This window comes from Gimesia fumaroli, assembly GCF_007754425.1.
In the GTDB taxonomy this organism is placed as follows: Bacteria; Planctomycetota; Planctomycetia; order Planctomycetales; family Planctomycetaceae; genus Gimesia; species Gimesia fumaroli.
In genome coordinates this window covers 57,672-115,342 of record NZ_CP037452.1, presented here as the reverse complement: position 1 = coordinate 115,342, position 57,671 = coordinate 57,672, and the positions used below count along the sequence as shown (strand labels likewise).

The window sequence follows — 57,671 nt, the reverse complement described above, 5'->3', positions numbered from 1 at the left end:
ATGGTTGCTCGAGCTCTCGCCCGTCATTTTCAATGCTTCGAGAAACGGAACATTATTGTCAACCAGTAACGCCAGCAGATGCGAAAACCGGGAAACCGTAATCCCGCTCAACAGCCCTCCAATTAATGGTAAGTGGTAAAGCAGTTTCTGAGTCCAGATCTGGCCTGTCTCTGTTTTCATAAACCAGAGACAGCCCGCTACCATCAGAAAACCGGCAGGCAGATACCACCACCATTGGGTACGCAAAAACAGAGACCATTCAAACAGCTTCAAGGTGACGGAAGGTAACTCAATTTGAAAGTCGAGATAAATCGATTCAAAGGAAGGAATAATCCAGAGCAGAATGCTCAAGAACATCAGCGATGCGAATACCAGCAGAATCAACGGATAACTGAGCGAAATCAGCAACTGGCTTCGCATCTCGGAAAGCTGTCTGGTATGCGCAACATAGTCAGCCAGAAGCTCACTCATTTTCCCTGAACGGGTCCCGGCATGCACCAGTGCACACAGTTCGCGGGGGGCTTTGGAATCGGCTAATACGGTTTCCAGATCATTGCCTGAATCCAGTTGTGAAGCCAGATCCTGGACGGCTGAGCGAAGTCGGGCATTTTCAATTTCATGCGAGACGGCTTCCAGTCCCATCGACAGGGGTAACTTGGCCCGCGTCAAATCGGACAGGTGATCTGAAATCACATCAAAGTCCCTGGAAGACAGCTTTGTTAAATTAGCCGTCGTCGCCGCGTGAGTCGTTGCAAATTCCAGTGTGGCTTCTTCCTCGATCCGTTCAATTTTCACACCCTGATCCTGCAGCAGACTCGCGACTTCGTCCCGGTCTGTCGCATGAATACGGCCTGATACGTTTTTGCCTTTTGAATTGATTCCCTGGTAACGATACCAAATCATCTGAACAGAACCCTGCAAAACTAACAATCGCTAAAAACCACACCTTGTTCGCCAAACGAACTCACTCGTCTCTGATTTAGAACTTTACGGATTGGCCAATTGTTTAAGCATATCGGAGAATGGGAGAAATAATACCAGAGAATAGCACAAAACCGCCCCCCCACCGATAATGGTTCCGGTAAAGATGGGAAATAACACTCTGAACCAGCGTGTATAGTGGGTGGCTTTCCTCCGATACATATCGGCAGCATTTTTCAACGCCAGACTGAGTTCGCCTTGATGGTTTTTTGTGGTTAATAACCAGGTTAACAGGGGTGGCCAGCCATACTCTTTAGTGGTGTCGCCCGTTTCAAACTGAGAACTTAAATGACGTTCAGCCATCAGGTTTGCTGATTTCACCAACTGATCATCACCGGTGGCTTCCGCCGCCAGCACAATCGATTCGGCAAACGGAATGTTCTGCTGAATCAGCAATGACATGAGTTCTGAAAAATTACCGTACCGATAATAGTTGGCGATTTTCTGAACACCGGGAACCCACCCGATCAGGCGACTGGTCCCTTTGAAGTTCAACAACTGAGAACTCCCAGTCCGCATCCATAATATGACAAAGACAAACAGCAACAGAGGCGGCACCAGCCCCCAGTAAACCATCGTTGATTCCAGCGTATTTAAAAACTGGAGGGGACCAGGTTCCCCCAGTCGAAAGACATTATAAGCGACGTTGAACCGCGCGAGCATTTCAATCAGAAAGACCAGAAACAGTCCGTAAGCCAGGCTGAAGACTATCAACGGATAGACCATCGCCATTCCGATCTGACGTCGTAAATGGAACAGCTCCCAGGCATAGTTGGACATCTCTTCCAGAGCGACTGTCAATTTTCCGGATTTGATGCCCGCTTCCACAATCACGCGATACACTTTGGGAAGCCGTGAGCCTTCCGTTTCCATTGCTTCCGCCAGGGAACTGCCCCGCTCCATTTTGTTGGCTAATCGGGTGCTGATCTTGCCCAGTCGGTCCGGCAGTTCATTGCCCATTTCACGTAAACCCAACTCCAGGGGAATCCCGGCCTGAACCAGAGAAATCATCTCTTCATTCAAAGCGATTAATTCATCCAGCTCGAATCTGGTTTCTGTTGTCTCGTTAGATTCTGAGTCGTCTCTCGAATTCATGTGCCCACTCTCTTTGTCAGAATCGCTTGATTGCGTGTTGCTGCTTCCTCACCTGACATTGAGGAATCAAAGTCTCTCACTGTTCCAGGCGCGTCATGCCTAGAACCCGTCGTACCTCCGCAGGACTGGTGATTCCTCGGTTTACTGCTTCCAAAGCACGATCCCACTGCGTACGCATTCCCGATTGCACCGCCAGTTGATGCAGTGCATTCGCGTCGGCTTGATTCAAAATCGCATTCGCCACATCCACCTGATTCGGCTGCAACATCTCTGTCAGTACGATGCGCCCCGTGTATCCGGTCTGGCCGCAGTCTGCACAACCCGCGGGTACTTTCCATTGTTCGACAGGCAGTCCCAGCCGTTCTTCTTCCGCATTGGAAAACGTGGCACAGGAACAGAGGCGCCGTAATAATCGTTGGCTCAAAATCGCCAGCAGGCCGCTGCGAAGCAGATAAGGCTCGATGCCCATGTCCGACAGACGACTGACGGCTTCGGTAGCACTGCCTGCATGAAAGGTCGTCACAACCAGATGTCCCGAGAGCGAAGCCTGGAACACGGTTTCTGCCGTTTCACGATCTCGAATTTCGCCGACCATAATCACTTCCGGGTCTTGTCTCAGCAGCGAACGTAGTCCTAAGGCCATATCAAAACCAGCGGCCGGGTTCACCTGTGATTGTGCTACCGTAGGAACCACCACTTCAATCGGATCTTCCAGCGAAGCCAGACTCCTGGTCCCTTTTGACTGCCGAATGATTTCTCGCAGGCAGGCATAGATAGTGGTGGTTTTCCCGCTGCCCGCGGGTCCCGTCATCAATACCACGCCTCCGGTCTGTGTCAGTAACCGTTTCAATTCATTGAGGATCTCTTCCGGCAGATTCAGGCTCTCCAGATGTTTGTACTGCCCCGAACCGACAAACAGCCGCACGACTACCTTTTCTCCATAGAGTGTGGGAAAAGTGCTGATCCGTGTTTCGACTGCCTGCTCGCCTTGCTGACGAATGCGGCCTTCCTGCGGGACATCGGTGCGATACGTCAACAATTGGGAAATGACTTTCAAACGCGATGTAATCCGCGGCGCCAGTTCATGCGAAAAATCTGTGATGTGATGTAAGACGCCATCAATTCGCCAGTCCATCCGCATCCGGTCTTCGGTGGGCAGCAGGTGAATATCGCTGGCATTCATTGATTGTGCCTGCGTTAAGATGAAATCGACCAGCTCGGTGACGTATTCCGGGTGGTTCTCCGGCTTGTCAGGAAGCTGTTCCTGAAACCGTTGGGACAATGTCTCCTGCATCAATCGCCTCGATCAAAGATCTGCTCGATTGTACCCGCACGCTCATTCCGAAATCGAACAACGGCATCTACGAGCCCCCATTCACCAGATTGCTTCAGAGTCGCCTGCACGGAATTCCAATCGGTTTTGAATGCCTCGGGCCGGCTGTCGGCTGTCGAAATTCCTAAAACCTCACTGCTCTTCACATAAATGGTTTTGGACCAACCTGGTGTCGTATCAGCGGCTACCGTTGGTGTCTGCTTTGAATCCCGCGTGAGAAAGAACATCCCGGTCGTCAGTAAAAACATGCCGAGGACCGTCAGGCTGCGGCGGCAAACCTTGCGAGAGCGCGCCTGCCGTGCGGCGTCCAGTACCTGCTGACGGTGACCACCCCGCAAGGGAACGCCAGGGTCAGCAGCCGCCTTCAGTAGCTGCTCTTCCAGAAAATTGTGATCTTCAAATTCAAACATTAATATCAATATCCTCGTGCGCCATCGGACGCAGGTAGTTGTCTAATTTTTGGAGTGCATAACGATAACGACTGGCCACGGTATTCGGCGATTCATCCAGCACGCTTGCGATTTCCGCAAATGTCATATCTTCCCAGATTTTCAAGACCACGACTTCAGACTGATTTGTGGGAAGACGCTTCAATGCATTCCTGATAACCTGGGCCTGATCATTCTCTTCTACAACTTCGGAATCACGCGACCAGAGCTGTCTGCACTGCGCAAAAATCTGTAACGGTTTTCGCTTCTGCAGAATTCGTAATGCTTCGTTTCGCGTGACTCGTAATAAATAGGCCCAGGGTTGTTGCGCGGTAGCCAGAATTTTGGGTTTCATCGCCATCCGCACCATCGTCGCTTGAATCGCATCTTCGGCATCGGGAGAATTTTTTGTCACTGTCACCGCATATCGCACCAGGCGCGTCGCCGTCAAATCGTACAAAGACCCCAGCCGATCCACGCCATGATCCTGGAGATCATTGGCACAGCATCGGATCTTCGCAGCAAATTGAGCCGGTGATAGCTTATCCACGATTGATTTCGATTCTTCAAGCTTTAGAAAACTCAGATCATCGTTAAAGAATCATAACAATGATGTTCTGACAGAACTGTCAGAATTTTTGACGAGTCAAATTCCTGTGAAATTTCTACAAACGTCCATACAACACTTGTGCTGCTCTCGATCAGAAAACAACAATTAAATTTCAGCAGAAATCTCACTTAGTTCCTATTAGAACTGATTTGAGATAACATTTGTTTTCCTTTTCCCCAAATTTTTGTTGATTTTTTGAAACAAGACCGAACAGATAGCGCAAGTTATTGTCAAATAAACAGATACAACTTTTAATATTTTTGCGACTCAATCATTCTCAAGACCTGCTGAGCCCCTTCCGCCCCGGCGCTCCCTTGGCTTGTGGGGAGACTGACTATGGCATCTGAAAATCCCCCCGACCCGCCAGGCGTTGTCCTGATTGGCATGCCCGGTTCCGGAAAATCGACCGTGGGAAAACTACTGTCTGAACAGACAGGTCTTCCCTTCCTCGACACCGATGCATTAATAGAGTCAGGAGAGTCCAAACGGCTCGCGGAGATCATTGCCGAACATACGGCAGAAGGCTTCCGCACAATTGAGTCGTCGTACGTTCAATCGATTCAATCAGCAGGATCCGTAATTTCTACTGGAGGAAGTGTCTGTTATAGCCCCCAAGCCATGCAACATCTCAGCACTCTTGGTACCATAGTCTGGCTGGATGTCTCCCCGGATGTGCTGGAGCAACGCTTTTCAGACGCTTTTGAGCGGGGCGTTCTGATTGAGCCGGGTACGAGCCTGTCAGACTTGTACCACAGCCGATTCCCGCTTTATGAAAAATATGCGCAACTAAAAATCGACGCCTCCCTGTTGACCCCTCCGGAAATCGTCTCCCAGATCCGTCAGCAACTGGCACTCTAAATAGAATTAACACGATAAACTGATTCCGATCACTTAAGTAACGAAAACGATTAAAAACGATGCTTCCCATTCAAAACGTCAATGTGCATGATTCCGTTCGGCTGGTTGCCCCACAGGAACTGAAAGACACATACAAACGCACGGAAAAAGTCACCCAGACTGTCGGTGAATCACGCGAACAAATCAAACGCATTCTGTCGGGTGAAGACCAGCGGCTGATCGTTGTTGTCGGCCCCTGCTCGATTCACGATCCTAAAGCTGCCATTGAATACGCCACACGTTTAAAAGCACTCTCGGATAAAGTGAACGACCGGATGTTTCTGGTCATGCGAGTTTATTTCGAAAAACCCCGCACCACGGTCGGCTGGAAAGGCCTGATCAATGACCCGCACCTGGATGGTACATTCGATGTCTCTTCGGGTTTGAAGATCGCCCGCCAGTTATTACTTCAGATTGGTGAGCTGGGGCTCCCCGCTGCTACAGAAATGCTGGAACCGATTACGCCACAGTACATCGCCGATGCGATTTCCATCGCATCCATCGGCGCCCGCACCACCGAATCACCAACGCACCGTCAGATGGCCAGTGGACTCTCCATGCCTGTCGGCTACAAGAACGGAACCGACGGCAGCCTGGATGTCGCACTAAATGCCATGCTCGCCGCTCAGAGCCCGCACAGCTTTTTGGGAATTGACGCCGACGGCCAGACCTGCGTGATCAACACCAAAGGCAATCCCTGGGGTCACCTGATTCTCCGCGGCGGTCGTTCCGGCCCCAACTATCAGCGGGAACATCTGGAAGCCGCCAGCAAAAATCTCGAAGAAGCCGGACTCTCTCCCCGCTTCATGGTCGACTGCAGCCATGCGAATTCCAATAAAGACTACCGCAATCAAGGCAAAGTCTGGAATGAAGTCATCGACCAGCGCGTCGCCGGCAATGAGACCATTATCGGCTTAATGCTCGAAAGTAATCTCCATGCCGGCAACCAGAAACTGACGGAAGATCTCAGCCAACTCCAGTACGGCACCTCCATCACCGACGAATGCATCGACTGGGAAGAAACCGAACAGCTGATTCTCTCCGCTCATGAGAAGCTGTCATAAGCACGCTCTTTTTCGGAATCAGTCCGTTGCTAAAGGCAAGAGTTTTCATGGCTGCATCGCATGAGGCACTGATTAGCCCCACTCTCGCTTCAGAGTTGCGAAATACATCAATACGTTCAAGCCAATTGCCACAGCGATGGCGGCCAATGCCATTTGAATGAGAAGCTGCACGTCCTCTGGTCCGCCAACCGTGTTACTATTATTAAAAACTGCAATCGATGCAAAAAATGCGATTGGTAGAATAAGCAATCCAATGATGTTGAGAACGATGACCCATGATCGTTTGAAAGCTAACACTGAAGAACTCATTCCGATCAGCCATAGCGGTGCAGCGATTCCGAATAATAAAAACATACCCAGAACCTCTGTTACTCCGCGCGGCGCATCGAACAGACTGAGTCCGATTAAGCAAATCACAGCTAACCAGTGATCCAGTGCCAGCGACAAATACAATTGCTTAACAAAATCGTTCCTGCTGACGGGGCGCATCGATTCGACTTCCAAACTTTTGCGTCTTTGCCACCAGGTGATTGCGGGCATTATAATCGCCAGACCACAGGGACCTCCAAATATAACCGAAAGGGGAATTCGATTGTGCGGGAACAGTTCCTCACTTGTAAAGTAACAACGAATCCCCTGGAACAGCAGGCCAAAGAAGACCACTAACAAAAAAAACGTGAGGACCGCCAGCGGGCGAAACGTGTTGCCTTGTCGCCAGAGATGTACCATGTTCCAGGTGGATTCTCCACGGTATTTCAATCCAGTGATGCCATGATCGATGAACCAGAAAAAGAGCCTGTTCTTCTTTTTCCATTGAAACTGTTTAGAGCGTTGTGAATCCCAGGGTGAAAGCGCAGGCATGCTGGTATAGGATTCATTTACCATATCTGTGACTGCCGGGAGTTTGGTGAGACTCCAGAAGATGAAGGCGATTTCAATTCCTATGATGATCAGAGAAAGTATTGGCATCTGCCCCCACAAAAACCAGATCGCGGTGCTGGCAATGGCTTTAAATCCCTGGTTCGAGAATATAAGAAAAAACCAAAAGAGACTGACCACCATCGGGACCGTCAGCCATTTCTGGTAAGTTTTTCCTGAAAGTTGGGCGATGACAAACAAACAACAGACCGCCGGCGAGAAGAGAAGTAGATTCAGGCTGGGGAGCATCCCGAAACCGTAGCGTAAAAGAGCGAACCAAAAGAGAAACACTCCTACAGAAAATATTCCCACTGCCACACGCCGATGTGGGACCAGATAGTGTGGCACCACTCTGGCCGCGGGTGAAATAAAATGCGCCCAGAGCTGAAGGGACACAATAGAAAACAGTAGCACCATCGAAAAAATTGTCCCGCTGATGGCTTTAATTTTGTTATTTGAATACATGATCGGTAAAGCGCGCACGGGCAAAAATGCACTTTTTTTGATCTTACGAACATGGTCCATATAGAACCAATTCGCATACACCTCTTTTAAAGTGGGATGATTTCGCAACAGGGCGATTTGTTGTTCATTCAGGTCGATATAATCCCACGCTTGTGCTGTGCGCGATTGCCTTCGATGCGCTTCCAGATTTTGGTTCACACTCAGTGTGAGCTGCTGAAGTTGTGGAATTTGAACCACATTTTCCAAAATTTCGGGGGCGGCATCGAATAAATGCAGTGCCAATAATTTCACGTTTGACATCTGAGGGATTTCATCTGGATATTTTTCCAGAGTGAGCGCCGGCAGTTCGAGCTGAGACACTTTTTTTCCAAAGCGCTGTAAAGCACCAGCGGGAAGTCGGGGCTGAGTGACTACCAGCGCATCCAACTTGGGCAGTTGGCAAATCTGGTCGACATTCGCGTCAGTCAATTCGAAACCACCCAGGTCGAGGTAAACTAAATTCTGAAACGGACTCAAATCGGGTAGTGGGTCATTGACATTGAGCCTGATTAGATTCAGAGCGACGACATCCTGGGGATCAACATGTTCTAAAAATTCGGTATATGTCTGGATGCTCTTTTCTTCGCCCGGTTTTGGAGTATCGGAATCTGTATAAACTCTCTCAATTCGGTCAGGAGCATGTGGCCTGGGGCCAACCTGAATGACATTGCCGTCTGTCTTCCCCATCGCCAAATATACGAAGAACGACAAAATAAAAATCATCAACAACAGGACCAGCGGCCGCTGCCAGTAGGTTTTGAGGATTTGTTTGTACTGATTGGATTGCACGCTCATACGGTGACCTCCGCTTCTGCGTGAGTGGAGACGCCGGAAAGTTCCAGAAAGATCTCTTCTAAATTGAGGTCTTCAACGGTAAACGTGGCGTTTAACTCTTTTGTAAACGTTTCCATTGCCTCTGATTGAAAATTTTTCACCGCCAACAACGCATATTGGCCGTCAATTTGTGAGCGAAGTGTGCCTGGAATATTTAAGCAGAGTGGTAAGTCCTGTTCTGCAGAAATACGAATGCGTTTTACCTGATGTTTGAGCGAGTCCAATTCACCTGAGAAACCAATCTTGCCTTCTTCCAGAAAAACCACATGCGATGCAACACGCTCAAGGTCGGACGTGATATGAGTTGAAAACAGGATCGTATTCTCTTCATCTTCGGTGAATTCAATGAGAGATTGCAGGAACTGACGCCGTGCTACAGGATCGAGACTGGCCACTGGCTCATCCAGAATCAGTAACTCAGGATGATGGCCCAGAGCCAGAATCACTGCCAGCTTTTGACGTTGCCCCACCGAAAGTACTCCCACGCGCTGATTCTCGTCTAGATTCCATTCTTTCATCAGCCGCGTCACATAGGCATAGTCCCAATGTTCATAGAAGGCACCCGTATAATCCGTCGTTGCTTTAACAGTCATCCAGGGAAGCAATGCGAATTCTTGCGAGACATAGCCTAAGCGCGACTTCGCAGTTGCACTCAAATCCCAGGAACTCTCATTAAAAACCGTACTGGTTCCTGAGGTCGGTTTGAGTAGCCCCAGCATACATTTAATCAGCGTGGACTTCCCGGAACCATTCGTGCCGAGCAAACCAACAATCTGCCCCGATTCAATTTTTAGATCTAAGCCCGTTAGAACCTGATTGTCATTAAATTGTTTGTGCAAATTGGCGACTTGAATGATTGTTGTATTCATGATTTGTACTCCCGCAGCAATTTTTTAACAACAGATTGAATCTGCTCATCGTTGAGTCCTAACTGGCGACCACGAATGATGGCCTGCTCCATCAGCGGCTTAAGTTCCTGCATGCGCGCTTGAGGGTTACCAGAATGGGCTGACTTTAGCACTTGCATTCCCTTGCCTCGCACACGCCCTACAACCTCGTCCGCTTCCAGTTTGGAATAGGACTTGGAAATCGTCATCGGGTTCACTCCCAATTCCGTCGCCATCTGTCGCACACTCGGAAGCATGTCTCCTTCAACCAGATATCCGCCTGCTATCATCGCATTAATTTGCTCGATGATTTGCAGATAAATGGGTACTCCCGAAGAAGGGTGCACCTCAAATTGTGTTGGCTGTATCGTCATCCGACCCTCTTAAACCAATGGTGTATTACTACACTGATACACTGTATCGTCAGGAAAGTCAACTCGAGATGTGAAATAAGTTCGTGGCCACTAGAAAAAAGGTGTTCCAGAAAGAACACTCAAGGGCTGAACTCAAGCGTAGGGCTCATGTTATGCGATCGACCAGCGTGTCGCCGGCAATAAGACCATCTTCGGATTCATGCTCGAAAGCAATCTCCACGCCGGCAACCAGAAACTGACGGAAGATCTCAGCCAGTAAAATCCGTTCGCGGCTGCGTGGTGAAACAGGATTCCTGTTTTTTGATTCAGAAACGCTGCTTTATTCGGTATGATACTTTCTCTCTCCGTTTCGAAAAACCATTGCAATAAGAGCAGGAAGATGAAAACACTCACCGAAGAACTCTGGATGGACATCCCCAACCGCCGGCAGATCGTCTCAATTCACGACGACGTCGAACAACTGGTCTCAGAAAGTGGCGTCCAGGATGGCCTCGTGCTCGTCAACGCCATGCACATTACTGCCTCGGTCTTCATCAACGACAATGAGCCGGGTCTGCATGCCGACTACGATCGCTGGCTGGAACAGCTGGCTCCCTTCGATGCGGGCAGTGATCCCAGCTCCGGCGGGTATCTGCACAACCGGACGGGCGAAGACAACGCCGATGCCCACCACAAACGCCAGATCATGGGCCGCGAAGTCGTCGTCGCCATCACCGACGGCCAGCTGCACCTGGGACCGTGGGAACATATTTTTTATTACGAGTTTGACGGCCGTAGACGAAAACGGATATTGGTGAAGATTATCGGGGAGTGAGAATGAGTGGTCAATTTGACAACCCCTACAAATTTCCTGCAAAAGTGCTTGCTAGCCTTCGTCCCGGATACCTGACTGTATCTATTTGGTACGGGCTCGGCATGACTGACGGAGGCATACCGCACGAGGTTCCAATTGATGACATACCTTTTGACCTTCGATTGCCGAATTCGGAATTCACCGCGATCATAGATCCGACGAATGGTCGAATCATTGGTGTCGAACGTTATATTACCGAGTAATAACTGTGACAACGAAATTCAGTGTGTGACACAATGTGCCTGGGGAACTCGATTTCGCCCAGTTCGTTCGTGGGATAATTCTTGCCGGTCGGTCGGAGTGTCAGGTTGATTTTCTCGATGCAGGAGCCATAAGGCTGGTTATCACCGACAAAGTCCTGCGAACCTTTTCTTGACACCGATGTCGAACAAGAACACGCTCCTTTCATCTCAGTGACAGCGAAGGAACCTCTACGATGAGTCAGTCGCCTATCATCGCCACCCCGCTTCTCGAGGATGTCCTCGACGAGTTGCACACCCTTTTGCGATCCCTGAGACCTGATGAATGGCATCTGCCGACCGTATCATCGAAGCGGTTGGTTCGAGATATTGTCGCTCACCTTCTCGATGGCAGTGTGCGGCGACTATCCATGCAGCGAGATCGTTATACTTCGCCACCGCCGAATGGCCCCAATCGGGGTGAAACCTTGCTGGACTATTTGAATAGGCTGAACAACTCATGGGAACAGGCAACTCAGCGGCTCAGCCCTAACGTCATGATCGATCTACTTGAAGTAGCGGATCGGCAATACGTTGAATTTTTCAAAAGCCTCGACCCGTTGGGGCAAGCATTCTTTCCCGTTGCCTGGGCAGGCGAAGAATCTTCTTTGAACTGGTTTGACGTGGGCAGAGAATACACAGAAAAATGGCACCATACACAGCAGATCTTTCTTGCCACGGGGCGAGAGAGCACGATTACTGAAAGAAGACTGTATCACCCGTGCCTGGATCTGTTCCTGCGAGCATTACCTTACACGTTCAGCGACAAAACGGCCTCGGAGGGAACGAGCGTTGTTATCGAAGTGACTGGCGCAGCCGGTGGGCGATGGCAGATTGTTCGGACGAGCGACCGTTGGGTTCCCTCTGACGCAAGCAATACTGACCCGATCGTGCATGTGACCATCCCACAGGATTGTGCCTGGCGCGTATTCACAAAGAGGCGAACGGCTGACGAACTCCTCGCACAGTTTCCCCAGATCAAAATAAATGGTGAAGACGCTTTGGGTCGCACTGTTCTCGAAATGGTTTCAGTCATGGCATAATCGGCTTCACTGGAGACTTGACTGCCTGAACTATCTGCACAATCACATGGCGAAGAAGACGGCACTTGAACTCATCAAGAAATATCATGTCGTTCGCTGGTCATGGTGGGAGATCCGGGTCCAAGATTTGGATAGCCAGGAATGGCCGGAACACGTCGGCTACTTTGGCAGACGGGGCGGTAAACTTGCCCGCCCCCCCCTGTGAAAAGTGTGTTGCTGTTTTCAAGCAGGAAAGCGACACGTAACGATTCAGGAGACAAGGGAGAAAAAACTATATTAGAACTTAACAAACATTCCAAGCACACTCAGCAACCCATAAACAGGAGAATCCTCGTTCAACGATCAGGAACAAAACAACCGACTGCCGTCTTCCATAGAAATCATCGTCGCGCAATCGCTGCGTGAGTTGCTCAGTCAGACAGAGGTGGATTGTGTTTTCACCGAAACGGCTGATTACAGGCGATTAATCAGTGCCTTAAACTTTTTCATTCCCGAGGTCCTTGTTGAGATCTATCCTGAATGGAAATACCGGGCGCTGGATGACCTGGTTCCACGAAAAGCCAGACGAACCGGCGAATGGGAGGCGATGTTGTTTGGACTCTGCTATCTCATGACCAACCAACGGCTGGTTCCTGTTTATCTTCGAGTTCAGATCCAGGAAAGTATGGATCGCGTCAACTGGTTCGAATGCCGGGTGGGAGAACAAGGCCCGCATGGAATGCTGACTCGTACGAATCGAACCCTTGAGAAACAACTGATGCGCTTACAGGGACAGGAAGATCAAATTGACTGGGCGTACTGGGTAACGTATGGTGAGAAGCTCTGATTCCGTAACACAAGGTGAAAGCATCCTCATGAATACGAACTTAGATCTACCAACGCTCTGGAAGCAGTTGGCGGCTGTCAGGTCGCTCAGGTTCACGGCGCAGTCGTTTGATTCGGGCAGTGGCTGGAATGGAACGGGGACTGGCACCGTGAAAGTTGAGATCTCTCCTCCGGAAACGATGTTGTTTCATGAATCGGGACTGTGGTCACAGCAGTCTGGAAAATCGCTCCCGTTTACAAATATCTATCGCTGGTGTGCTTATCCTGACGAGAATCGGTTACGTCTGGAGCACCTGCGGTTCGGAAGATCGAATCCCGTTTTCCTCTTTGATTTACAACAGAAGTCAGACAACCAATGGGAGTCGGTTGAACCTCATGTCTGTAGCGAAGATCTGTATTCTGCCACCCTGAGCCTCGAAAACGACCTGTTGTCACTGGACTGGACGGTCAAAGGTAAAACCAAAAACGAGCGTATCGCTTATGTATACGCTAAGTGAACCGGTTACCTTTCTGAAAAAAGCATTTTCCTGATTGGCACGCAATATGCTTACTGTTGAAACAGTGTTTGTCTTTTACTCAAACGGCTGTTTCAAAATAGAAAAGCGAGTTCATGTTTACGAAGTGGATTACGGGGCAGTGGAATGAGATTCCGATGGTGCTGTTGTCGTGTCTGGTCACTTACAGTCTGATCCTGGTTTACACCCGCGTGACCGGCCTGCGGAGTTTTTCCAAGATGTCGGCGTCGGACTTTGTGATGACGCTTGCCGTCGGCTCGATATTTGCTTCCATCATCTCAATGTCGACACCCTCAGTCGTGATCGGATTGACGGCGCTGGCCAGTCTGTTTTTCGGGCAATGGCTGTTGGCATTACTCAGGCTGAAATTCAACTGGTTCAGCAAACTGGTCGATAATGAGCCGCTCTTATTGATGCATGGCAGGCACATGCTGGAAGAGAATCTGGAAAAGGCAAATGTCACACGGGCCGACGTCTATGGTAAACTGCGTGAAGCAAACGCACTGAATTATGATCAGGTGCTGGCGGTGATCTTTGAAACGACTGGAGATATTTCAGTGCTGCATGCAGATGATCCAGAGATCAAACTGGAGCCAGACTTTTTTCAAAACGTGATTGGCTCCGAACGTCTGCTGGAAGATCATGAAATCGAAACAAGTTCGCTTGCCCACGTGAGATAATTTCACGCGGGTTTCAGGCCTGATAGAATACGAACGGAGATTCGTCAGTCTTACAAAATCAACTGGAATAGCGCTGTGGATCAGAACAACGAATCGACGAGCAACACATCAGAATCGAAGACGGATGCTCCCCTTTTCCGGTGGGGGTATTGGATCGTTCTTGCGCTGTGCGGTATTGCGTCAGCGACGGCATTTCTGCCTTTGTTTCCCGTAGACTGGTGGTGGGTCCGCATCGGCGATTTTCCTCGCGTGCAACTGCTGATTTTTTATCTGGTTCTATTGCCCGCCTTGTTTCCCTTCAGAAAGAAAAAGACTACTATTATAGCGTCAATCGTACTTGGTGTCGGAATCGGCATTCAACTGTTCTGGATCTTTCCCTATCTGCCGATCGCACCGCACGAAGTCGAATGGGCTCAGGCAAACGATCCAAATTCCCGCCTGCGTATTTTATCAGCAAATGTTTATCAGGAGAATCAAAATTCCGGCGCCCTGCTCGAACTGATTCGCCAGGTACAACCCGATGTGATTGTGCTGTGTGAAGTCAACGAACGCTGGATCAGGGAACTGACTCCCCTGGAAGAAATGTATTCCTACCACCTGACGCACCCGCTTGAGAACACCTATGGCATTGCCCTCTATACGAACCTCACTGTTGAAGAGGCGCAGGTACGGGCGATGGTGAAACAAGAGATCCCTTCGATTGACGCACAAATCAAACTTCCTTCCGGTCAGAAAGTACGATTGTTTGCCGTCCATCCCAATCCGCCGCGACCGGGAGAAGACACCACTAAGCGTGATGGAGAACTGGTACTCGTCGGACGTGAAGTCAGCAACGATCAAAGTGCGATCGTCCTCGGCGATTTGAACGACGTCGGCTGGTCGCGGACGACGAACCTGTTTCAGGAAGTCAGTGACCTCCTCGATCCGCGAAAAGGGCGTGGGCTGTATCCCACTTATGACGCAACCTCATCTATCTGGCGTTATCCACTGGACTATTTATTTCATTCGGAGGATTTCCGTGTCATTGAAATCCGCATCCTGCCTGAGATTGGCTCCGATCATTTCCCCCTGTTACTGGAACTGAGTCATGAACCAGAGGCTTCTGCCTCACAGGAAGCACCCCACCTCGATGCCGGCGACCAGGAAGATGCTTCGGAAGCTGTCGACAAAGCGCGAAAATCAAATTGAGATCCCGAAGAGGTCTGTTTCCCGCTTTTTTGACTCAAATCCTGAACGATTGAGGGCCCAACGCGCAAGCTGAACGGTCAGAGACCACTTTCCTTTGGAGCGTGAACTCAAAAACAAGTGTTTTCAGCAAAGCAGAGGTAAAATTTCTAGTTTGAATCAGTTCCATTATTTTGGCACACCCTTTGCGAATTGTTATCTATCACCAGGATTATTTCCCAATCTAAACTCCGCAGGCCCCTGGTGCAGGGAAACACTTTATAGCCCTGACTTGAATGAAGCGAAAACAAAATGAATCCTGATGAAAATCAAAGCAATCCATACTCGGTGATTCTCCGGGCAATCACGATCCTGGCAGTACTCGTCGCTATCGCAGCGGGTCTCGTGATCACGTGGGAGCTCGTGCTCACGCTTTTTCTCGCGGTTTTGTTCGCCGTCTTTCTGAACCATGCCAGCCTGAAAGTGAGCCAGTTACTACCTCTCTCTCGCAAAGGGAGTCTGGCGGCGGTCGTGGTGGCTTTGCTGTCTGCATTCATTGGCGTCAATACATTTTTCTTTACACAGATCAATCAGCAGATTGAGCAGGCAAATCAGGAAATTGATCAGGGTGCACAGAAAGTGCATCAGTGGGCTGAGCAATATCCGTCAGTCAAATCGGCAATTCAGTCGACACCCTTTCTAGCTCAGATTTTACAGCCCGGCCATTCAGATCCGTCAAAACAACATTCGGATTCGACCGCGAAGTCAGACAAACAGACTTCAGAAAAAAATCAAGCGGAAAAGACGGCATCCGACAAATCGTCTGCATCCTCGAAGCCGAATCTGAATTCTTTGCCACAGCCCGCAAAAAAAGCAGCCTCGCTGGTGGGGCAGATGTTTAAAACCACGTTCGGATTGATTGTTAACAGTCTACTGATCTTTTTTGTTGGACTGTTTCTGGCAGTATCGCCGCAGTCATACCGGGATGGCACGGTGCTGCTGGTGCCTCCGGCGCGCAGGGAACGTATTCGCGATTTAATGAATCAACTCAGTGAGACACTCTGGCAGTGGCTCGTCGGTCGATTTGCCTCCATGCTGGTAACTGGCCTGGGAGCGTCAGTGCTGCTGTTCCTGATTGGCGTTCCCATGGCCGGGACTCTGGGTCTGATGACGGGGCTGCTGACTTTCATACCCAACATTGGTTCGTTGATCGCTTTCCTGCTGGCAATTCTGGTGGCATTATCGAACAGCCCGATGACGGCCGCGCTGGTTGTCCCCACGTATGCGGTGTTACAACTGGTCGAGAGTTACCTGGTGACTCCCTTGATTCAACAAAAACAGGTTTCGCTTCCACCAGCACTGTTGATTTCCTTTCAGGCCATCATGGGTGTCCTGTTTGGTTTCCTGGGCGCCGCCGTCGCTTCGCCGCTGTTGGCAGCCAGTAAAGTTTTGGTGGAAGAACTCTATGTGAACGATTATCTGGAAGGCCAGAAATCATCGTCACAACAGACGTTGGACAACACCGATCAGGCGGCGTAGCAACGAGAACAGACTCTTTTTGATATTCTGTTTGACATGCAGACCAAACGTTCATAAAGTGACTCTTGTCGACACTTCGGCACTTTTCCAGTGCAAATTCTGCTACTCTTCTCCTGTTTCGTGGAGCGCCCCATGCGAATCAGCCCGTTGCCAACAGTTATAATGACAGCCTCTCCCTTACGCACACGTCTCGTATTATTGATCGTTAGCATCTCGATCTGGGGAATCGCACAACTACCGGCGCAGGAAAAAAACGCAACGAAAAACAGTATCGATTATGAAACTCGAAGCGTGGAATTTCATGTACGCGACGAACACGGTAAGCCCCTCGAAGGAGCGAAGCTGTTTGCGAATCTCGTTTATCTTGACAGTTCTAAAAACACCAAAATCTCCAATTCCAATCTGGTTACGAATTCCACAGGCATTGCCAAATATAAGCTCTCCCATCACGTCACCGGCCTGCGACTGTGGGTCAGCAAGCCAGATTTTGTTCCCGAATTCGTCGATTTCGATAAAGGCCCACAGGGCGAAGTGACAAAAATTCCCGATTCATTTGAATTTCAACTCGCCCGGGGAACAAAGTTAAGCGGGATTGTGATCAACGAAAGTGGGAAACCGATTCCCAATGTGACTGTTGATGTAAGCGAAGAATTGGGTCCAAAGGTCGTGAGGACTGGTGATCCCCAAGCCAGGATTAACGTAGATGCCACTGCCGTGACTGACAAATCAGGAAAATGGAAGATCACAAACGCACCCGCTAAACGGGCGGGAGACGATTTTCAATTCCTCCTTAAGTTGACACATCCCGACTATCTTAGTGATGCGGAATGGGGAGGGCTTCAAACTCAGCAACATGTCACCACCACCATGCTGAGAGACGGCACTGCTAAAATTGTCATGCATCAAGGCATTGCCGTAAAAGGGACGGTCTTAAATACCGCTGGAGATCCCATCACGAAAGGCATCATTGTCTGGCACGACGAACCGTACTATGGCCCTACGGTGCATGAAGTGGAAATCGACGAGCAGGGACATTTTAAAACCATTCCCCTCCCGCCGGGAAAACACCCCATCACAGTCGTGACTCCGGGCTTTCAACCGATCCGTCAGATTGTCAATGTGGGCAAATCCATGGACGACCTCACATTCACGATGAAGCCGGGAAAAACGCTCACACTGAAGATTGTTGATTCCCACGGCAAACCGGTCCCCAAGGCCCGCGTGAGTCTGAGGGGATGGCGCGGTGCAGAATCATTGTATAACTGGCGACATTCGAATGTACTCAATTCCCGGATTCCTACACGTGCCAATGAAAACGGCATCTATATCTGGGACTGGGCTCCCGATGACGGGGTCACTTATTTGATCTCTGCCCGGCCCTTCGCTTCGAAAGAGGTAACACTGACCGCCAGAGAAACAGCACATGTCATCAAACTGGATCAGCCGCTGATTGCGACAGGGAAAGTGACTGATGCGCAAACGGGAAAATCAGTGAAACACTTTCGCGTGATCCCCGTCATTGAATTTCGTCCGGAGTTTTTGTCGACCTCGTTTCAAAATACCGTACCGGGAAAAGAGGGCCAGTATCAAATTATGTTGAATGGCGGCATGCGTGACCGTCGCCACCTGATTCGCATTGAAGCCGACGGTTATCGATCGGCAATCAGTAAAAATTCATTCGGACTTGGTGAAGGACCGGTCACTCAGGACTTTTCTCTGAAACCGGCAAAGCCTCGTACAGGAAGGGTCGTCGATGGTTCAGGTAAACCGGTCTCAGGTGCAACGGTCATTGCAGGCACCCCCAGCATTGTCCCGATGATGCAAAACAACGAATTCGACTGGAGTGGAATTCCCCTCAAAACATCTTCTGACGGCCAATTCCAGATTGCCGCAACGTTCGAACCAACCCGCATTCGTGCCCTCCATAAATCCGGCTTTGCAGAAATCGTTCGACAACCAGACGAAGACATCGGGACGATTACTATACAACCCTGGGCTCAAATTTCCGGCAGATTATTCCAGGCAGGAAAACCGGTCCCGAATCAATTGATTCTATTTAAGACAGTACAGGACCGAAAACTGGGAGAACCGCGCTTCCAGGATTCCTTTCATACGCAAACCGATGCAGAAGGTCGCTTTGAATTCAAGCGTCTGCCTCCCATCGCGGGTGCCGTGCAGGCGTATCTGGGCCCCTGGGAGAATTCGCCACTCACGTCCAGTCAATCGATGCCCCTCGATCTCCAGCCGGGCGATCATAAGACAATCGCTCTCGGCGAGACGGGAGCCACTCTGAAAGGGACCGTCGTGGCCACAGGTAGAGGCGAAGTTGAGTTGAACAAAAACTGGTCGCTCAATTATCTGATCCGCCGTGATGGTGGCATACCTCTGCCGAATGATTTTCCGGAATTGAGCTTTGATCCCAAAGGCCCTGTCCAACCAGCGTGGGGTCTCGATCCGAATTTTTACAGCTGGCTCAAAACGCACCAATACTATTTTGTCAAACTCGCCCCCGAGGGCCAGCTGCAAATCGGCGGCGTCCCACCGGGAGACTACGATCTCTTATTGCGCTTGTACGAACAACCCGCCGGTTGTCTGGTGGAAACCATCGGGGCAAAAGTGATCCCCGTCAATGTGACTGCAAACGATATCAAATCGGGCACGAAAGACCTGGGTTTGATTGAAGTCCCCTGTCGTGTCGGTCCCCGCGTCGGACAATATATGACTTCCTACAAATTCACCGATACCACAGGCCGAGAACATACCATCAATGACATGAAGGGGCGCTATGTTTTGATGCAGGTCTGGGCCAGCTGGTGCGTTCCCTGCCTCAAAAGTATGCCTGATATCAAGGCGACGGCGGCACAGCTTGCCGACAAACCCATCACATTCGTCGGTTTGAATATTGATCAACGCCCCGCCGATGCGGAAATTCTCGTTGAGAAAAACCACTGGGACTGGGCACAAAACTACCTCGGTGCTCGATCCGATATGGCACGACAGCTCGCCATCAGTTCCGTTCCCATCTACTACCTGATCGGACCGGATGGGCGTCTTGCAGCTTCCTCGAACAAGTGGCTTGAAATAAAAGAAACAGTCGAAGCAGCACTTAAACAGTAGTTGAAAATACAAATCATAAGTTTTCCCTTGACATTCTAGGGGAGCCCGGCAATACTCTTCCCTAGACATTCATGGGGAGACGAATATGGCCGAAAAACGAAAAGCCGATTTGCTGCAAGGCACGCTGGATATGTTGATCCTGAAAAGCTTGCTTGATGGTCCGCGACACGGGTATGGCGTAGCGAAATGGATTCAGGTCACGACCAAACAGGCGTTACAAGTTGAAGAAGGGTCGCTGTATCCTGCCTTGCATCGGATGCAGAAGCGTGGCTGGATCAAGTCGGAATGGGGCCTCTCCGAAAGTAATCGCCGTGCGAAATATTATCAGTTGACGGCTACGGGCCGGACTCAGCTCAAATCGGAAGTTCAGGCATGGTCCCACTTAGTGGATGCGATCAGCCTGGTATTAAACTCGAATCTCGCGGAGGCCTGACATGCTTCGAAACTGGATTCAGACCCTGTTTTCTTATCTGCGTTTGCCACTGATTGCACACGCAGATCGAGAGATGAATGAAATCCGCGAAGAAATTGCCTTTCATCTGTCGTCCAGTGCGGAAGAAAAATGCGAAGCCGGCATGGATCAACAGAAATCACAGCAGACGGCTCTAGAACAATTTGGCGACGTCAATTCCGTCGTTCAGGATTGCTGTCACGTCTCCCTTTCGCGACACGTTTTCTGGCATCGGATCCATCAGATCCTCACGCTGGGTCTGATCTGTGCCGTCGGATTCCTGTTCTGGTTTTACACACAAAACAAATCCGCGACGAACTCTGATCTCGCTGCGCTCGCTCCTTCAGGGTATTCGCTGGCAGAAACGAATGGAGTCATTCGGGGAACGGTCGTTACTGATCGTGGGAAACCGGTGAATGCGGCTCATGTCCTGGCCGTCGTCAAAACCTGGCCACCCAATGGATTCCGGCAGAATTCCTATACGGCAATCACCCATGCCGACGGAACGTTTCTGATTAAAAATGCGTATCCACCACAGCAGGACTATGAAGTCCAAATCGCAGCACTCGCCGAAGGCCATCTGCTGCAGTCAGAATATATTTCCATGCGCCAAGGAAGCCTGAAACCGGTTCGCTTCCAGTTAAAAGAAACCGCGCCGTTTGTTCTGCGGTTCGAGTCCCATGATGGCACGCCCATCGCGGGCGTCAGCGCGTTTCCCTTCGAACGGGTTGACAAAAATGGTGCTGAGCACTGCGTATATTTCTGCAGTGCCGAACCAATTGTGCAAAAGTCGAATGCGACGGGAACAGTTTCGATGCCCCATTTTCTGCCAGGCGAACACGTCACCGTGTATGTCCGCTTTCCCGACAGCGACTGGCAGACCCGGCAACTGGTGGTTCCGCAGAAAGCAAATGAACTTGTGCTGACTCCTTCCGAAAACGATAAACTCGACGACGGATAATCATCTCCAATCTCTGAATTTTGAAAACTTGCCAGCTTATTGCGTAAAAGGTACGCGCAGAAACTGAGAAAATAAAAGGAACCGACCATGCAGCAACTGACACGATACGCGATGTTTTTGACAGCTTTCATACTACTCCCTACCGGATTCGCTTTTTCGGAAGAAGCAAATGTGTTGTTGAAAGACAGCTTTGAAAAGGGAAAAACAACACCCGATGGCTGGAAGAGTGGCGCCAATCTGCCGGGAGTCAGATACGTATATGACAAAGGACGCGGGAAATCAGGCAAACGCAGCCTGTCATTACAAAAAACCGCACGACGTTATTTTCCGATCGCACAGTGGTATCGAATTGTGCCTTATAACGGCGACTCAAAAACGTTGCAGATTAAATGCCAGGTCCGGGCCGAGCGGACCACCAAAGCCATCATCGATGTGCAGTTTCTCGACGCAAATCGATCCAGTCTCGGTCACGAATGGGCCAGCTATATCGGCGTAAAACAAGCCGGCGATGCCCCCGCGAATCATAACTGGAAAGAATATTCCGGTACCGTCTCCATCCCCGAAAAAACAAAGCAGATTGCCATCGCACTGCAAATCTACGGGCCCGGAAAAGTCTGGTTTGATGATCTTGAAGTAAGCTTCGCTGGTTCCACCCCAACTGCGAAAGAGACAAAACCAAAAAATGAAAAGGCCATCGAAGTTAAAGCCGGAAAAGGGGTCGGCCAGTATCTGTTAGTTCCCCCTAAAGCCAAATCCGCTGCGGAAAAAGAGCAGTCGCTACTGATCGTACTCCCCGGCGGCGATGGTTCGGCTGACTTCCATCCGTTCGTAAAACGGATTCATGAGAACGCGCTCAGTGAGGACTTTGTCCTGGCACAACCGCTGGCCAGACAGTGGACGTCCAATCAAAAAATCGTCTGGCCTACGATAGACAGCAAGACTGACGACATGCAGTACAGCACCGAAGAACTGATTGAGGCGGTCATTGAGGATGTCAGCAAAAAATACAAAATCGATCCCCGGCGCATTTACCTGCTGGCCTGGTCCTCCGGTGGCCCAGCCGCCTATGCGACCGTGATGAAAAAAGAGACTCAGGTCAATGGTGCCCTGATCGCCATGTCCGTCTTTAAACCAAAACAGCTGCCTGACCCGAAGAACGCCAAAGCACGCAGCATATATGTGTTGCATTCGCCTGACGACAAAATTTGTCCTTACTGGATGGCGCAAGCCGCTCAAGAAACACTCTCGAATGCAGACGTGCACACAACTCTGGTAAACTATCCTGGCGGTCACGGCTGGAAAGGGAACGTGTACGCCAATATTCGACAGGGTATCGAATGGCTGCAGAAATCAAAATGATGCGGCTTAATGTGTTGCCTGCGTTTCCAACGCGAACCAGGACTTATTCAGGTAACTGCAACTGCAGGCTGCGGACGCATCGGGAACCAGCACCAGCCCGCCGGCAGGAATCGCATTGATCCAGCAACCCGGGCGGACGCCTCCGTAGTTTTCGATGCTGCTGTTTTTGTTGAAATCGAAATACCCCAGCGTCGCCGACCGGAAGAACATCATGTTTTCGCAACTCGCCAGAACACCGCAGCCGTAGGAACGTTTAAAATTGAAAGGCTGCGGCTTGCCCGTTTTCAAATTCCAGGCGCCCCCTTGTGCATACACGGTTTTCCCATTAATCAACGGGCGAGAACTGTAATTCGCTTTCGCCTCCCACGTTTTCTCGCCAGTCGTACTATTGAAGACACTTAATCGTCCCCCTTTTTCCGAGGAGAGTCGGAAACTCGTCGGTTGATAGCTCATCAGCAGCGCGTCATTCTCTGCACTGACGGCAATCATCGTGCCGTAGATATCTTCTTTATTTTTCCACAGCACATAACCATCGTGAATACTTAAGCATAGTAACTGACCGGTGGCATGTTTGGCGGTTTTGGGAATCGGGTTGCGTTTCGATTCTTTCGTGCGATCAAAATCAGCCAGCGGACGATCAATCAGATAAAGTTTCTCGTTGGCAATCGCAATCGCATTGTGACGGATTGAATCTTCAGAATCATACTGCCATTTCAATTTTCCGGTTTTCGTGTCAAAGGCAAACAATCGGTTTGATTCGGTAAGTTGCTTTGTCATATCACCCGTCGTGGCACGATAGCGATACGCGACGACATGGTTGGGATCAGCGGCCGAGCCGATTAACATTCCGTCATGCCAGGCAATATAACCCCAAGGCTGTTTGTTTGCCTTTGCTTTGGGGTCTTTGGCTGGCGGGACTTCGAAGATATGCACCACTTTCCCCGTGGCGGCGTCCAGTTGAAAGCAGCGCTGCTCATGCCGGATAAACACAAAATCGCCGCCCAGACAATAATTGCTGCCGGTGCCCGAAGCCCCCATCAGTTCGTCACCATCATAAGCGACCAGCACACCTTCAATCTGGAATCGCCACAGTTCATGTCCGTTATAAGCATCCACGGCGATCAGACCATCATTGCCTTCATGAAACAGACGCCCTCTCGAAAACAATGGCGCCGGCCCACGACCATGGCGGGAGGGAATCACAAAATCAAAATCCCGATACCATAACATGCTGAGCTGGCCGTTAACCAGTTTGTCATTACTGCACAGCGTGTTCGCCGCGTCTGCATACTGGTGCGTCCACTCGCCGGCCCCTTGAATGGCACCCCGCCGTTCGATGTTCAATTTACCCGGTTTTCCATAACAGACATACCCGCCGTACGGTCGCTGCAATCGTTTGAGTTCCTGCATGGGAAGCCCGTTGCTCCCCTCTGAAACCGATCTGCCGGAGACCACCAGGTTCGCGACCTTGTTTGGCCCATGCGTCTGATCAAGCGGACGCTGCAACACCATGACCCGCGATCCATACACGCCCGCCTCAGTCAATTTCTGACGTGCCAGCGCCACCAGCGTCGGATCCGACTCAACAGCAACAATCCGTAACTGCGTCCGGTTCGCCAGCTCATAAGCCAATGCACCATCACCGCAACCGACGTCAAAGCAATATCCTTTGTCGATCTTCGTACGTTCGACAATCTCAGCCGCCACCTTGGCGGCTGCGGAATCGGCGGGATACGGTGATGTCACTACCTGTGCTTTGTTGTTTTTCGAAGCCAGGGATTCTGCTGCGGAACCAAAGGTATAAACGTTGCCCCGATCGGTACTCACCACCAGATGAGAATCACTGGCCGCCAGACCGTAGGCCACGCCTTCCACGGGTGTTGACCAGAGCGGCTTACCCGCTTCCAGATCAACCAGATCGACAAACCCATCAGAGCCGGACACAATTTTGTCCCCCGCAATAATGAGCGCCGCACTCGGGTGAGACTGTTTAACTGCCCAGACCTGCTTGAGTCCTTTTGAGCGGACCAGCTTGCCTTTGCGATCCGGGTTTTCAGTTTCCACCCATTGATAGCGTGTTATTTTTCCTTTGCTGGCTTCAACCAGACCATCGGGTAAAGCCACCGTCGGGCCACCTGATGACTTAGCAATCGCTGCACCGTCGGCTGCTTTGAAAACAACACCACTATTCAAAAACAGATCGCCGGCAACAATTGTATCGCCGCCCCCCTGAGCCCGGTTTTTCTGCAGGTGAAAATACTCGAATTTTCCGCTCAAACGATTCATCGATGCCGGAACCGCGCGTCCCGCCGGTACCAGCAGATGATCACCGGCGACTGCCAGATATCCTTGCGCAGAAATGCCGCTGTTGGCATTCGCCCCCCCGTGCGGCTGAGGCATATAAATCTGGCCGGAGTCCGTGTTCGACCAGATTGGCTTCCCCGTTTCTGCATTCAGGGCATATAGATAAATTCCATCGCTGGGCCAGATCCCCGCTGCATAATAAACCACGTCATTGACCACTGCTGCCGCACCACGGGCCGGCCACTTGGATATCACGCGCTCATTGCCCACCGCCATCTGTGCATTCGGTCCGCCTCTGTGTTTCCAGAGCATAGTTCCATCATTAACACGCAATGCATAAAGAAAACCGTCATCACTGGTCACCAGCAGTCGATCGCGCCAGGCCGTTGGTGCAAAACGAACGGGGCCTTCAGTGAAAAATTCCCATATCGGTTTTCCCGTGTTCAGATCCAGTGCCTGAACCTTCCCGGACACACTATCGCCAAAGAAAACCCGCCCCTCGGCAATCACACAATGATTCACACGGTCATAAGTCAAGCGCGTACTTCGCGGCCAGGCGGGCTGCGGTGAATGTGCGGCTTGATGACTCCAGTGCAGCGCAAGTTTTTCCGGAAGACCGTCCGTCGTGAATCCACTGCGTTGTGCGTCGGCCCGGTACGTGGGCCAGTCAGCCGCACTGAGAGAAAGCGCCGTCGAAAAGATCCCGACACCAAGCGTGACAAGAAATAATAAAACGCCTGCTGCCCGATTGCGAATTGCTCTCATGATCTTCATTCCTAATGCCCTCTACTATATCGGCTGACCGCGTCAAAGTAAACGTGCCTTACAGAAGTGTACCACCATGCCCGGCCTTCTGAAACAAACCAAGGGAACAGAATCTCATACTCGCACAAGGATTACTTTTTATTGAACTTGCTGTGAATAAACCGTGAAATTTCGCAGTTAACATTTTGGAAATCGGCCGATCCGGTTTTTCTTTTTCAAGAACCTTCGTCAGAACAATCTTTTAAACAATTAAAAGATATTCTTGACAGACGACTTGACTCACATTACCATCTTTTAAAGAATTAAAACATACTGCCGATCTGTGAACCGCCCCTTTTTCGATTGTAAGGAATCGCTTCCATGGCACGTCCGGGATCAGAACATCCTACTGAGCTGGAACTCGAAATCCTCAAAGTATTGTGGGATGACTCGCCGTTACCGGTTCGCGAAGTCAGAGCGCGACTCGAAACCAAAGCAGGCCGTCCACTCTCCCACAGCTCTGTGATCACCATGCTCAATATCATGTATCGCAAAGGGTTTGTCTCGCGAAAGAAAGAGGGCAAATCGTTTCTGTTCTCCCCCAAACTGATGAAGAAAACGGTAACGGGTGGCATCATGGAAGATGTACTCTCGCGTGTGTTCGACGGTTCGTCCTCTGAACTGGTCCTCAACCTGCTCGAAACGGTCGACCTGGATCAGGCTGAACTCGCGGAGATTCGTAAGCTGATCACACGCAAGGCAAAGGAGCAAAAACAATGACCTGGCACACACTGATTGACCCGGCTTTCAACGGTCGCCTTTGCCTGACACTCATGCACTCGATCTGGCAGGTTTCACTGCTGGCGCTGGTTGTCTGGAGTCTCGATCGTTTTTGGCGCAACGCCTCGGTCGAACGGCGTTACACGCTTCATGTCATCGCCCTCGTAACAGCGATCCTCGCCGTACCAGTCACGTATCAACTGTTAGACGTTGCTGAACCAGAACGCCAAATCACGGACGAATCACTCACGCTCACAACAGAGACCAAACCAGAACCCACTCCCTCTGCAGTCTCTCCTATCTACCCGGAACAGATTGTTTCGAGGAAGACACAAAACAGCAAACCACAGACGCAACGCTCCTTTCAAACTCAGCCCATCGAAGCCACACGCACTTCGAGTGCGACACCCCCAACCGTCAACTCGTCAACTCAGTGGTTGTGGCTGGCACCCTGGATTATGGCCGTTTACATCATAGGCGTCGCACTGATGCTGACGCGTCTGATCATCGCCAGCATCCGCGCCAACCGACTGGGTTCGCAAGCCGATTTAGTCACTGAAGGTCCCCTTGTGGAAGCACTGCGGTCTCTGGCACAACAATGGTCGATGAAGGTCGTACCTGCCCTGGCTCGCGCAGAACAGATCGTTGTGCCTAAAGTCATCGGCATTATCCGGCCCACGATTCTGTTGCCAGCATCCGCCATCAGTGGGCTCTCTACAGAGGAACTCGAATTGATTCTCGCGCATGAGCTGGCTCATGTCAGACGTTACGATATTTGGATCTACCTGCTCCAGCGTTTCGCTGAGGCCGTTCTGTTTTTCAATCCACTGCTATGGTATCTCAGTCGCCGTATCAGCGTGCTCCGCGAATTTTGCTGCGATGAAATGGCATGCCAGACACCACCCACTTCCGATTCCTCGTCGGCATTTGAATCGCGCGTGGAATACGCGACGGCTCTGTTGCGTATCGCCGAACTGGCAAAACGGAGTAACGCAACCACACCGGATCTCTCTTCGCTCGCCGCCAGCGGAAAGTCGCCGTCCGAAATGCGCCGTCGCGTGGCCCGACTGTTTGGTGAACCACTGCGCGAACCCTTACGCGTTTCTCGAACTGGCGTACTCGCCCTGCTGGCGTTGACATTAGCATTGCCCCTGGTCTCGCTCGTCTCGACGTCCACCGCACAGACGGTGAGCAAAAAAGAGGAACCAGCGAAAAAACCCGTTTCCCAGAAAACGCTGCCTCCTGCCAACAACACGTCAAAAGCAAAAGAGGATTCGCGCACGTTCCGACTCAACGTCGTTGATCCTGCCGGAAAACCGGTACCGAACGCTTTGATTGAAGCCCGCACCGATCCGGCCGTGACTCCCGAACAAATTCAACGCGGCACATACGTCCGCAAGAGCACCTATGGCCCCTATGTGAAGACCGACGAGAAAGGCGTGCTCCAGCTGACGGTACACACTCGTCTCAAGCGATTTAATCTCAGCATCAAACAACCCGGCTATGCCCCCTATTGGGCCAGTTGGAGTTCAATCCCGGACGAGTTCACAGCTCAACTAGATGCCGCCTGGACGGTCGGAGGCACAGTTGTGGACGAAGCAGGAACGCCGATTGCGGGCGCCAAGATTTCACCTGGCATCTATTTTAAAAAACGCCCCGGCGATTCCAGTAAACTGGGAGTTGGCACAAGAATCACCACCGATGTGAAAGGCCAATGGAGGTACGAACATGTTCCCGCGTCAAAACCCGATGTCCATATTGATGTGAATCATCCCGATTATAGCCCCTGGAGAGACCGCGTCTCGCGTAGTGAATTTGAAATCAAAGAAAATCAAACGCCCGCCCCACGTATCGTCCTCGATCGTGGGCTCGTCATTACTGGCAGTGTGACTGATGAAAACGGCAAGCCCATTCCCGGTGCGCTGGTCAGAACCAAATTCACGAACGACCTTCGCAAAGCCACCACCGACGAACGGGGCGTCTACCTGCTCACCGGCTGCGAGCCCCGCTTGACGCGTGTCGTCGTTTCTGCCAAAGATCACGCCCCTGAAGTACAGGAAGTCCGTGTCGACCCCGAGATGGAGCCCGTCGATTTTGTCCTGAAACCAGGAGGCAAGATCCGAATTCGTGTGGTTGACGAACAAGGCAAAGGTATTCCTAAATCCAGGATCTTGTTCCAGCACTGGCGAGGATCCTGGATTGGATTCTTTGAATTTGACTACGTCAATCAATATGCCGATGAGAATGGTGTCTGGGAATGGAATGAAGCCCCCCTTGATGAATTTCAGGCCGACATCTGTCGTCCGGGTGGCATGTATCTGAGTAGCCAGACACTCATCGCCCGCGATGAAGAATACGTATTCACGCCCCCCAAGATGCTAGCTCCCTCGGGACGTGTGGTTGATGCCAAAACAAAACAACCCATCAAAAAGTTCCTTGTGACTCACGGTGTTCAAAGTTCACGTACTCAATCCCGTATCTTATGGCTCACGTCTGATCGTTCCGAAGCGCGGGAGGGAACGTATCGGTTACGCATCGCGCGTGATGCACCGGGACATTATATTCGTGTGGCAGCCCCCGGCTATCGAGTCGCTGTTTCGCGAAAACTGCAAAACACTGAGGGAGACGTGAAGCTTGACTTCGAACTCGAACCGGCACAAGACATCGCCACGACAATCCTGACACCTGACGGAAAACCAGCCGTAGACGCTAAAATTGCGGTCGGAGTGAAAGATACCCAGATCAGTATACGCAACGGAGATATTCGCGACAGCTCCACATCTGCAACACTGGTCCACTCCAATACCGCTGGTCATTTTCATACTCCCGCTACAAGCGAGCCGTTTCAGCTCGTCATCACCCACCCTGCCGGCTTCGCTCACTATAAATCAGACTCAGGCCCTCTGCCCGATCCGTTGCGCCTGACACCCTGGGCCCGCGTGGAAGGTCAATTTCGAATCGGTAATCAGCCTGCTCCCAAAGTTTATCTCACGATTCAGGAAAGCATTTTCCTCCAGTCAAATGAGAATGGCCCCCGATTTTCAACCTGGACGATCAAACCGACAGGGCCCGACGGTCAGTATGATTTTGACCGTGTGTTTCCCGGCAAAGGTTATCTTAGCCGTTCCCTTTCGCATCTGGTATTTGAAGGAGCCAGGGAAGTCACCTCGGCAATTTTGGTGCCTCTGGAATTCGTTGCTGGGAAAACGATTCATCTTGATCTGGGACACACGGGCCGTCCCGTCATCGGCAAACTGGTCCCGCCCGAGAAGCACCAAGAGAAAGTGACCTGGCAATTCGCCTCGATTGACGGATATTCCTTTCTGGATCCCCCTCCCGGTATCATGGCTTTAGAAGAACTACAGAAAGATCCTCAGAAGTACCTGACCTGGTATAAAAACTGGAAAGCATCGGAACGCTATGCAACAGAGAAAGCCAGCTTTGAGAAATACGAGGTGGCTCATGAAAAAATGATCTTGGAATCACTCCGCTTCCGCGCCAGCGTTGCCCCCAATGGCTCCTTCCGCATCGATGATGTGCCTGCGGGAACTTATGCGATGACCGTTTATTTCCATTCCGATAATCCGAAAATACATCCCTCTCCCGGCCATCTCATCAACTACATTTTCTCAGTACCACCTGCAGAAAAGAACAGCGAAGCAAAACCAATCGATCTGGGCACGCTGACGCTGAAAAAATAGTTCCAGCGTCCACATACCACTTTGCGCTCTACTCTCATTTCGTGCTTTTCGAGTCTTTCGTGGTAGAAAAATGAACCGCACCGATTCATTTTTTCCTTTCATCTCGCATTAAGACGTTCCGATTTGCTAAAGTGTGTTCCTCAGACAAATCTCATTCCCTTTTACGGAGAAAAGGAACCATGCGCATTCTCATCGTCGGTGCCGGCATTGGGGGCATGACGCTCGCCGCCTTACTCAAACAGCGCGGCTTTGAACCCACACTCATCGAACGCGCCCCCAACTTTGACCATGCGGGTTACATGCTGGGTCTCTGGCCGCTCGGCTATCGGGTCTTTCATGGCCTGGGACTCTATGAACAGTTCGCCGCCGAGTCGATTGAATGCAAGCACTACGAAGTTCGCGACAATCACGGCGAACTCGTTAAGCACTGGTCGATGGACCCCATCTCCGACCGCTTCGGCCCCAACCTGAGCTGCACGCGGCCGCAACTCATCAAACTGCTGCACTCGGCCCTCGAAAGCGCCGACCTGCGTTTCAATACTGCCATTGAATCATTGAACGATACCGGAGACGCTGTCACCGCCACCTTCAACGACGGCACGAGCGAAACGTTCGACCTTGTCGTCGGCGCGGACGGGCTGCATTCGAAAGTCCGCCAGCTTGTGTTCGGCGAACAGCCCTACTACCACACGAACTGGGGCGGCTGGGTCTGGTGGGTCGATGTGAATGCGGTTCCGAAAGAAACCTTCGTAGAACACTGGGGCGCGGGCCGCTTCTTCGGCATCTATCCCACAATGGAAGGTGCGGGCGTTTATGCGGGCGCGCCGGTTGAAGGCAACTTCGACCAGCCGGGACCAGGCCGACAACAGCGTCTCCGCGAACAGTTCATTGGCATGGGAGAACTCGTCGACACCTGTCTGGCAGCCCTGCCCGACGACAGCGCAGATCTGTTCTTCTGGAAACTTTCCGACGTCCGTTCGAAAGAGTGGACCCGCGGCCGCGTGGTGCTGCTGGGCGATGCCGCCGCCGGCTTCCTGCCCACCGCGGGCATCGGCGCGTCGATGGCGATGGAGTCCGCCGCCGTCCTCGCCGACGAACTTTCGCGTACGAACACAGAGTTCCTGGAACATGCCTTGTCACTCTACGTCAAACGCCGCCAGCATCGCGTCGAGAGCACACAAAGCGATTCGCGTCATTTAGCCAAAATGATGTTCATCAAATCCGCCACCGTCGCCCACATCCGCGACGTCGCCACGAAATTTTACTCACTGGAACAGCTTGCCAGCTCCATCGCGAAGGCCTTTGATGAACCGATTTAACAGAAACCAGAATCACCATGGATTTACTCGATCGACTCTTAGCCCACGATGCCTGGACCACGCGTCAGTTACTCGAAATCTGTGCGACGCTTCCCGACGAACAACTTGATCACGAATTCGACATCGGTCACCGGACACTCCGTGCGACGCTGCACCATATCATCGGCAACATGGAAATCTGGTCGGCACTGATGGCCGGCGAACCAATAGAACGATCATCTAATCAAACGATTGCAGAAATGCGCGAGCGCTTATCGGCTGCAGCAGCACGCCTCAAAACAATTGGTACTCAGGTCCAGCAAACCAACGGCTGGGACGATGTCTGGATCGACCACCTCGACGATCCGCCTCGCGAAAAAACCTTCGGCACCGCCCTGGCCCACATTGTCACCCACAGCATGCACCACCGCGCCCAGGTGCTCTATATGTTAAGGCTCTCAGGTGTAGAGTCACTTCCGGAAGGGGATGTTTTCAGCTGGGTAAACAATTGAAACCAAAATGACACTCCCTTTGAAGTTCAAATGGTAGTTTCAGCCTTTCCCCGCCCCGCGATTCACCCGATTATTCCCGTCCGTTTTTGCTTTCTCAATCGCCGTGCGTTGCTGGTCGTTGTAAAAGTCGGTGGTTAACGGTTTACGTTTTTCACCTGATAACACTTCTAACAGTTGCAGCAGTTTGGCGACGATCTGGGGTTCGGCGTTGACTTCCAGGCCGGCGGTGCGGGCGGGCCAGGTGGTGTAGCCGCCCAGGTAGTGTTGTTCGGGGGGTGGGATGTAGCCGGCGGCGCCGTTGGCCAGGCTCATGTTGAAGGTCTGCTTGAACGGGCTTTGTGCTTTGAGCTTCAAGCCGGTGATGCCATAAACTTCGTTGGGAATCGCCGTGATCGCCAGGTCGCCGATGCGGATCACCTGCAGAATGATCTGCTCCTGGGGATGTTCCTCGATCCAGGTTGCCTGCTCGGCGTAGACTTCCGGTTTCGATTTCGGTCGTCGGTCGCCTCGACTGGTATTGAGTTCCTTCGCCCAGGCCAAGCGCGCGGGGCTTGGCAGCCGACGGTCCAGTGTCAAGCGGGTTTCCGCCATTCCCAGTTTCGGGTCGCCGGTCGTGTATTCGATTTTCTTGTATGCGTCAAAGGCGATGGCGGCCAGTTCGCCCGCGTACTGGTCGATACTGTAATTTTTTCGTCGCGGCTCGGAATAGTCCATCCACTGCAAATCGCCGGACGTCCCTTGTGACATGGCAGCGACGAAACCGGGGTGCTCTTTCCCCGCGATTTTCTGTTCCATCAGCGCCGAAAACTTACCGTAGTAGTCGGCGGAAAATCCGCCCCGCGCGCCAAAGTAGTGCATCGAATAATTGGCGAGCAGACCAAGCGGTCGCTTGCCGTCCGCTGACTGAATACTGAGCAGCGAGAGCCCGGTGTCCGCCGGTCCAGCGGGGCCGATGAAGTCAGGATTCTGATAACCGGGGTGCATGATGGCCCGCACCGTTTTCTCACCAAAGGGATCATCGCCGTACTGCTGCGGATCTCTCAACCAGCGACGACAGTGCGTATGCGCGGGTGCATCAACCGAAGTATAGCCAACCCGCGCCGGTTCGAGATTCTCATATGCTTTGACGATTCCCTCGGCCAGCTTTGTCGGCAGAAACCGTTCGTAGTTCGGGTCGCTGGATGTTCCCAAGCAGAAATTCATCACGCTGGGCGCCGAGTGTGTGTGCGTTGATGCGATCAACATACGGTGCACGGGAATGCCCGTCTGTTTGCTGGCAAGTAACTTGGCCCGCTGGCAGATATCGCGGGGAATCATACACGAATCAACGACCACCATCGCAATTGCCGTCCGGTCTGTTTTAAAAACAAAACAGCGTGCGTGCAGCCGATCCAGCACTTTGCCCTGTTTCTGTTCCAGAAATAAGCCGTTCTGAATCGCCGGCAGCGTGGGCGGCGTGACATCCACTTTCGCCGCCCCCGCGGACAAGCCGCATTCCGCGTGTGTTGCTGTACCACTGAGGACGACCAACAGCATCAGACCAGCGGTGATTTTTGGGAGAATGTTCAACATGTTCGGCTTTCTCCGATTGATGACAACTTACTTGCCTGATTTCTCAACAGACTTGCGGGCGCGGAGTTTGGGAGCCAGGTATTTTACCGTTTCGTCGGCGATCACATTGTAGCCCGCCAGATTCGGATGCCGATCAGAATACCAGCCCGGCAGGTCTCCTAGAATCGGGTCGAGTTCGTTGGCCATTACCACCACTCGACCTCCCATGATGAATGGTTTTACCAGGTCCTGATATTTCTCGGGCACTTTCTCCACCGGATACCGGCGGTAGTTGAGCATATTGAATCCCTTTTTCAACTCGGCGGCATAACGGGGATAGATATCAAATACTTCCAGATTTTCTTCTTTCGCCACCTGGAATACCAAGTCGTTGATTTCCTTGCTGACTTCTTCATTCGAAAACGGGATCACGGTCATCGGAACCAGGACCGCGTTGGGATGATCTTTCCTCAATCGCGCGAGCAGATCGTGAAAGTCTTTCGGAAAATTCTCGGTGAAGTTCTCACGCTTGGCCCGGTCGTTCAAGCCGTAACGGATGAAGACGTAATCGACGCCCGGCAGCTTGGCGGCGTCGCGATCGTAGCGCCCCGAATCGAACAGGCGCTTAATGTATTCGCCGCTCAGGCTGGAATTGATTACATGACAGGGGGGCAGATCCCCTTCCGCTGCCAGCAGTTGTTCCATCACCGATTCCAGATGCGGCCCTTCCGGTTTGAGCCGACGCGGAATGCTGCCTTCTGTGGTGCTGTCCCCCAGCAGGAGGATCTGAATCTTGCCGTCGTGCTCGGCTAAAGTCAGCGAAGGCTGCCACAATAAGAACGTTGTCAGCAGGAGCAGTGAGAAAATGGTTTTCATCAAGGGGCGTCGCAGTAAGTTCATCAAAGCAATCCTGTTCAAAGGAAGTTAGGGGAAGGTCTCAAATGGGGAGCATACATTTCATTATGCTCAACTGGTGGGGCGAATTCAATTCGATAACTCGCAGGTACTATACTGATAAAACCTATCCGCGCGGCACACCCAGACAAATTCGAAAGCCGTCGCGGGAGTCGGAATAACTCTCACTCTTCAGTCCCAGACGGACAGCGCAGCGGGCGTTGCCGGGGACGTCGAAGTAGTTGCCGCCCCGACAGACGGGACGCGGGTTTTCTTTGACGAAATAGAGTTCTTCGTGGCCCCCCTTGGGATCGAAGTGATCGAGGACAATTTCCCAGACGCCGCCACACATGTCGGCCATTCCGAAACCGTTGCGTCCTTTTTCGCCGTACTGATCGACGGGTGAGACAAAGGCAAAGCCGTCACTCCAGGGTGCATTCGCCAGCGGCCAGATTTTGTTGCGGCCGGGCAGAAAGTCGACGGCGGAAATATTCAAGCGGCCTTCGCCGTCGCGCAGGTCATTACCCCACCAGAAATAATGGCTCTCCTGGCTGCCCCCTCGACAGGCATAGGCCCACTCGGCTTCGGTCGGCAGGCGATATTCCAGTCCTTTCGGCAAGCGACCTGCTTTGCGTTCGCGCTCGGTAAGCCATTTACAGAACGCACGGCCGTCATTCCAGCTGACGCAGACGACCGGATAACTGTTTCGCAGGGGAAACCCGAAATTCGGATCGCGCCAGCTCTTGCCTTTCATCGAGATCCAGGGATGCGGCGGCGCTTTGGCGGTGATTTTCCATTCGGGATCAAACACCTGTGTCTCGCCCCCCGGTTTCTCGGCATCGGTTACGTAGCCGGTCTCTTCCGCGAAGCGTTTGAACTGACCCACGCTGACTTCGGTGCGGCCCATCCAGAATCCGTCCCTGACTTGCATCGGTCGGGGCTGTTCCCCTTCATACGATTCCCGCGTGGTGCCCGGCGTCGCCCCCCCTTCAATGCCGGTCGCCCAGGCTTTCTCTTCGGGAGTGCTGCCCATCATGAATTTGCCCGGCGGAATATACACGACTTCCAGAGAAACATCGCCGCCCAGGTCAATCTGTTTTGAATCTCCCTGACTGTGGGGATCAGCAGCCTGCGCCACACCAGCGCTCAAAATGAGACAGGACAACAGCAGCAGACGATCAACGTTTGCGATTTTCATCGGGTGAGTTCCTTGTTAAGGTAAGCTGAGCAGGCAGGATTTCGGGAGACACATTCTTTAAGATAGAGAAATAAATCTCCAGGATCAACAAAATATTGATCTTTGTAACAAAGCGAATAGCAGGGAAATTGATGACAGACTGACTTCTTAGCAAGAACAAGGCATGGAACTCGGTCTGTTTCTAGTATTTCGGTTTCTGTTTTTACATGTCAGGAATAATGTTTGATGAAAATCACTGGTTTAACACATCACTGGGGAGATCGACTCTGGGAACAGTTTGAACCCGGCCCGCAGCAGAGTGAACGATGCCAGCGTCAAAATCGCGGGATTCTGAAATTGTTACGATATCTTGAAACTCTTGACGGACCTGATTTCTGGATTGGTGACACCACTTTCGGGATTCTGGATTTCTGTGCCCGTGATTCTCAGGATGAATGGGATCGCGTCCCTGTGCTTGCATCTGTGGAAACTTTTGGATCCGAACCTTTTGCCTATCGTGTTGAATACCCGCTTCCGTTTGAGTTGCTTCCCTGGATGTCAAAAGGCCACCTGAATCAACAGGAACCACAGGACTTTTGTGATTCGTATGACCCGAATGTTTATGAACAATTAGACTGGTGGGGTTGTGCAACCGCATCCGGAGTCGAAGAAGGAGCTTACTACATACTCTCTGCTATAGCGAATTCGAATGCGAATCCCAACCGAATTCGATCCAGCTGGATGTGGTATATCTGCCCTAACTGTGACTTTCACTCGCCCCACTATCAACCAGAATGTGAAGGGTGCAAGTATGTCTTCCCCCCTCAGAAACAAATGGAAGCCGTTGGCATGTATCGCAAAGCTAATGTTCCCACCGGTTCCGTAACCCCCTCCACATTGCGAACCGATTCTTCGAAGAAGGAAATTTGAATTCCACAGGCGAACATCTGGTCTTCTTTGTTGTCTTTTCTTCTAAGCTTGCCTTACCCGCCCTGGTGCGGGATACTCAGACATCCGTTCGTGGGACTTGGGAGTGACTTCCGCGTTAGCCTTTAGAGCTTTTTAGCCCGTCGCTGCTTATCTTCCCCGAACGGACTTTTCTTTTATCAGGAAACTAGAGCCGTGACAGACGGGAAGGTTCAACCAACGGAGCGAGAACAACTGCGCGAGCGGTGCGAACGGGAAGACGTGATCATGTTTATCAATTCCTGTTTCGCGGCCACGCGCCAGAACGAGTATTACACCGATCTGTATCGCACGTCCGTTTCGATTGAATTCCTGCACCGCTATGTGCTGATCAACTATCGGCTGCTCTATGCGCGCACGCTGGCGGCGGGCATTAATCATTTCAATCAGCAGCAGATTATTTTTAACCTGCTGGAGGCGGGTGCGCCCGCTGATACGAAGCAGCGTACTGAAGAAGGATCATTGATTGCCACCGCGCTACGGAAATTGCCTGCCAACCGGGTGTATGCTCTGTTTACCCGTCTGCAGCAAAACCGCGTGAATAACCGCCGGACCCGGGCGGTGATCAAATCGTATCTGGCCTGGCGGCGCGAACCTGAATTCGACGCGATCAAGTATCGCAATAAATATCGGGCAGCGGCGGCGCACGTGCATTCTCGATTGGATACAGAACTGGGACGTTTTCTGTTTGAGCGACCCAGTCAGAAACCGTACACGACGCCATTGCTAAACCAGTATCGGCAGGCACAATACAGTGCGGCCGCCATTTATGAGCTGCCGTTCACGGTTGCAGAATCACTGGCTCAGAAGCACCAGATTCCCCGCGATGTGTTTTTGAAAAAAATCGAACCAAAAATGACAGCCGCCGAGAAGCTGCGTCTCCAGTCAACTGCTGCGCGAACGAAAGGCGTCGAAATTGAGTTCGATCTGAGTCGGGCTGGCCTGACGAAGCTGGCGCTTTACATTCTCTCTTTAAAGCAGAGCGAACACGCAGCGCGAGCGGAAGAACTGCAAGCTGCTCTGGAAGCGGCTGCTGACAAAGCATTGACTCGCGCGCCACTCTCATTGGATCGCGTGGCGACGATTCTGGACCGGAGCCGTTCTGCAACCGGCAGCCGTGAAAAACGGAACCGGCCCCTGGCTGTCGCCTTGGCCGCCAGCACTCTGCTGCGCCGAGCGGCGACCGAATACCGGGCTTTCTGGACACCAACTCAGAAAGAGAACCCGTTTGAATTACTGACGTACGCGACAGGCCAGACGGCGCTCGCGGAACCACTGCTGGATGCGCTGGAATGGCGGCCCGATTTGATTGTGATTGTGTCTGACGGTTACGAAAATGATCCGCCTCAACTCGTCGATCAGGTGGCCCGCGTGTACCGGGACGCAATTGGGAAAGCGGAGACGCCCGAGATCGTCCACATGAATCCGGTGTTCGATGCCGATCATTACGCGCCCCGTCGCCTGGGAGCGACAATCCCAACGGTGGGACTGCGCGATGCGGAAGACATTCCCATCATGCTGGGATTTGCCAAATTTACCGCCGGGACCGCAACGCTGGACGAACTCGAACGATATCTGGCATTGCGCGTGAACAGGATGCTCAACTCAGATGGAACATAAACAACCCAAAACAACCGATTGTCTGGAAACCATTTCTCTGAAAGGTCTGACACTTGCCCCCTCTCAGGTATTGGGAGGCGTGCGGCTGGTTCCTGTGCTGCGCAAACAGGTGCGCGAAGATTTGCGTCTGACAAAACGCCCTTATTACGAGGACATCGCCGCCATTCAAATTGACAATAAAACGGCGTATTACTCTTACATCCCACACGCCTTCATCGCGGACTGGACGTCCGATGGTTCACCGGCGGTCGCCTACGGTACGCAGATTCGATCCAATAAATCGACGAAAACCAGTGATGGGACAGCCCATGACCTGGGATTCATGACGGCACGCGTCATGAAAAAAATGCGGGCTCGCGAAGACCGAAATCGCCTGCGGTTTCTACCGATGGATGTTTCTCTGGAAGGTTTTCTCTCGCTGCATTTTGGTGGCCCCAACATTATCTGGGAAGAGTATTCCCGGGCAGCAATCCGCGATGGGTTGAGTCCGCGCTCTGAAACGACGATTCCAGGCCGCTGGATCAAAGGATTGGAAGACGCGTTGCGTGTGTTTGAGATTCATACCAACCAGGTCGGTTCGCTGGTCTTCGTCGGTGATGCGCTGGCTTCAGCGTTCATTGTGTCTCATCCCGATGATTACCGTGCACTCCATGAGACACTGCTCACGGACGATTATGGCGAGTTGCTGTATTACTATGGTCTGTACGCGCAGGAAAACTGTCTTGATCCGGATGCCATCGACGTCCGCCGGGTGCGTTCGATGAAAGATCTACGATCTGAGGTGGCCCGCGTACGGTCGGACTGGGATAAATTGCATCGACTGATGTCAGACAATCTGTTGGACTGTCCGGTACGGCATGAGATGGTTTACCGTATGGGGCCGTTCCAGCTGCAACGTTTTATGACGGAATTGAATCCGAAAGCAGAAAACCATATTGGCGAATCGATTGTGCGCAAAAACGGTACATTGGAGTATTTGAAAACCTACCGTCTTTCAGCGGCACAGTGCCGACGCGCTTATCTGCTGATGCAGTTGGCTGACAGCAACTGGTCAGTTGAGGCATGCGCCGAGAAATTGTCCAGCACTAGAAACGAATTGATTTTCCGTCTGGAAAAAGCGGGGTTCGGCTATCTGTTCCACCGGCATGTCCTGGAAGAGGTGCATAGCAAACTTCGCTGAGGCTGGTAGTTTGACGCCCAGTGTCATCCTGAACTATATTCGATCTGTTTGATACAACTTTTTTGATTGACTATCAGGTGACGCTTCATGAAGTTCTATTTAGCTGTTCTGGTCTGTTTGTTCGCACTCTGTTTTCCGAATCGTAGCGAGGCGGATCTGAATTTATACGTGAAAGCCGATGCTACGCCGGACGTACAAGGGACTAAAGAAAAACCGTTCCGCACAATCAATGACGCACGGGACGCAATTCGAAAAGCCCGTCAGCAGGGTCAATTGAAGGCCGGCGATGTAGTGACTGTGAACATTGAGCCGGGCGTGTATGAATTTTCTTCGTCGCTGAAATTCGACAAAACTGATGGCGGCACGAAAAAGAACCCGGTCGTGTACCGGGCAACCGAGTCCGGTACGGTCCGACTTCAGGGAGGCGTCACTCTGGATGCGGCTTTGTTCAAAGCGGTAACCGACGAAAACATCTTAAAACGGATCCCGGAAGCGGCCCGGGATCATGTGCGGGTCTATAACCTGACGCCGGTCTCGCGAGGGGCGTTTGCCGAATTCAAACCCTCGTATCGGGGTGTGCCCACGGGTCCCTGGTTGTACATGGATGGTGCGCCGATGACACTGGCCCGCTGGCCGAATGCCGATGCAGACAACGCGGGCTGGGCGTCGTTTACCAAAGCAATCGACAAAGGCCTGCCCGACCCCAAGGCCAAAGACCCGGCCAAGCAAAAACTGCACCCCGGCTCGTTTGTGTTCGACGATCCTCGACCGGCACGTTGGAACCTGGATCAAGGAGTCTGGCTGCTCGGTTACTGGACGCACGACTGGAGCGATGAAGCCATTCGCGTCGCCGACTACGATCCTGAAAAGAAAATCATCAAGCTGGCGGCGCCTCACAATTACGGGATCATGGGCGGGACCTGGGGCGCGAAAGAACGCCGCTTCTTCGCACTCAACGCGTTGGAAGAACTGGACGCGCCAGGCGAATGGTATCTCGATCGCGAAAAAATGCAGCTCTATTTTTATCCCACCAAAAGTTTAGACGCCGCCACGATTGTGCTGGCGCGACTCACCGCGCCGTTGCTCAAAATCGAGGGCGCGCGTCACATGCGGTTTGAAGGTTTGAACATCGAATTTAGTCATGGTTCGGGCATTGATTTGCGGAATACGGAAGGCATCGAAATTGTTGGCTGCGTGATTGCGAACCTGGGCAGCAGCGGCATTTCGGTTGTCGGCGAAAATAATACGATCCGCAGTTGCGATCTCTTCAATCTGGGCACGCGTGGCATTTCCCTGTCCGGCGGGGATCGGAAACAACTCAAGCGGGCCAATAACCGCGCGATCAACAACCACATTCACGATTACGGACTGTTTCAACGGACGTATGCGCCGGGGATCTACGCCCATGGCTGTGGTCAGATTGTGGAGAACAACTGCATTCATGATGCCCCCCATAATGCGATTCTGTATGGCGGCAATGAGAATCGGTTCGAACGCAACGAAATCTACCGCGTGGTGATGGAGACCGGCGACTCGGGCGCGTTTTACACAGGACGCGACTGGACCAGTCAGGGGAATCTGCTACGCCACAACTTCATTCACAACCTGGGAGGCGGCGATGCGTCGCACGTGAATACGATGGGCGTCTACCTGGATGATTGTGACAGCGGCGACACAGTAGAAGGCAACGTATTTTATCGCTCGGGTCGGGCCATTATGATCGGTGGCGGCAGGGATAATCCGATTCTGAATAACCTGGTGCTCGACTGTGCCATTGGTCTGCACGTCGATTCACGAGGCATGACCTGGAAACAGTGGAACAACCCGAAGTCGGCCGGCTGGAATTTAGAAGAGAGAGCAGAAAAGATGAACTACAAAAATCCGCCCTGGAGCACCCGGTATCCCCATCTGGCGAAGATCATGAGCGACTCACCCCGCGAACCCTTATACAACCCGATCGAGCGAAATGTGTTTGTGAACTGCACCAAAGAAGTCTGTCATCTGGGCGGCCAAGTCAAACAGCTGCTCGATAAATTCGAGATAAAAAACAACCTCGCCGTGAATACCACGGGCGCGCCAAGCGGGATTGGCATGACCAAGGATCTGAAAGGTTTTACCAACCTGGAGGGGAGTTCCACCAAACCGATTCCGCTGGGCCTGACCAGAAACAGCAGCGGGAAACTGACGCTGGAACAGGATCCGAAACTGCTCACACCCAAGATCGCCTTTGAACCGATTCCCTTTGACAAGATCGGTCTCTATCAAGATGAATTTCGGCGGGAGCTGCCGGTCAGAAGATCTCAAGACTGATCAACGTAACTGTATTAAGGCGAAATCATGTCCGAACTCCAACATGCTAATTTCGGCTGGCTGCATGCGCCCCCCTTTCCGCCCGCCTGCTGTCACTGTCTGATCCTTGAAGGCAACGCCGGGCTGGTATTAATCGATACGGGCATCGGCACACATGATATCGCCAACCCGACAGAACGCGTTGGGCAAGAGGCGATCGAGACAGCCGGCTTTCAGTTCCTGCCTGCCATGACGGCCCTGTGTCAGATAGAGCAACGGGGATTTTCTGCAGACGATGTGACCGACATTGTGCTGACGCACTGCGATCCTGATCATGTGGGTGGGCTGACCGATTTTCCGGAAGCCTTCGTGCATCTGGCGGCGGAAGAAAAACAGAACCTGGATGCGAACAACTCCCGCTATCAAAGGGCTCAATTTGCGAATCGTCCCAAATGGGTCACCTACGAAACGAACGATGCCGACTGGTTTGGCTTGCCCTCACGTTGTGTCGATACCGCGCTCAATGATGACATCCGGTTGATTCCGCTATTCGGTCACACGCACGGCCATTGTGGAGTCGCCATTCAAACAGAGTGTCACTGGTTCCTGCACGTAGGGGACGCCTATTACCTGCGTGGCGAACTCGATGATCCGCAGCACCCTATCAGCAAGCTGGCGGAAATTCGCGCCGACGACAACGCGCGACGACTGGAATCACTGGCAAAATTACGCACCGTCATTTCCCAGGCGGGTGAAGAACTCAGCTACTGCGGTTATCACGATGTGACCGAACTGCCAGACTCGATCCCCGGCTTTGATCAGATCACGGAAAACGCCTGAGGACAAAGTGTTCGCTTTTCGAAATCTCCTCTTGACTCACCTACACTTCGTAGGTATTAATAACCTACAATATGTAGGCAACTGATTCAGGAGCATGATATGACGAAAGCAGATACGGCGCCGCTGACCGATGCGCAGCGGGAGATTATGGAACTCGTGTGGAATCGCGGGGAAATCACTGTCAGTGAAGTCCGCGATGCACTGGCCGAACGACGAGAGCTGGCGCGCAATACCGTGCAGACCATGATCGTGCGGCTGGAGGAAAAAGGCTGGCTGAAACACCGCCAGGAGGGACGTACCTTCGTCTATTCTGCGAAACGGCCGCGCACGGTCTCACTTGGTGCCAAGGTCTCCCAGATGGTGGACCGTTTTTTTGCCGGTTCTGCGGAAGAAATGGTCACCGCACTCCTGGAATACCGGGGGCTTTCCTCTGATGAAGCCGAACGGATTCGCACCATGATTGAAGCAGCAGAAACGAAACAGAAACATTCTTCTCAACGACGAAAGGAATCGTCATGATGCTATTACATTTCGGGAATCCCGGTGATCAGCTCCTGATTGGGGGCATCAATGTGCTGTTGCAAATCACGTTTGTCACTGCGGTGAGTTTATTGTTTGCCACTTGCCTCCGCCGTAATCCTGCGGTTCGGTATGGCGTGTTGGGCACAGCGTTAATCCTGGTCTTGCTCAGTCCGGCGATCACGTTCTGCATGCAGTCTTCGGGAAACAGTCTGTTGACGGTTTCCCTGTTGAAGGAAAACACAAATTCCGTCGACCGTTCGTTTCTGGCAAGATCCTCTGAGGAGCGGCCCTCTTCAGCGGCTTTATTACATCACGATTCGTCTAAAGAGACCACTCACCGACAGCAACCCACAATTGTTAACGTACTGAATCAGACCGAACAGAAACCGGATACGGAAACCCTGCAGGCAGGGTCTCTGATCAAATTAACGAGAGCACAACAGGCCTCGACCGCTGATTCACAAACCGGACCAGCGAGGGATTCCCGGGTTGGTTCCCTGCTTAGAACCATCATGCCGGGGCTGTTGTTAATCTGGCTTTCAGGAACGCTGCTTCTGTTAGTCAGACTCGTGTTTGGCTGGTGCCGTCTGGCGTTCATTTTACGATCGGCAAAGCCTAATACGAATCCACTGCTCGCAGAAGTACTTGAACTGGCGGGTCGCCTGTTTCCAGAATTACGTCTGCCAGAACTGGTTCTCTCACAACATGTTGCAAGTCCTGTCTCTACTGGTTTGCTGCGGCCACGGGTCGTTCTGCCGGAACGAACCGTTTGGCAGATCGATCCTGAATCGTTGCGGGAAATCTTCATTCATGAAATGGCGCATCTGGCGAGACGCGATCAGGTGATCCTGTTGATTCAAAATCTGGTGTCGGCACTCTTCTGGTTACATCCGCTCGTGAATGTATTGAACCGCCGGCTCGCCCAGGCCCGCGAAGAAGTCTGCGATAATTATGTGTTAGTGACAACGGAGGCGTCCTGTTATAGCCGGACGTTGCTGGCACTCGCCAGGCTAAGCGAACCGGAGCGATTTCAGCCAGGTACAATCGGGTTATTTACTTCTCGCTGGAAACTCGAAGATCGCGTCGCCGGCCTGCTCGATGAAAAACGAAGCCGCTTGACGCAACTGTCAAAGAACAAAATCCTGTCCTTGATCGCCCTGACACTGGTGATGGCAGTCGGCATTGCAGGGGGAACCATTACCGTGGCACAAACAAAAACGAATTCCACCAAGGAGCAAACGCCAGACAAACAAAATACTGCTCCGAAAAAACAGCCCCTCATTGTTCGCGGCACGATTACCGGACCTGATGAAAAACCTGCCGCCGGCGCGCGAGTGGCAGTCGTGGCATCGAAAAAAAATGACGGCTGGCCATTGACGCGAGAACTGCTGGGAGAGGGTGTCACTGATACCGCAGGTTATTTTGAACTGTCATTGAAGAATTATTCTTCGAAAATCCATTCGCTTCCCAGTCTCATCGCTCGGACGAACCAGTCGGGATTTGCCTGGCGAACGGTGGATCTGACCAGCAATCCAACCCAGGCTGATTTGAAACTACCGCCAGAGCAACTGATTCAAGTTCGGTTTGTGAATCCAGAAGGGCGTCCCGCGGCTCAATTGCCGGTTGAACTGACGAGTATTTTTCCCACGAGTAAAGATCAGATGCATCTTGAACCCGCTTTGGGAATTGCCGGTCCGACTTCAAAATCGAAGATCTGGCCGACATCGCTCCAAACCGACGCACAGGGCTTGCTGACTCTGAGAAACATTGCGGCTGGGAATGGTCTGTTTTTGAAGATTACTGGCACAGAAGACTTCGCGCCGCAGTCATTGCTTCTCAATTCAGGTTTACCCGGAGAACGTGGTGAAAATGATGGTACATATCGTGCCATCTTCAAGAATATCAAACCGGGCGAAATCGCGACCATCGTGCTGTCCCCGGCGCAGTTCTTTGAAGGGATAGTTCTGCTCGGCGAAAGTAGCAAACCTGCTGCGAATGCGCGCATCACCATCTGGGCCAGTCAGCAGGAACAATATGGTTCGATGCACTCTATTGAGGGTAAGACGGACGAAGCAGGACGCTTTCGCTTGAATCCCCAACCAGGCGTTCGGTTCGGAATCATCGCCTATCCGCCGGCAGGAACCCCGTATCAAACCAGAGAACTAAAGGATCTCCGCTGGAGGCCGGTAGCAGCCTCAAAAAACATCGAAATCAAACTTGGTAAAGTCGCACTCGCACAAGGAACCGTTATTGACGCCGTTACCGGTCAGCCACTCAGCGGTGCTTCCGTGCAATATTATCCCGAAAGTACTAATAATAAAAATACATCCGATGACATCATTACCGGCTGGCAGGGGATCCAGAAAACAGATGCTGCGGGATATTTTTCGATTCCTGTCTTACCCGGTCCGGGAACGTTGCTCTTCCATGCCGCAGAGAATAACTACATCCTGCAGGAACGGGGCTCACAACAACTCTATAGCGGAAAACCGGGAGGCACACGCATGTATGCACATGCCTTTCAGAAGATCAACCCAGCAAAAGACGAAATTCTGAAACCAATGAAGATTGAACTGCAGCCAGGAAAAACGATCTCTGGGACGATTGTTGACGAGCAGGGCCAACCGATCCAGCACGCGCTAATGATCTCACGACTAAAGATACAACCAGCCTCACCCGACTGGCGGGGCTTTCCCGATGAAGTCAACAACGGAACATTCGAACTTCACGGACTACGTGAAGGCATCGAATACCCTGTCTATTTTCTCGATCCTCAGAACCAGTTGGGCGCGGCTGCGAAAATCAGCACGAAGACACAAGAACCCAAAATTGTGCTCAAACCCTGTGGCTCTGCAAGCGCGCGATTCGTTGATCTCAAGGGAGAACCTATCGTGGGAAAAATGCTGGGCAGTCTGTATCTGGTCGTCACTCCCGGTCAACCTAAGTATGATTTTCTGGCATTTCAACGGGGAGAAACATTAGCGGACGAAGATCTCGTGGCAAATATCGACCGGCACAATTATCAACTGCGCACAACATGCACTACCAATGCCAAAGGTCAATTGAGCTTTCCCGCACTGATTCCCGGGGCCTCGTATCGAAGCACGGCGGTTGTCGATGGTCTGCCCAAAGTCACCCATGAATTCATCCTCCAGCCGGGAGAACGGTTTGACATGGGTGACATTGAAGTCCAACTCAATGAGTGAATCGCTTTCTTCGCACTAGTGTTTGTAAATTTTGTGACGCGGTCGGTCGGAGAGGATCTCTTCTTTGCCCCAGTTGGTCACGTCGCGGAAGGCGTCGCTCTGAATGAAGCTTTTGAAAGCCTCTTCATCGGACCATTCGCTGGTGATCATGTACGAAGCGTCGTCACTGACGTCTTTCCATAAATTCGAATTTTCATGCCCTTCGGCAGCGTTAAGTGCGTCAATCACGGCAGCAAATTTGTCTTCGAATGATTGCTGTTTGCCTTCAAGCACGTGATAGTTCATGCCGACTGTGATCATGGTTCATGAATCCTCTATAGAAATGGATGATGGGTAAAAATGGTGGGGCAATAGTAATGCAGGACTGCTGAGGACGCAATAGCACGATGCAGGAGCGTTTGCTAGTGCTGACATCGATTGGCGCCGCGGCGACGCCAGAAGAGAAACAAGCACAGCAACAGACTCAAAACCAGGACGATGTACTTCCAGTAAGATGAACTTACTGCGGATGGCGGGATCTTCTCTTTTTCCACGGGATTTTCTGCTTTAATCGGACTCTGCTTCACTTCGGCAGAAAGTTTCAGAAATGCGTCACGGCGTAATTCCTGGCGGTTCAGCCGGCGGTTCGTGCCATCGGCCAGACGAATATAATTCATTTCGGGAGCTATTGTGTAATCCGTGATGAGTGCCCCCGTGCCTGGTTCGAGCTTAAACTGTTTTTCGTTGAGTTTCGGATTCACATTCCACTTGGTAACAGTCGACCGTAAATGTTGATGAAGTTTGCCAGTGGGATCATAGCCGCTGACCTCAATCGCCTTCAGTGTGGGGAAATTGGAAACAACGGACTGTTGACTGGCGTCCTGATATTCGTAACGGTACTCAGTATGTCCATAACGTTTGCGATTGTGCAGTCCCAACTCGACCCGGGAGATGCGAAACGGTGCGGCTGCCTGGAACCAGATTCGTATCCCGCGTTTCTCAGAACATTCGAGAGCCCGATGTCTGACGCCGTTGATTTCCTGTGTTGTCTCTTTCAAAAGCGCAAACTTGTTTTGTGAGAAGTAAGGCTGACCGGAGACACTTCGGTTGAGAAGAATTCGCAGTGCATTGATTTCGTAATCCCGCACACCCGCCGACGGATTGATTTTGAGTTCGTCGTACGGATTCAACCCAACCCCGCCTGGATTGAGTTCTCTCTGTTCCCGTTTGGTATTCACAACCGTGAACTCCAACGGGATCAAGCCGTCGGAAGAGGGGCCGATATAGATTTTATGATATCGTTCCCGGTTGTCATCTGTGTGTAACCAGTACTCAATCTCGCGCGGCATATCGATCATTTGCTGGCTGCCTGCAACTGAGACTCTCCCCTCCAACTCCAGAGTGCGTTGGGAATCGATGCCTTCCATCCGAATGTGGAGCGAACGCACGGAATTCGCTGCTGCTTCCCATGCCCGAATGATTGTTTTCACATTGGGAGTGCCTGCATACGCATCGCGACCTGAAACGATTGAGCACGGGCCAGCAAAAATCACGATGCCAGCCACGACCGCTAAGCATTTTTTCTGAAACGGGTTAACAAATAAATCTTGAGCCGCCATCTTGGATTGCCTTCACGTTGTTCTACCGGTCTTTCATGACATTGGTATTTGTACCAACACTGCTGTGCCAACCGGGACAGGCTCTCTATTAACCCAACTAAACGTCTGAAGGTTCGTCAAAAATGGAACAGTTTACTCCTCTCCCGAATTCAGCCTGGCGGACGCAATCACCGCTTTTCTCGGTAACCGTCAGTAGTACGAGACCAAAATCAAAGATGATGAATCAGAACAGGCCGGGAATGATGTTACCGGCAGTGGCGACCTGGACGATTTCGTTCGGCACGCCGCGGGTGATGCGCAGTTCACCCAGATCGAAGAGCGTGTGCATGATGCTGGTGACGAGGTCTTTGCGTTCGATGGGTTCGGTCTGTGGTTCGCTGGCGTGGCGCGTGGACTGGCCGATGACCTGCCCCATGTTTAAGCCGCCGCCGGTGAGCATCAACGGCGATAGATTGCCCCAGTGATCACGGCCGCCGCGCGTGTTCATTTTCGGGGTACGGCCCATTTCCCCCGAACAGACCAGCAGAATGTCATCGCTGAGTCCGCGGTCCCGTACATCTTCCATAAACGCGGAAACCGCATGGTCGAAGGGAACGCCCATGTAGTCCATGCCTTCTTCAACGCCGGCGTTATTTTTGTCGGCGTGCATGTCCCAGACAAAGTTTGTCGTGATGGTCACAAAACCACAGCCGGCTTCGCAGAGACGGCGGGCCATCAATAACAGCTTGCCCAGTGACTGTGCGTTGTCGATATACCGTTTATAGTTCTTCCAGCGCGTGCTGATCTGTTCCGGCTTGACCAGCGGTGCTGTATCGTAACGCGCCACGACGTTGGGATCTTCTTTTGATAAATCAAAGGCTTCGGAAACGCCGCCCAGAATCACATCGAAGGCCTGTTGCTGGAGATGCGACGACGCAGCAAACGTTTCACTTTTATCAGCCGCCCAGCGGGCACGATCGAGGTTCGACAATAACAGCCGGCGGTCATCGAGCCGATTCTGGGGAATTGACAGCGTCATGTTCGACTGCATGTCGCCGCCCGCACCGGGAACGAAGGGAGCATAGGCACTGCCCATTAAGCCATGCGAATCGAACTTGCCGAATTTGGTAATCGCGGGCATCATTTTGTCGTCGATGGCCTGCGGAAATAAGACCGCGTTCGTCGGCATGCCATTTTCCGGATGATTCGAACCGACGACGCGCGAGTAGAGTGAACCGAGATTCGCATCAAGCGTGTCTTTGTGCACAATCGGCTTGATATCGTGCCGACTGTCGCCTGTCCGGTAGGAACGCACGATCGACATCCGATCTGCCAGTGGTGCCAGTTTCTGAAATGTGCCGCCAAAGGTCACGCCGGGAATCCTGGTAGTCACTTCACCGGTCGCACTACGAATGCCCGCGGGGGCGTCCATTTTGGGATCGAAGGTTTCAATCTGGCTCGGACCACCATGCATAAACAGAAAGATGACCGACTTATTTTTCAGCAGCTTCCCCGAACCGGCGGCCTGTGCTTTTGCCGACAGCAAGCCGGGTAGCGTTAAGCCACCTAACGCCAGACCTCCCACGCGGAGAAATTCACGTCGTCCAGAAAGACCGTTGTGTTCGCAGAAAGAAAGCATGATTTTACCTGAGCCAATGGAAATCGCCTGCTTTGGTTACCGACCAATATATCAATAATTGTTTATGCTATCCAGAGAAAAGAGGAGATTGAGATAAATCATGGTTTTAAAAGAGCTTCAGCCATACTGACTCGCACTGAAATAAACGAGATGACCAGATGAAACGCGCGTGAATTTATCGTGAAGCGAACAAACGTGCCTGTTAAAACAATTCTCACTCCGTTAGTTTAATAGATCAGAGATGATTGATTGATCGTCTGCTGTCAGACAATTCATAGTTCGTTCAGGGAGTTTTTGCATGTCTTCCCCCGTTGTGCGTGTGGCTGGTTCGTTCTGCTTCTCTGTTATGAGTCTGCTCTTACTTGTTTGTTCTGCCTCCGCTGCCGACTGGCCGACCTGGCGAAACAATGCCCAGCGCACCGCCGTCACTGACGAGCAACTTCCAAGCACGTTGCATTTACAATGGACACGACAATTGGGTCCACTGAAACCGGCCTGGCCTGAAGACCCCCGAATTCAATTCGACGCACACTATGAACCGGTTGTCGCCGGGCAGACTATTTATGTCGGTTCTTCGCGCAATGATAGCGTCACCGCTTTTGATCTTTCCAGTGGAAAAGAAAAGTGGCGGTTTCATGCGAACGGCCCTGTTCGATTCGCGCCCCTGGTTTCCGGTAAGAACATTTATCTCTCGGCCGACGATGGTCACTTTTACTGTCTTGATTCTGATAACGGCAGTTTGCGCTGGAAATTTCAAGCCGCTCCCAATCATCGTAAAGCGCTGGCGAACGAACGGCTGGCTTCGGTCTGGCCCATTCGAGGCGGCGCGGTTCTCTCTGACGGTAAGATCTATTTCACCTGTGGCGTCTGGCCGTTCGAAGGCACGTTTCTCTATACACTGGATGCCGAAACCGGCGCCTCACTCGCACCGCCGAAATACGAAATCAAAACGCTCAAGGATATCACGCCCCAAGGTTATCTCGTCAAGAACGGCGATCGCCTGTTGATACCCTGCGGACGTTCGGTCGCCGCCTGCCTCGATCTCAAAACCGATCAATTCATCACACATAAATATGGAAACCGGGCGACGAACTATCACGTCTCTTCGATTGGCCCCTACATCTTTCACGGCGGCTCCACGTTCCAGATGGATGCCAAACAAGAATATGCGGTTTCTGCTCGCAATCCGGTACTGACAGAAAATGTCGTCTACTTCGGTGAGGGAGGAAATGTCGTCGCCTACGATCTCAAAAAGTTGAAGATCGTGAAAGAAACAGACCGTCGCGGCAAGGAAGTCACCAAAACGCTGCTCAACCAGCTCTGGAGCCTGCCACTGCCTCCACAGCAAAACATGCCGAAAGCAGAATATGACGCCTGGGTCAAATCGCATCCGGTGCAACTTGATCTGAAAGCCGGCAATCGACTGTACGGTCATCAGGCCAATACGATCTTTGCGCTGGATCTCAAGGAAGAGGGAAAAGGCGCTGATGTTAGTTGGACTCAAACCATTGATGGCACGCCCACCACGATGATTGCAGCCAATGGTGCACTCGTTGTCGTGACACAAGAGGGAGACCTGCTCTGCTTTGGTGAGAAACAGACCAAGCCACAAACATTTCCTGAAGAGAATCGCAAACTGGCGAAGCAGCAGGATGACTGGACGAGCAAAACTCAAAAAATGCTGCAGCTGACAAAACCCGGCAACGGTTATTGTCTCGTGCTGGGAACCGGCAGTGGGCGTCTGCTGGAAGAACTGGTACAACAATCCCAGCTAACGCTCATCGCCGTCGAGCCCGACAAAACAAAGGTCGATGCACTGCGGGCGAAGTTCGATGCCGCCGGTCTGTATGGATCACGGGTGGTCGTCCATCAGGGGAATCCGCTGGCCTTCGAACTGCCGGCCTACATGGCCGAGCTGATCGTTTCCGAAGATCTGGCAGTGCTCGGTAAGTCACTGGCTGCGGAAGACTGGCATACCATTTATAAGTCGTTGCGACCCTACGGTGGCAAGGCGTGCCTGGAATTGAAGGATGCCGAATTCAAGACGCTGGAAAACACCGTCGCCGGCAAGCAACTGCCGCGCGCCGCTCTCAAACAGGCCGACGGATTCACGCTATTGTCACGCGTGGGCTCACTGCCCGGCTCTGCCGACTGGACGCACGAGTACGGCGATGCCTCCAATACGCTGATGTCGCGCGATGAACTCGTCAAAGCGCCGCTGGGCGTGCTCTGGTTTGGTGGTCCTGCAGGTCACGGGGACCTGTTTTATAACCGTCACGACTGGGGCCCCAGTATGGCGGTCATAGAAGGCCGCATGTTTCTACAGGGACCGGGCAAGTTGACCGCCGTTGACGTTTATACGGGTCGGATTCTCTGGCAGATTCCTCTGAAAGAAACACCCGAAGACAGTCCGGGCCGCCGCGGCCAAAGCTACGATGGCAAGCTGGTCGGATTCCATTTCATCGCCATTGAAGACAGCATCTATCTCGTCACCAGCGACAATACCTGCCTGCGGCTCGATCCGGCGACGGGGGAAACATTGGCGACAATGAAACTGCCCCACCCCGAAGATCGCTGGGGACGCATCCGCATTCAAGGCGACCTGCTGCTGACATCGGTTTTTCGGATTTCTCCCAAAATCGGCAAGAAGTACGGCTTACTCCCGCTGGAACTGGTGGCCCTCAACCGTCACACCGGCGAAGTCATCTGGACGCACAAAGCGAAGATGAGTTTTCCCGTCGTCTCCTTGAGTGGAGACCGGATCTATGTTTATGACGGTGCACTGGAAAACTTTTATGGCGACTGGAAACGCCGGGGAAAAATTCCCAATGCACTGGCCGAACGTTTTATCAAGGCCATCGACGTTCAAACCGGCAAACTGCTCTGGGAGCATCAGACGGACGTTGTGGGAACCTGGTTATCGTATAGTGACAAAAAAGATGTGATGCTGGTCACCAATCGCGACGGCATCTCGGCCTTTCGCGGAAAAGATGGTTCCGAACTCTGGAAGAAATATTCCACCGGCCAAGGATTTCGCGGGCATCCCGAAACGCTGTGGGACAAAGTCATCATCTGGAACGACCGCATTCTCGATCAGCGCGGACCTGGAAAATCTTATGATCTGGAAACCGGCGAACCAATTCTGCGTACGAACCCGATCACCGGAAAACCGATCCCCTGGGAATTTACCAAGGCAGGACATCACTGTAACTACGCCATCGCCAGCCCGCACCTGATGACATTCCGCGCCAGCTCAGCCGGCTTCTGTGATATCGACAGTACGAACACCTCGCGGCTGGAAGGCTTCCGTACCGGTTGCCGCAACAGCCTGGTGCCCGCGAACGGCGTACTCAACTCACCTAATATGGCGCACGGTTGCAGCTGTGGGTATTCGCTGTTTACTTCGTTAGCACTGACACATGTGCCGGAATCCGAAGTCTGGAGCTATAGCGCACTGGCACTGAATGCCAAAACGGATCAGGTGCAAAAGCTGGGGATCAACCTGGGCGCCCCCGGCGACCGTCAGGCAGAGAACGGCACTCTCTGGTTGGACTATCCCAACGTGGGAGGTTCCTCGCCTGTCGTCTCGATCAAACTGGAGGGCAAGGACCTGCGTTACTTCCACAAACATTCGGCATTCGTGGAAAGTGGTAACCAGAAATGGGTCGCTGCTTCAGGAGTCGAAGGCGCTTCTGCTTTGACCGTTACGCTTTCACCTGACAAAACGACCGAACGTCGCTATACAGTCCGCCTGCACTTTTTAGAACCAGATGAAACAAAGCCGGGAGAGCGTGTGTTCGATGTCAGACTGCAGGGCAACCTTGTGCTGGAGGACCTGGATGTCGTTAAAGCCGCTGAGGGCGCAAACCGTGCAGTAGTAAGAGAATTCAAAGGCATTCCCGCTGCAAGCAACTTGAAGGTAGAGCTGACGCCGATCAAAGGACGCACGCTGTTATCCGGTGTAGAAATCATGGTTGAAGAATAACCGGCGGCGCATCAAGCACGGGTAATCCCTGGTCTCAATAGAATTAATCAGTAGATGCGGCACCGTTCGGGTGCGCAGATTGAGAACCGAGATCAGCCTGTCTTTCGCGCGTTACATCAAGATCCAGTTAATACTTTGAAGCAATCCGTGAAGATCGGTTTAAAGTTTAGCTATCTGATTCAATCGATCTTGTGAGGAAAAAAACGTACTGTACCGTTGGCGCAAGAGAGCACTCGCATTCACACAAACAGTATGAATATTCTTCCTTCAATTTCGTTCTCATCACGGAGCAGACCCAGATGAAGATCTCCCCCGCCTCGAAACAAAACCGAACCGGTTTCACGCTGATTGAGTTGCTGGTTGTCATTGCCATTATCGCCATCCTGATTGCATTGTTGCTTCCTGCAGTGCAGCAGGCGCGTGAAGCCGCCCGCCGCAGTCAGTGCAAAAACAATTTGAAACAGCTCTGCATTGCGATTCACAACTACCACGATACTTACCTGCGCACCCCACTGCATATGCACCGCGGTTCCGATGATTACGATGGGGCCGCGAACGGCGGATCGGGAAATCTCTCCTGGTATGTCGGTCTGCTTCCGTATGTGGATCGCGCCAATATTTACAACCAGATTCCCTTTGAAACGAGTGGCCTGGGCGATTCCTGGAGCGGCATCGCGAATAATACTTCGGTACTGGGTGGTCTGGCACGAGTTGAGATTCCGCTTTTCAAATGCCCCAGCGAATCCGTCGTCAACACGGTCGTATCAACTGCTAACTTCAGCTATGTCGCCAATGCAGGTCGACCACGTAATTTGCTGTTTCCGGGTCAACCCTCCACCGGAGGGGCCGCACCTCCGGCGTCGAAAGGGATTATCTCGATCTCGCGCATGAATCAGAGTGGACCATACAGCGATAACTGGCGTGCCACCACGAATGCCAGCTTTGGCTTCAGTGACATTAAAGATGGCCTGTCTAACACCGCCGCGCTCTCTGAATCGCTGGTGAATGACGGAAGCGGAAATCATCCAGACCGCCGCCGCAATTTGTATTACACGAATTCCGCCATGATCGAACAGTACGACGCCTATATCGATCAGGTCGTTTCCGATGGACTTTCCGGATACCTTAACTGGTCGGACTGGAGCCAGTACAAAGGCCACTCCTGGCTCTATACCGACTCCTGGCAGAAACACGTTTATACGCACGTCTTTCCTCCCAATACGATTTCGATTCCTTCCTACGCCAGCGATACCTTCCGCTGTCACGAAGGCGATTCCGGCATCACTCCTTCCAGCGATCACACCGGTGGCGTGCATGTGGCCATGATGGATGGAGCCGTCCGATTCATTTCGAATTCAATCGACTTGAATACCTGGTGGGCACTCGGGACCAAAAATCAACGTGAAGTGGTCGGCGAATTCTGATTCCTGTTTTGGATTTATGCTTTTGCTCTTAGCATTCCGTCCTCTCCAGGCAACTGATTCGTCCTCAATGAGTTGCCTCTTTGTTTTGGATTCCACACATGACCGTTCTCACAACACGCTGTTTTTTTGCATTCGGTTTGTTCTTACTCTGCGCGCTTCTTCCAGGCTGTTCTAAAGAGGAAGACCCGATCGAAGCAAGATTAAAAGAAGTCGGTTATACGCCAGAGAAAATTGTACGTGAATTAGAATTACGCATCACCAACCTGGACAAGATGCCCGCACGGGAAAAACGATCCAAAACGGGTGAGAAACTGGACGGCGATCGCAACGACGGCCCGCGCGGCAATCCCTTTACCTTCGAAGCCATCATCAAAGATATCAAAGCCAAAATCGACCAGCTGCAGGAAAGAGCCGGCGCAGAAGAAAACATACTGGATCAGGTCAAACAGAAAATCGAGAGCGGTACGCTAGACGAAAAAAAGCGGAAACAGGTTCTGGATGCGCTTTCCTCGTGAAATGTGCATTTGTTTTAAATTCAAGCCAACTCGATACTTTCTCATTCTGATCATTCAGGTCAATCTCTCCACCCATCAATACTCGTCTACCCTACTTCCTCAAATTGAGGAATCGTGCTAAAAGTCCCCCGCCAAAGTCATTCCGGCATTTTCTTTCCTTCCGGCGCGAGTGTATGATGAAGGGCTGCCATTCTTATTCATCATTCGAAGATTCGTCGAAAGGAACTTCAGATGCGCTTGCTACTGATGATTTTTCTTCTCTGCTTTATTGTTTCCCCGCTGCAGGCTGCGAAACAGCCGAATATTCTATTCATTGCCATTGATGACCAGAATGACTGGATCGGCTGTCTGAACGGACATCCCCAGATCAAAACGCCGTTTATCGACAAGGTCGCTGCGCGGGGCACGCTGTTTTCAAATGCGCACTGCCAGTCGCCCCTCTGCAATCCGTCGCGGACCAGCCTGATGACAGGACTGCGGCCGACGACCACCGGCATTTACGGACTGGCCCCCTGGTTCCGCACCGTCGATCGCTTCAAGGATCGCGTCACGCTGCCGCAGTATCTGGAACAGAACGGTTATAAAACCTATAGCACCGGCAAGATCTATCACGGCGGTTACGGGCGTAAGAAAAACGACAAGGAATTTAACGAACTCGGCCCCCCTGCCGGCGTAGGTGTGAAGCCACCGAAGAAGCTGGTCGAGACTCCCAACCCGCATCCGCTGGTGGACTGGGGCACGTTTCCTCATAAAGACGAAGACAAGGGAGACTGGAAAGTCGCCAGTTGGGCCGTCGATCAGTTGAACAAAAAGCCGCAGGAACCCTTTTTCCTGTCGGTCGGCTTTTTCCTGCCGCACGTTCCCTGCTACGCGACTCAGCAGTGGTTTGATCTCTATCCGGAAGAGACGCTGCAACTTCCGCCGCTCCTGGAAACCGACCGCGACGACACGCCCCGCTTTTCCTGGTATCTGCACTGGAAGCTGCCTGAGCCGCGATTCAAATTTCTGAAAGAAGCCAACCAATGGAAAAACCTGGTCCGCTCCTATCTGGCGTGCACCAGTTTTGTCGACAGTCAAATCGGTCGTGTGACCGAAGCACTGGAGAAAAATAATCTGGCCGAGAATACGATCATCGTGATCTGGTCCGATCATGGCTGGCACCTGGGCGAGAAACTGATCACCGGCAAGAATACACTTTGGGAACGCTCCACCCGGGTCCCGCTGATTTTTGCCGGCCCGGGCATTACCGAGGGCGCTGTCTGCAGCAAGCCCGCCGAACTGCTGGACATCTATCCCACGCTGGTAGAGCTCTGCGGCTTGCCTCCCCGCATGGATCTGGAAGGGCATTCCCTGGTCCCTCAATTGAAAGATGCCAACACGCCCCGCAAGTGGCCAGCGATCACGTCGCATAATCGGAATAATACAACAGTTCGCACCGAGAACTATCGTTATATCCACTATGCCGACGGCTCGGAAGAGTTCTACGATATGAAACAGGATCCGGCCGAATGGAAAAACCTGAGCAATGACCCGAATTACGCCCAGCTGATCGAAGAGCACCGCGCCTGGCTGCCGACCATCAACGAAAAACCGGCGCCCGGCAGTAAGCATCGCATTCTGCGTTACGAAAACGGTCAGGCAAACTGGGAAGAAGTCGATATCAAAGACGACGAACCGATCCCGGAACTTTAATCAGATTTAAGAACACAAATCACTCACAACAAAGCCGAAACGCATCGAAGTCTGTTCAAACGTCGGTAGTTCGAATGGATCAATTTTACCATTCAGTAAAGTCCTGACGGTTAAATTTTCGGCACGCGGTTTCTGAAAAAGTTTTTGTTTTGAGAGTTCAAGTTCTCGCAGCATCACTGCCGAAGTATGCGTGTATAACAATGACACTGGAAGCAAGTCACAACTGATGAACCCAAGACAGACGCTCGCGTTTGAGTAGTCGGCTGCGAATTGTGACCAGATTGTAAGTGTTACACAAACAGGAGTACTACGTACGACAAGGGTTGGAAGTTTGGGCTTCCAACCCTTTTTTATGCGCATGTCTCCAATGAAGTTCCCTGTCAGATTGAGCGGGTCGGCGCTAGCCGCCGGTAATTTTCGACACACAGAAGACGGTCGAAATTGAATCGCTATTTCTTCTGAGTGGCCCAGTAAAGCTGTTTATGCCCACGTGCTTCGAACTCGGCCACCATCTGTCGGGCGGCTGCTTCGAACAATCCCTCCTCAATCAAAAATTGATTCCCATCATCCCCCTGCCGCCAGAC

At 52.0% G+C, this 57,671-nt stretch carries 46 protein-coding genes (2 of these 46 cut by a window edge); 30 read left to right on the top strand and 16 right to left on the bottom strand.

Annotated features, from left to right (window positions below):
* The 5 genes from Enr17x_RS00460 to Enr17x_RS00440 form a co-directional block, all read right to left on the bottom strand.
* A protein-coding gene (locus tag Enr17x_RS00460) for a type II secretion system F family protein (RefSeq protein WP_145305293.1) crosses the window boundary here: on the bottom strand, positions 1–903 show its 5' portion. It extends 330 nt beyond the left edge of the window; the window shows 903 of its 1,233 coding nt (coding positions 1–903); its start codon is at positions 901–903; its stop codon lies off the left edge, out of view.
* Positions 904–987: 84 nt separating this feature from the next.
* On the bottom strand, positions 988–2,076 hold the full coding sequence (locus tag Enr17x_RS00455) for a type II secretion system F family protein (RefSeq protein WP_145305292.1): 1,089 nt from the start codon (positions 2,074–2,076) through the stop codon (positions 988–990).
* Between the two features lie 76 nt (positions 2,077–2,152).
* Positions 2,153–3,370 (bottom strand): GspE/PulE family protein, encoded by a 1,218-nt coding sequence (locus Enr17x_RS00450; protein ID WP_145305291.1) that lies wholly within the window; start codon positions 3,368–3,370, stop codon positions 2,153–2,155.
* On the bottom strand, positions 3,370–3,819 hold the full coding sequence (locus Enr17x_RS00445; protein WP_145305290.1) for a hypothetical protein: 450 nt from the start codon (positions 3,817–3,819) through the stop codon (positions 3,370–3,372). Before Enr17x_RS00445 ends, Enr17x_RS00450 begins: the two co-directional genes overlap by 1 nt.
* Positions 3,812–4,387: an RNA polymerase sigma factor gene (locus Enr17x_RS00440; protein WP_198000880.1), complete on the bottom strand. Its 576-nt coding sequence runs from the start codon at positions 4,385–4,387 to the stop codon at positions 3,812–3,814. Before Enr17x_RS00440 ends, Enr17x_RS00445 begins: the two co-directional genes overlap by 8 nt.
* A gap of 396 nt (positions 4,388–4,783) precedes the next feature.
* On the opposite strand from Enr17x_RS00440, the gene Enr17x_RS00435 reads away from it, so the two are divergent.
* Both Enr17x_RS00435 and Enr17x_RS00430 read left to right on the top strand, forming a co-directional pair.
* Positions 4,784–5,305 (top strand): shikimate kinase, encoded by a 522-nt coding sequence (locus Enr17x_RS00435; protein ID WP_145305289.1) that lies wholly within the window; start codon positions 4,784–4,786, stop codon positions 5,303–5,305.
* Positions 5,306–5,364: 59 nt separating this feature from the next.
* The gene (locus Enr17x_RS00430; protein ID WP_145305288.1) at positions 5,365–6,408 is read left to right on the top strand and encodes a 3-deoxy-7-phosphoheptulonate synthase; all 1,044 of its coding nucleotides are present in this window, start codon (positions 5,365–5,367) and stop codon (positions 6,406–6,408) included.
* Positions 6,409–6,480: 72 nt separating this feature from the next.
* Here Enr17x_RS00430 and Enr17x_RS00425 read toward each other — a convergent pair whose 3' ends face one another.
* The 3 genes from Enr17x_RS00425 to Enr17x_RS00415 are packed head-to-tail and all read right to left on the bottom strand — an operon-like array spanning position 6,481 to position 9,925.
* On the bottom strand, positions 6,481–8,625 hold the full coding sequence (locus Enr17x_RS00425; protein WP_145305287.1) for a hypothetical protein: 2,145 nt from the start codon (positions 8,623–8,625) through the stop codon (positions 6,481–6,483).
* Complete coding sequence (locus Enr17x_RS00420; protein WP_145305286.1) at positions 8,622–9,533, bottom strand: ABC transporter ATP-binding protein; 912 nt, start codon at positions 9,531–9,533, stop codon at positions 8,622–8,624. Before Enr17x_RS00420 ends, Enr17x_RS00425 begins: the two co-directional genes overlap by 4 nt.
* A complete protein-coding gene (locus tag Enr17x_RS00415) occupies positions 9,530–9,925 on the bottom strand; it encodes a GntR family transcriptional regulator (RefSeq protein ID WP_145305285.1) in 396 nt (131 codons plus the stop codon). Before Enr17x_RS00415 ends, Enr17x_RS00420 begins: the two co-directional genes overlap by 4 nt.
* Before the next feature lie 379 nt (positions 9,926–10,304).
* On the opposite strand from Enr17x_RS00415, the gene Enr17x_RS00410 reads away from it, so the two are divergent.
* The 13 genes from Enr17x_RS00410 (at position 10,305) to Enr17x_RS00355 (ending at position 22,671) form a co-directional block, all read left to right on the top strand.
* Positions 10,305–10,739: a secondary thiamine-phosphate synthase enzyme YjbQ gene (locus Enr17x_RS00410; protein WP_145313873.1), complete on the top strand. Its 435-nt coding sequence runs from the start codon at positions 10,305–10,307 to the stop codon at positions 10,737–10,739.
* 2 nt (positions 10,740–10,741) lie between these two features.
* The gene (locus tag Enr17x_RS00405) at positions 10,742–10,981 is read left to right on the top strand and encodes a hypothetical protein (RefSeq protein ID WP_145305284.1); all 240 of its coding nucleotides are present in this window, start codon (positions 10,742–10,744) and stop codon (positions 10,979–10,981) included.
* 233 nt (positions 10,982–11,214) lie between these two features.
* Positions 11,215–12,060: a maleylpyruvate isomerase mycothiol-dependent enzyme family protein gene (locus tag Enr17x_RS00400; protein ID WP_145305283.1), complete on the top strand. Its 846-nt coding sequence runs from the start codon at positions 11,215–11,217 to the stop codon at positions 12,058–12,060.
* A gap of 46 nt (positions 12,061–12,106) precedes the next feature.
* A complete protein-coding gene (locus tag Enr17x_RS29390) occupies positions 12,107–12,265 on the top strand; it encodes a hypothetical protein (protein WP_198000879.1) in 159 nt (52 codons plus the stop codon).
* Between the two features lie 219 nt (positions 12,266–12,484).
* Positions 12,485–12,886 (top strand): hypothetical protein, encoded by a 402-nt coding sequence (locus Enr17x_RS00395; protein ID WP_145305282.1) that lies wholly within the window; start codon positions 12,485–12,487, stop codon positions 12,884–12,886.
* Positions 12,887–12,914: 28 nt separating this feature from the next.
* The gene (locus Enr17x_RS00390) at positions 12,915–13,382 is read left to right on the top strand and encodes a DUF6314 family protein (protein WP_145305281.1); all 468 of its coding nucleotides are present in this window, start codon (positions 12,915–12,917) and stop codon (positions 13,380–13,382) included.
* A 113-nt stretch (positions 13,383–13,495) separates the two neighbouring features.
* Positions 13,496–14,080 (top strand): DUF421 domain-containing protein, encoded by a 585-nt coding sequence (locus Enr17x_RS00385; RefSeq protein ID WP_145305280.1) that lies wholly within the window; start codon positions 13,496–13,498, stop codon positions 14,078–14,080.
* Between the two features lie 75 nt (positions 14,081–14,155).
* Positions 14,156–15,268 carry an endonuclease/exonuclease/phosphatase family protein gene (locus tag Enr17x_RS00380; RefSeq protein WP_145305279.1) on the top strand — a complete coding sequence of 371 codons (1,113 nt, stop codon included), beginning with the start codon at positions 14,156–14,158 and terminating at the stop codon, positions 15,266–15,268.
* 288 nt (positions 15,269–15,556) lie between these two features.
* Positions 15,557–16,783: an AI-2E family transporter gene (locus Enr17x_RS00375; RefSeq protein WP_145305278.1), complete on the top strand. Its 1,227-nt coding sequence runs from the start codon at positions 15,557–15,559 to the stop codon at positions 16,781–16,783.
* 132 nt (positions 16,784–16,915) lie between these two features.
* Positions 16,916–19,900 (top strand): redoxin family protein, encoded by a 2,985-nt coding sequence (locus Enr17x_RS00370; RefSeq protein WP_145305277.1) that lies wholly within the window; start codon positions 16,916–16,918, stop codon positions 19,898–19,900.
* Between the two features lie 85 nt (positions 19,901–19,985).
* The gene (locus Enr17x_RS00365; protein WP_145305276.1) at positions 19,986–20,333 is read left to right on the top strand and encodes a PadR family transcriptional regulator; all 348 of its coding nucleotides are present in this window, start codon (positions 19,986–19,988) and stop codon (positions 20,331–20,333) included.
* A gap of 1 nt (position 20,334) precedes the next feature.
* A complete protein-coding gene (locus tag Enr17x_RS00360; protein WP_145305275.1) occupies positions 20,335–21,312 on the top strand; it encodes a carboxypeptidase-like regulatory domain-containing protein in 978 nt (325 codons plus the stop codon).
* Between the two features lie 87 nt (positions 21,313–21,399).
* On the top strand, positions 21,400–22,671 hold the full coding sequence (locus tag Enr17x_RS00355) for an alpha/beta hydrolase (RefSeq protein WP_145305274.1): 1,272 nt from the start codon (positions 21,400–21,402) through the stop codon (positions 22,669–22,671).
* A 6-nt stretch (positions 22,672–22,677) separates the two neighbouring features.
* On the opposite strand, the gene Enr17x_RS00350 is transcribed toward Enr17x_RS00355, so the two are convergent.
* Positions 22,678–25,740 carry an outer membrane protein assembly factor BamB family protein gene (locus Enr17x_RS00350; RefSeq protein WP_198000878.1) on the bottom strand — a complete coding sequence of 1,021 codons (3,063 nt, stop codon included), beginning with the start codon at positions 25,738–25,740 and terminating at the stop codon, positions 22,678–22,680.
* 360 nt (positions 25,741–26,100) lie between these two features.
* On the opposite strand from Enr17x_RS00350, the gene Enr17x_RS00345 reads away from it, so the two are divergent.
* The 4 genes from Enr17x_RS00345 (at position 26,101) to Enr17x_RS00330 (ending at position 32,010) form a co-directional block, all read left to right on the top strand.
* Positions 26,101–26,499 (top strand): BlaI/MecI/CopY family transcriptional regulator, encoded by a 399-nt coding sequence (locus Enr17x_RS00345; protein WP_145305272.1) that lies wholly within the window; start codon positions 26,101–26,103, stop codon positions 26,497–26,499.
* Positions 26,496–30,200, top strand: coding sequence for a M56 family metallopeptidase (locus tag Enr17x_RS00340; protein ID WP_145305271.1), 3,705 nt, complete (start codon positions 26,496–26,498; stop codon positions 30,198–30,200). Before Enr17x_RS00345 ends, Enr17x_RS00340 begins: the two co-directional genes overlap by 4 nt.
* 179 nt (positions 30,201–30,379) lie before the next feature.
* Positions 30,380–31,519: an FAD-dependent monooxygenase gene (locus Enr17x_RS00335; RefSeq protein ID WP_145305270.1), complete on the top strand. Its 1,140-nt coding sequence runs from the start codon at positions 30,380–30,382 to the stop codon at positions 31,517–31,519.
* 17 nt (positions 31,520–31,536) lie between these two features.
* Positions 31,537–32,010, top strand: coding sequence for a DinB family protein (locus Enr17x_RS00330; RefSeq protein WP_145305269.1), 474 nt, complete (start codon positions 31,537–31,539; stop codon positions 32,008–32,010).
* Between the two features lie 39 nt (positions 32,011–32,049).
* On the opposite strand, the gene Enr17x_RS00325 is transcribed toward Enr17x_RS00330, so the two are convergent.
* The 3 genes from Enr17x_RS00325 to Enr17x_RS00315 all read right to left on the bottom strand — a co-directional run bounded on the left by Enr17x_RS00325 (position 32,050) and on the right by Enr17x_RS00315 (position 35,653).
* A complete protein-coding gene (locus tag Enr17x_RS00325; RefSeq protein WP_145305268.1) occupies positions 32,050–33,582 on the bottom strand; it encodes a neutral/alkaline non-lysosomal ceramidase N-terminal domain-containing protein in 1,533 nt (510 codons plus the stop codon).
* Positions 33,583–33,609: 27 nt separating this feature from the next.
* Complete coding sequence (locus Enr17x_RS00320) at positions 33,610–34,461, bottom strand: SGNH/GDSL hydrolase family protein (RefSeq protein ID WP_232100904.1); 852 nt, start codon at positions 34,459–34,461, stop codon at positions 33,610–33,612.
* Positions 34,462–34,582: 121 nt separating this feature from the next.
* A complete protein-coding gene (locus Enr17x_RS00315; protein ID WP_145305267.1) occupies positions 34,583–35,653 on the bottom strand; it encodes a formylglycine-generating enzyme family protein in 1,071 nt (356 codons plus the stop codon).
* Between the two features lie 225 nt (positions 35,654–35,878).
* Between Enr17x_RS00315 and Enr17x_RS00310 the strand changes: the two genes are divergently transcribed.
* From Enr17x_RS00310 to Enr17x_RS00280, 7 genes are all read left to right on the top strand, one after another.
* Positions 35,879–36,562, top strand: a complete 684-nt coding sequence (locus tag Enr17x_RS00310; protein WP_145305266.1) for a hypothetical protein — start codon at positions 35,879–35,881, stop codon at positions 36,560–36,562.
* A 192-nt stretch (positions 36,563–36,754) separates the two neighbouring features.
* Positions 36,755–38,218 (top strand): hypothetical protein, encoded by a 1,464-nt coding sequence (locus Enr17x_RS00305; RefSeq protein WP_198000877.1) that lies wholly within the window; start codon positions 36,755–36,757, stop codon positions 38,216–38,218.
* Positions 38,208–39,398: an ARPP-2 domain-containing protein gene (locus Enr17x_RS00300; RefSeq protein ID WP_145305265.1), complete on the top strand. Its 1,191-nt coding sequence runs from the start codon at positions 38,208–38,210 to the stop codon at positions 39,396–39,398. The genes Enr17x_RS00305 and Enr17x_RS00300 overlap by 11 nt, the downstream gene beginning before the upstream one ends.
* An 87-nt stretch (positions 39,399–39,485) precedes the next feature.
* Complete coding sequence (locus Enr17x_RS00295) at positions 39,486–41,708, top strand: right-handed parallel beta-helix repeat-containing protein (RefSeq protein WP_145305264.1); 2,223 nt, start codon at positions 39,486–39,488, stop codon at positions 41,706–41,708.
* Positions 41,709–41,735: 27 nt separating this feature from the next.
* Entirely contained in the window at positions 41,736–42,527 is a 792-nt protein-coding gene (locus tag Enr17x_RS00290) for an MBL fold metallo-hydrolase (protein ID WP_145305263.1), read from the top strand.
* 99 nt (positions 42,528–42,626) lie between these two features.
* Positions 42,627–43,046 carry a BlaI/MecI/CopY family transcriptional regulator gene (locus Enr17x_RS00285; RefSeq protein ID WP_145305262.1) on the top strand — a complete coding sequence of 140 codons (420 nt, stop codon included), beginning with the start codon at positions 42,627–42,629 and terminating at the stop codon, positions 43,044–43,046.
* A complete protein-coding gene (locus tag Enr17x_RS00280) occupies positions 43,043–46,255 on the top strand; it encodes a M56 family metallopeptidase (RefSeq protein WP_145305261.1) in 3,213 nt (1,070 codons plus the stop codon). The genes Enr17x_RS00285 and Enr17x_RS00280 overlap by 4 nt, the downstream gene beginning before the upstream one ends.
* Before the next feature lie 15 nt (positions 46,256–46,270).
* Here the strand turns inward: Enr17x_RS00280 and Enr17x_RS00275 are convergent, their stop codons facing one another.
* The 3 genes from Enr17x_RS00275 to Enr17x_RS00265 form a co-directional block, all read right to left on the bottom strand.
* Positions 46,271–46,555, bottom strand: coding sequence for an antibiotic biosynthesis monooxygenase family protein (locus Enr17x_RS00275; RefSeq protein WP_145305260.1), 285 nt, complete (start codon positions 46,553–46,555; stop codon positions 46,271–46,273).
* A gap of 101 nt (positions 46,556–46,656) precedes the next feature.
* The gene (locus Enr17x_RS00270; protein WP_145305259.1) at positions 46,657–47,853 is read right to left on the bottom strand and encodes a hypothetical protein; all 1,197 of its coding nucleotides are present in this window, start codon (positions 47,851–47,853) and stop codon (positions 46,657–46,659) included.
* A 223-nt stretch (positions 47,854–48,076) separates the two neighbouring features.
* Positions 48,077–49,471 carry a DUF1501 domain-containing protein gene (locus tag Enr17x_RS00265; protein ID WP_145305258.1) on the bottom strand — a complete coding sequence of 465 codons (1,395 nt, stop codon included), beginning with the start codon at positions 49,469–49,471 and terminating at the stop codon, positions 48,077–48,079.
* 298 nt (positions 49,472–49,769) lie between these two features.
* Between Enr17x_RS00265 and Enr17x_RS00260 the strand changes: the two genes are divergently transcribed.
* The 4 genes from Enr17x_RS00260 to Enr17x_RS00245 all read left to right on the top strand — a co-directional run bounded on the left by Enr17x_RS00260 (position 49,770) and on the right by Enr17x_RS00245 (position 57,087).
* Positions 49,770–53,456 carry an outer membrane protein assembly factor BamB family protein gene (locus tag Enr17x_RS00260; protein ID WP_145305257.1) on the top strand — a complete coding sequence of 1,229 codons (3,687 nt, stop codon included), beginning with the start codon at positions 49,770–49,772 and terminating at the stop codon, positions 53,454–53,456.
* 299 nt (positions 53,457–53,755) lie between these two features.
* A complete protein-coding gene (locus Enr17x_RS00255) occupies positions 53,756–54,880 on the top strand; it encodes a DUF1559 domain-containing protein (RefSeq protein ID WP_145305256.1) in 1,125 nt (374 codons plus the stop codon).
* A gap of 98 nt (positions 54,881–54,978) precedes the next feature.
* Positions 54,979–55,395: a hypothetical protein gene (locus tag Enr17x_RS00250; protein ID WP_145305255.1), complete on the top strand. Its 417-nt coding sequence runs from the start codon at positions 54,979–54,981 to the stop codon at positions 55,393–55,395.
* A 231-nt stretch (positions 55,396–55,626) separates the two neighbouring features.
* Positions 55,627–57,087: a sulfatase gene (locus Enr17x_RS00245; RefSeq protein WP_145305254.1), complete on the top strand. Its 1,461-nt coding sequence runs from the start codon at positions 55,627–55,629 to the stop codon at positions 57,085–57,087.
* Positions 57,088–57,536: 449 nt separating this feature from the next.
* Here Enr17x_RS00245 and Enr17x_RS00240 read toward each other — a convergent pair whose 3' ends face one another.
* Positions 57,537–57,671: the 3' portion of a hypothetical protein gene (locus Enr17x_RS00240; RefSeq protein WP_145305253.1), read on the bottom strand. The gene runs 51 nt beyond the window's last position; only the last 135 of its 186 coding nucleotides appear in the window; the start codon falls outside the window, past its right edge — the gene reads right to left on this strand; it ends in the stop codon at positions 57,537–57,539.

What these genes read in the sequence shown, in the direction of transcription:
- Enr17x_RS00455 (WP_145305292.1), bottom strand. Translation starts at nt 2,076, where the DNA reads ATGAATTCGAGAGACGACTCAGAATCTAACGAGACAACAGAAACCAGA.
- Enr17x_RS00450 (WP_145305291.1), bottom strand. Translation starts at nt 3,370, where the DNA reads ATGCAGGAGACATTGTCCCAACGGTTTCAGGAACAGCTTCCTGACAAG.
- Enr17x_RS00445 (WP_145305290.1), bottom strand. Translation starts at nt 3,819, where the DNA reads ATGTTTGAATTTGAAGATCACAATTTTCTGGAAGAGCAGCTACTGAAG.
- Enr17x_RS00435 (WP_145305289.1), top strand. Translation starts at nt 4,784, where the DNA reads ATGGCATCTGAAAATCCCCCCGACCCGCCAGGCGTTGTCCTGATTGGC.
- Enr17x_RS00430 (WP_145305288.1), top strand. Translation starts at nt 5,365, where the DNA reads ATGCTTCCCATTCAAAACGTCAATGTGCATGATTCCGTTCGGCTGGTT.
- Enr17x_RS00425 (WP_145305287.1), bottom strand. Translation starts at nt 8,625, where the DNA reads ATGAGCGTGCAATCCAATCAGTACAAACAAATCCTCAAAACCTACTGG.
- Enr17x_RS00420 (WP_145305286.1), bottom strand. Translation starts at nt 9,533, where the DNA reads ATGAATACAACAATCATTCAAGTCGCCAATTTGCACAAACAATTTAAT.
- Enr17x_RS00415 (WP_145305285.1), bottom strand. Translation starts at nt 9,925, where the DNA reads ATGACGATACAGCCAACACAATTTGAGGTGCACCCTTCTTCGGGAGTA.
- Enr17x_RS00410 (WP_145313873.1), top strand. Translation starts at nt 10,305, where the DNA reads ATGAAAACACTCACCGAAGAACTCTGGATGGACATCCCCAACCGCCGG.
- Enr17x_RS00405 (WP_145305284.1), top strand. Translation starts at nt 10,742, where the DNA reads ATGAGTGGTCAATTTGACAACCCCTACAAATTTCCTGCAAAAGTGCTT.
- Enr17x_RS00400 (WP_145305283.1), top strand. Translation starts at nt 11,215, where the DNA reads ATGAGTCAGTCGCCTATCATCGCCACCCCGCTTCTCGAGGATGTCCTC.
- Enr17x_RS29390 (WP_198000879.1), top strand. Translation starts at nt 12,107, where the DNA reads ATGGCGAAGAAGACGGCACTTGAACTCATCAAGAAATATCATGTCGTT.
- Enr17x_RS00390 (WP_145305281.1), top strand. Translation starts at nt 12,915, where the DNA reads ATGAATACGAACTTAGATCTACCAACGCTCTGGAAGCAGTTGGCGGCT.
- Enr17x_RS00385 (WP_145305280.1), top strand. Translation starts at nt 13,496, where the DNA reads ATGTTTACGAAGTGGATTACGGGGCAGTGGAATGAGATTCCGATGGTG.
- Enr17x_RS00375 (WP_145305278.1), top strand. Translation starts at nt 15,557, where the DNA reads ATGAATCCTGATGAAAATCAAAGCAATCCATACTCGGTGATTCTCCGG.
- Enr17x_RS00370 (WP_145305277.1), top strand. Translation starts at nt 16,916, where the DNA reads ATGCGAATCAGCCCGTTGCCAACAGTTATAATGACAGCCTCTCCCTTA.
- Enr17x_RS00365 (WP_145305276.1), top strand. Translation starts at nt 19,986, where the DNA reads ATGGCCGAAAAACGAAAAGCCGATTTGCTGCAAGGCACGCTGGATATG.
- Enr17x_RS00360 (WP_145305275.1), top strand. Translation starts at nt 20,335, where the DNA reads ATGCTTCGAAACTGGATTCAGACCCTGTTTTCTTATCTGCGTTTGCCA.
- Enr17x_RS00355 (WP_145305274.1), top strand. Translation starts at nt 21,400, where the DNA reads ATGCAGCAACTGACACGATACGCGATGTTTTTGACAGCTTTCATACTA.
- Enr17x_RS00350 (WP_198000878.1), bottom strand. Translation starts at nt 25,740, where the DNA reads ATGAGAGCAATTCGCAATCGGGCAGCAGGCGTTTTATTATTTCTTGTC.
- Enr17x_RS00345 (WP_145305272.1), top strand. Translation starts at nt 26,101, where the DNA reads ATGGCACGTCCGGGATCAGAACATCCTACTGAGCTGGAACTCGAAATC.
- Enr17x_RS00340 (WP_145305271.1), top strand. Translation starts at nt 26,496, where the DNA reads ATGACCTGGCACACACTGATTGACCCGGCTTTCAACGGTCGCCTTTGC.
- Enr17x_RS00335 (WP_145305270.1), top strand. Translation starts at nt 30,380, where the DNA reads ATGCGCATTCTCATCGTCGGTGCCGGCATTGGGGGCATGACGCTCGCC.
- Enr17x_RS00330 (WP_145305269.1), top strand. Translation starts at nt 31,537, where the DNA reads ATGGATTTACTCGATCGACTCTTAGCCCACGATGCCTGGACCACGCGT.
- Enr17x_RS00325 (WP_145305268.1), bottom strand. Translation starts at nt 33,582, where the DNA reads ATGTTGAACATTCTCCCAAAAATCACCGCTGGTCTGATGCTGTTGGTC.
- Enr17x_RS00320 (WP_232100904.1), bottom strand. Translation starts at nt 34,461, where the DNA reads ATGAACTTACTGCGACGCCCCTTGATGAAAACCATTTTCTCACTGCTC.
- Enr17x_RS00315 (WP_145305267.1), bottom strand. Translation starts at nt 35,653, where the DNA reads ATGAAAATCGCAAACGTTGATCGTCTGCTGCTGTTGTCCTGTCTCATT.
- Enr17x_RS00310 (WP_145305266.1), top strand. Translation starts at nt 35,879, where the DNA reads ATGAAAATCACTGGTTTAACACATCACTGGGGAGATCGACTCTGGGAA.
- Enr17x_RS00300 (WP_145305265.1), top strand. Translation starts at nt 38,208, where the DNA reads ATGGAACATAAACAACCCAAAACAACCGATTGTCTGGAAACCATTTCT.
- Enr17x_RS00295 (WP_145305264.1), top strand. Translation starts at nt 39,486, where the DNA reads ATGAAGTTCTATTTAGCTGTTCTGGTCTGTTTGTTCGCACTCTGTTTT.
- Enr17x_RS00290 (WP_145305263.1), top strand. Translation starts at nt 41,736, where the DNA reads ATGTCCGAACTCCAACATGCTAATTTCGGCTGGCTGCATGCGCCCCCC.
- Enr17x_RS00285 (WP_145305262.1), top strand. Translation starts at nt 42,627, where the DNA reads ATGACGAAAGCAGATACGGCGCCGCTGACCGATGCGCAGCGGGAGATT.
- Enr17x_RS00280 (WP_145305261.1), top strand. Translation starts at nt 43,043, where the DNA reads ATGATGCTATTACATTTCGGGAATCCCGGTGATCAGCTCCTGATTGGG.
- Enr17x_RS00275 (WP_145305260.1), bottom strand. Translation starts at nt 46,555, where the DNA reads ATGATCACAGTCGGCATGAACTATCACGTGCTTGAAGGCAAACAGCAA.
- Enr17x_RS00270 (WP_145305259.1), bottom strand. Translation starts at nt 47,853, where the DNA reads ATGGCGGCTCAAGATTTATTTGTTAACCCGTTTCAGAAAAAATGCTTA.
- Enr17x_RS00265 (WP_145305258.1), bottom strand. Translation starts at nt 49,471, where the DNA reads ATGCTTTCTTTCTGCGAACACAACGGTCTTTCTGGACGACGTGAATTT.
- Enr17x_RS00260 (WP_145305257.1), top strand. Translation starts at nt 49,770, where the DNA reads ATGTCTTCCCCCGTTGTGCGTGTGGCTGGTTCGTTCTGCTTCTCTGTT.
- Enr17x_RS00255 (WP_145305256.1), top strand. Translation starts at nt 53,756, where the DNA reads ATGAAGATCTCCCCCGCCTCGAAACAAAACCGAACCGGTTTCACGCTG.
- Enr17x_RS00250 (WP_145305255.1), top strand. Translation starts at nt 54,979, where the DNA reads ATGACCGTTCTCACAACACGCTGTTTTTTTGCATTCGGTTTGTTCTTA.
- Enr17x_RS00245 (WP_145305254.1), top strand. Translation starts at nt 55,627, where the DNA reads ATGCGCTTGCTACTGATGATTTTTCTTCTCTGCTTTATTGTTTCCCCG.